This window comes from Roseateles sp. GW823-FHT07B05 (assembly GCF_058794515.1).
This window is the reverse complement of the sequence record NZ_JBXAGX010000002.1, coordinates 787,355-843,007: the sequence shown is the minus strand read 5'-3', so window position 1 is coordinate 843,007 and position 55,653 is coordinate 787,355. Positions and strand designations below refer to the sequence as shown.

The following is a 55,653-nucleotide window of genomic DNA, read 5'->3' as shown; positions in this document are numbered from 1 at the left end:
CAGATGAAGCCCAAGACGCTTTACATCACGCTGAGTTCGCTCATGGTCGGGTTGGTGGCCATCGTGTACGGCGTGCTGATGCTGTACGAGGCCTCGCGCAGCGACGCGCTGATGCTGCAGCAGGCCGGCTCGGCGGCGCGTCGCATCGGGCGGGAGGCGGTGGGCGTCGTGGAGGCCGAGCTGCGGCCGGCGCGGGTCAGCGTGGCGCTGCTGGCCGCCGGCGCGCTGGGCCGCGCGGGCAGCGATGCCGAGCGGCTGCGGGCACTGCCGGAGTTGACGGCCGCGTTGAGCGGCAACGCGGCGGTGTCGGCTGTCTATGCCGGCACGACGCGCGGCGACTTCGTGCTGCTGCGCCGCCTGGGCGACGCCGCCACGCGCCGGCGCATGGACGCGCCGGCCGAGGCCGCGTTCGCGCTGCAGAGCGTCGAGCGCGACGCTGCCGGCGCCGTGCGCGGCCACTACCGCTTCTACGACACCGGCATGCGCGAGCTGCGCGTCGCCGAGCGGCTGGACTATGACTTCGACCCGCGCACGCGGCCCTGGTTTGAGCTGGCCCGCCAGGCCGCGGCGGGCAGCGTCGTGCAGTCGGCGCCGTACCGCTTCTTCACGACGGGCGAGCCCGGCGTCACGCTGGCCCAGGCGCGTGGCGACGTGGTCATCGGCGCCGACGTCAGCCTGCAGGCGCTGGGCGAGATGCTGGACAAGCCGCAGATCAGCCCGTCGGCCGAGTTGCTCATCGCGACGCCCGAGGGCGACGTGCTGGCCCAGGCGCGGCGCCGGCCCAGCCTGGCCGAGAGCCGGCGCCTGCCCACCATCCGCGACGCCGGCTCGCCGCTGATGCGTGAGCTGTGGGGGCGCCGCGACGGCCAGGGCAGCCTCGCGCCGGTGCAGACGGTGGACGGCCGCGAGTGGGTCAGCCACGCGCTGCCGCTGGCCGGCGCGCCGCTGGTGCTGCTGATGGCGTCGCCGCGCGAGGAGCTGCAGGCGCACCAGATCGAGAACCGCCGCCACGGCTTCTACATCTCGCTGGGGCTGATGCTGCTGCTGCTGCCCATCGTGCACCTGCTGGCGGACCGCGTCTCCCGGCCGCTGCGCCACCTGGCGCGCCAGGCCGAGGCCATCGAGCGCTTCGACTTCGGCGGCCCCGACCCGAACCGCAGCCGCATCCGCGAGGTGGACCGCCTGGCCACGGCGATGACGGCGATGAAGCACTCGCTGCGCCGCTTCCTGGACATCAGCGGCGCGCTCAGTGCCGAGCGCGACTTCGACCGGCTGCTGGACCTCATCCTGCGCGAGACCATCGGCGCGACCGGCGCCAGCGGCGGCGCGGTGCACCTGCTGGCCGACGACGGCACCATGCTGCACCCGGCCGCCGTGTGGCTGCAGGGCGAGCTGCAGCCCGGCGCCGGCCGCAGCTGGGACCTGAGCGTGGCCGACAGCCTGGGCGCGCCCGTGCAGGCGCTGCGCGCCAACGACGCGGTGGAGGTGGAGCTGGGCTGGGACGACCCGGCGCACCTCGCGGCCTACGGCGCGCTGTTCTCCAGCCTCGGCGCGGCGCGGCTGCGGCTGCTGTCGCTGCCGCTGAGGAGCCGCCAGCACGAGACCATCGGCACGCTGACGCTGAGCTTCCCGCTGCCGGCCCAGGGCGAGCCGCAGCCGCTGGGCGAGGCGCGCGTGGCCTTTGTGCGGGCGCTGTCGGGCACGGCGGCCGTGGCCATCGACAACCAGCAGTTGCTGCGCTCGCGCAAGGAGCTGCTGGAGAGCTTCATCCAGCTGGTGGCCGGCGCCATCGACGCCAAGAGCCCCTACACCGGCGCTCACTGCCAGCGCGTGCCCGAGCTGACCAAGATGCTGGCCCGCGCCGCCTGCGACGCGACCGAGGGCCCCTACGCCGGCTTCTCGATGAACGACGACCAGTGGGAGGCGCTGCACATCGCCGCCTGGCTGCACGACTGCGGCAAGGTCACGACGCCGGAGTACGTCGTCGACAAGGCCACCAAGCTGGAGACCATCTACAACCGCATCCACGAGATCCGCACGCGCTTCGAGGTGCTCAAGCGCGACGCGCTCATCGAGGCGCTGCAGGCCGAGGCCGGCGAGGCCGGCAGCGCCCGCGCTCGCGACGCGGCCGCGCCCGCGCAGGCCGCGCTGGACGACGACTACGCCTTCGTCGCAGCCTGCAACCAGGGCGGCGAGCGGCTGGACCCGGCCGCCATCGAGCGGCTGCGCCAGATCGGCGCCCGCCGCTGGCAGCGCACGCTGGACGACGGACTGGGCCTGTCAGCCGCCGAGGCCGGGCGGCTGCCGCGCGTGCGCCCGCCGCTGCCGGTGGCCGAGGCGCTGCTGCAGGACCGGCCCGAGCATGTCGTGCCGCGCCCAGAAGGCGAGCAGCTGGCGGCCGACAACCGCTGGGGCTTCCGGCTGGCGCAGCCCGAGCACCTCTACAACCGCGGCGAGCTGCACAACCTGTCGGTGTCGCGCGGCACGCTCAGCGACGAGGAGCGCTACAAGATCAACGACCACATCGTGCAGACCATCAAGATGCTGGAGTCGCTGCCGTTCACGGGGCATCTGAAGTCCGTGCCCGAGATTGCCGGCGGCCACCACGAGCGCATGGACGGCCGCGGCTACCCGCGCGGGCTGCCGGGCAACGCGATGAGCCCGCAGGCGCGCATGATGGCCATTGCCGATGTCTTCGAGGCGCTGACGGCCAGCGACCGCCCCTACAAGGCCGGCAAGCGGCTGTCCGAGGCGCTGGCGCTGATGCGCCAGATGGTGGCCGATGGCCACCTGGACGCGGAGCTGTTCGCGCTGTTCCTGCGCTCCGGCGTGTGCCTGGCCTACGCCGGGCGCTTCATGCCGCGCGAACTGGTGGACCTGCAGGACGTCGGCGCCTATCTGTGCTGACGGCAGCGCTCAGGCCGCCTGGCGCTGGCCGTGCAGCTGCAGCGTGCCGAACAGGTTCTTGGGGTCGGCCATCTGCGGGATCAGGTCCAGCGGCGCGCCCAGGCCCAGCTGGGTGCTGAGGTCGCGCAGCAGCCGCAGCGCCGAGAAGTCCTCCAGCGCGAAGCCCACGGAGTCGAACACCGTGACCTGATCGGGCGACTCGCGGCCCGGCGCCTGGCCCGCCAGCACGCGCCAGAACTCGGTGACGGGGAAGTCGGCCGGCATCTGCTGCATGTCGCCCTCGATGCGGCTCTGCGGCTCGAACTCGCAGATGACGCGCGCCATCTCCAGCACGCCGCGGTGCAGCTCGGTCTTGCCGGGGCAGTCGCCGCCGACGCCGTTGATGTGCATGCCGGGCTCGATCATGTCGGGCGTCAGGATGGTCGCGTTGGTCTTGTCGGCGGTGACGGTGGTGACGATGTCGGCGCCCTTCACGGCTTCGGCGGCGGAGCCGCAGACGGTCAGCGTCAGGCCCGGCGTGCCTTGCAGGTGGCGGACCAGCCGCGCGGTGGCGGCGGCGTCGATGTCGAACAGGCGCAGTTCGCGGATGCCCAGCAGGTGGTGGAAGGCCAGCGCCTGGAACTCGCTCTGCGCGCCGTTGCCAATCAGCGCCATCACGCGGCTGTCGGGGCGGGCCAGGCGCTTGGCCACCATGGCGGAGGTGGCGGCGGTGCGCATCGCCGTCGTCAGCGTCAGCTCGGACAGCAGCGCCGGCGCGCCGGTGGCCACGTCGGCGAGCACGCCGAAAGCCATCACCGTCGGCAGGCCGACGCGATGGTTTTTGGGGTGACCGTTGACGTACTTGAAGCTGTAGAGGCTGGCGTCGGCGATGGGCATCAGCTCGATGACGCCGTCGGCGGAATGGGCGGCGACGCGGGGCGTCTTGTCGAACTCGGCCCAGCGGCCGTAGTCGGCCTCCAGGTAGCCGACGAGGCGGCGCAGTAAATCGGGAAGTCCCACGCGTTGCACGAGGCGGGCAATGTCCTGGGTGGTGAGAAGCGTCGTCATGGTCGGTGTCTCCGAAAGGGGTTGAAGTGATTCTTCCGAGGCGACCAGCCAAACAGAAGCGCAACTCTTGCTCTGAAATGCAGTGGGATTTGCCAAAATGGCAGCCTTGATTGACGGAATGCACAAGATGGACGCCCTGGACCAGCAACTTCTCGCACTGCTGCGCGCCGATGCCCGTGCCAGCGTCGCCACGCTCGCGGCCAAGCTCAAGGTGTCGCGCGGCACGGTCACCAACCGCATCGCCCGGCTGGAGGACGGCGGCGTCATCACCGGCTACACGGTGCGCCTGCGGCCCGACACCGTGCCCGACCAGATCACCGCGTGGATGAGCATCACCGTGGAAGGCAACCGCACGCGCGAGGTCGTCGCGATGCTGCTGGGCGAGCCGGGCATCACCGGCCTGTTCGACACCAACGGCCGCTGGGACCTGCTGGCCGAGATCCGCAGCACCAGCCTGCAGGAGCTGGCCGACGTGCTGGAGCGCGTGCGGCTCATCAAGGGCATCGCCGGCACCGAGACCTCCATCCACCTGCAGAGCTACAAGCTCGGCTGAGCCGGAAACCCGACTCGGTTATCGTGCCGCCGCTCTCTGCTTTGCTGACCATGATCCCTGTCCTGATCCGCCGCGCCTCGCTCGCGGCCCTGCTCGCGGCGCTCGCCGCCTGCTCCGTGCCTGTGCTGACGCCGCAGCAGCCGGTCGTCGTGCCGCCCCCGGTGGAGCCACCACCCATCGTCAAGCCCGCGCCCAGGCCGCCGCGCCTGGGCCTGGCGCTGGGCGGCGGCGCGGCGCGCGGCTTCGCGCACATCGGCGTCATCCAGGTGCTGGAAGAGAACGGCATCAAGGTCGACCTCGTCGCCGGCACCTCCGCGGGCAGCCTGGTCGCGGCGCTCTATGCGTCGGGCAAGAACGGCAGGGAAATGCAGACACTGGCCGAGGGCATGGACGAGGGCGCCATCACCGACTGGTCGTTCCCGCTGCGCGGCCTGATCCGCGGCGAGGCGCTGGCGCGTTTCATCCGCGACAAGACCGGCGGCAAGGGCATCGAGCAGATGGTGGTGCCGCTGGGCATCGTCGCGACCGACCTGTCCGACGGCTCGCCCATCCTGTTCCGCAGCGGCGACACGGGCACCGCCGTGCGCGCGTCCAGCGCCGTGCCGGCCGTGTTCCAGCCGGTCAAGATCGGCCAGCGCGAGTACGTGGACGGCGGCCTGGTGTCGCCGGTGCCGGTGCGTTTCGCGCGCGAGATGGGGGCACAGCTCATCGTCGCGGTGGACATCACGTCGCCGCCCGAGAAAGACCCGCCGGGCGACGCCTTCCGCATGCTGATGCAGACCTTCTCCATCATGGGCCGCAGCATCAACAGCTTCGAGCTGCGCGACGCCGACGTGCTGGTGCGCCCGCGGCTGGACGGCGTGTCCAGCGCCGACTTCACGGCTCGCCGTCGTGCCATCCAGGCCGGCCGCGACGCGGCACAGGCCGTGCTGCCGCTGATCAGGCAGCGCATCGCTGAAAAAACGCGTTGACGCGATGGACACCGAGACGCCGCTGTTCCCACTGCGCTCGGTGCTGTTCCCCGGCGGCCACCTGCCGCTGCGCATCTTCGAGCCGCGCTACCTGGACATGGTGCAGCGCTGCCATGCGCAGGGGCAGCCGTTCGGCGTCGTCGCGCTGACGGAAGGCCATGAGGTGCGGCAGCGCGACGGCGCGGGCTTCCGGCGCGAGACCTTTCACGCCGTCGGCACGCTGGCGCGCATCGACCACTTCGAGCACGAGCAGCCCGGCCTGATCCACCTGCGCACGCGCGGCACGCAGCGCTTTCGGCTGCAGGGCTCGCGCTGCCTGAGCCACGGGCTGTGGGTGGGCGACCTGACCCTGCTGCCCGACGATGCCGCCGTGCCGGTGCCCGACGACCTGCGCACCGCCTCGCGCCAGCTGCAGGACCTGCTGGCCAGTTGGCGCGAACGCGCCGGCCCCGAGGAACTGCCGCTGCAGCCGCCCTACGCGTGGGACGACGCCGGCTGGCTGGCCAACCGCTGGGCCGAGCTGCTGCCCATGCCGGCGGACGACCGCCAGCGCCTGATGGCGATGAACAACCCACTGCTGCGGCTGGAGCTGGTGGTCGACCGGCTCGACGCGCTCAGCGGTTGAGCCAGTCGGTCAGCACGCGCAGCACGTCACCCTTCTCGGGCTCGTTGAAGATTTCGTGGAACAGCCCCGGCCAGGGCCGCGTCGCGACGACGTTGGCCGGCGCGGCGGCCGCGAAGGCTTCGCTGCCGCGCGGCGCCACGCAGCGGTCGGCACCGGCCCACATCAGTAGCGTGCGCAGCCGCCAGCGCGGTGCGTCGGCAATGACGCGCTCGCCGGCGTCGACGATGAAGCGCGTCGCGCGCGCGGTGATGCGGTCGTGCACCAGCGGGTCGCTGGCGTAGGCAGCCACCACGGCGGGGTCGCGGCTGATCCAGTCGGGCTTCAGCCCGTTGCCCACGGCCAGGCCCGGCGCCAGGTTCTCGGCCAGCGCCAGCGCCAGCTTCTGGCCGCCGGACAGGCCTGGGTCCAGCGCGGGGGACGACAGCACCAGCCCGTCCAGCGGCCGGCTCCAGGCGGCCGGCTGCGCGGCCAGCGCCTCGTCGGCGAAGCGCGCGGCGATCAGCCCGCCCAGGCTGTGGCCCAGCAGCACGAAGGGCGTGCCGGGGCGGCGCACGGCGTCGATGACGCACGCCGTGTCGCGCAGCAGCGCGTCATGGTCGGCAATGTCGCCCTTGCGGCCTTCGCTGCGGCCGTGGCCGCGGTGGTCCCAGCCGTGCACGTCCCAGCCGGCGTCGTTCAGCGCGGCGGCCACGTGGGCATAGCGGTCGATGTGCTCGCCCAGGCCGTGCACGATGAGCAGCTGGCCGCGCGCGGGCGCGGTGGCGGGCCAGTGCCGGGTGTGGAGCTTGAGGCCGTCGTCGGTGGTGGTCATGGCATCGCGGGCTGCGGAGGTGGCGAGAGTCTAGACAGCTGCGCCACCGCCTGCGCCGGGCTCCTCGAAGCGAAAGCGGATGAAGTAGACCTTGTGTCCGCTGCCATGCCGGGCGGTCTGCAGCAGGTCGGCCAGGCTGCGAAAGCCCGACTCGCGGGCCAGCGAGTCCGAGATGTCGGTGAGCGAAATTTCGCGGATGGACGTGACGACGATGCTGCCGCCCTCGACCGCGTAGCGCCCGCCCGCCTTCACGCGCGGCGACTGCCAGATGCGGATGCTGGTGGTGATGCTGCCGTTGCGCACGCCCTCGCGCAGCTGCTTGGCGAACTGCATGTTCAGGCGGTGCGCGAGGCCACGTTCCACACGTGGTGGGCCGGGTCGATGAGGCGGCCCACGCGGTCGCCCCAGGCCTGGTCGGCCGCGGGCAGCAGCACGCGGGCGCCGGCGGCCACCGCGCGGTCCATCGTCGCGTCCACGTCATCGCAGTACAGGTAGTGCACCACCGGCGAGCTGCCGTCCGCGGCGGGCGGCCGGCTGCCGAGGTGGGGCGCGTCGTCGTGCACCATGAACAGCGAGTCGAAGAACGACAGCGTGGCGTGGATGACGCGGCCGTCGGGGCCGGTGCGGCGTGACAGCTCGACGGCGCCGAACGCGGCCTGGCAGAACGCGACCTGCGCGGCGGCGTCGGCGCAGACGAGCATGGGAATGAGCAGGCGGGGCTTCATGGGGTCTCCTCAGACGGCAGCGCGCAGCTTGTCGTAGCCGCTGCGGCTGACGGGTATGCGCTTGCCGTTCTTCATGCGTGCCGTGTAGGCGTCGCTGTCGGTCTTCTCCAGGCCTTGCAGCGCGGCCAGGTTGATGATGAAGGAGCGGTGCACGCGCACGAAGCGGGCCGGGTCCAGCTGCGCCTCCAGCTCGGAGATGCGCTGCGTCTTCAGGTGCTCGCGGCCGTGGGCGTGGAAGGCGACCTGGTCGGCCTGGGCCTCGATGTAGGCGATGTCGTCCACCAGCAGCACCTGCATGCCGCCCTCCTTGTCGTGGTCGCGCACCAGCACGCGGGTGAGGCGCGGCGGAGCCGACATCAGCGATTCCAGCTCGGGCCGGGGCTGGCCCAGCAGGCGGCGGGCGCGCATCAGCGCGGCGTCGAAGCGGTCCTGCGAGAAGGGCTTGAGCAGGTAGTCCACGGCGTGCAGTTCGAAGGCGCGCAGCGCGTGCTGGTCGTGGGCCGTCGTGAAGACGACGCCGTCGCGCCGGCCGGTCAGCTCCAGCACCTCCAGGCCGGTGAGCTTGGGCATCTGGATGTCCAGGAACACCAGGTCGGGCCTGAGCTCGGTGATGGCGCGGGCGGCGTCCAGCCCGTTGCCGGCCTCGGCGACGACGGCGATGTCGGCATGCGGCCGCAGGTACTCGGCCAGCAGGCGGCGGGCCAGCGGTTCGTCATCGGCGATCAGCGCTTGGAGCGTCATGGCGTCGTCTCGAAGGGGAGTGAAATCTCGACCGCGAAGCCCTCGGGCGTGGCGCCCCAGTGCACGCGGGCGCGGCCGGCGTACTGCGCGGCCAGCCGCTCGCGCAGGTTGCGCAGGCCCAGGCCCAGGCCGGCTTCGTTGGACGGCGCGTCGCCCGGCTCGGGCACCGGGTTGAGCACGGCGATGTGCAGCCAACCGTCGCGCACCAGCGCCTGCACGCTCAGCAGCCCGCCGTCGTCGCGCGGGCGCAGGCCGTGCTTCAGCGCGTTCTCCACCAGCGGCTGCAGCGTCAGCGGCGGCAGCAGCGCGGGCAGCGCGTCGGGCGCGGCGTCGATGTGCGTGGCCAGCTTGTCGCCCAGGCGCTGGCGCTCGATGGCGAGGTAGTGGGTCACCAGGCCCAGCTCGTCGGCCAGCCGGATGCGCTCGCGGCCGGCCAGATCCAGCGTCTGGCGGAAGAACTGCGCCAGGTCGATGGCCATCGCGCGGGCGGCGGCCGGGTCCAGTTGGGTGAGGGCGCTGATGGAGTTCAGGCTGTTGAACAGGAAGTGCGGGTCGATCTGCAGCCGCAGCAGCTGCAGCTCCATGTCGCGCGCCAGCAGCCGGGCCTGGGCCTCGCGCGCGGCGGCGGCCTGGGCGTTCTGGAATGCGATGAGCAGGTCATGCGCCAGCACGGCCAGCGTCAGCAGCGCCAGCAGCGCGGCGGTCAGCAGCGCCAGGCCGCGCTGGCCCAGGCCCACCCAGCCGTCGGCATGGCCGAACAGGCCGCCGGCGGCGTCCCAGGCGGCGGCCAGGCCCAGCATCACCGTCGTCAGCGTGGCGACCAGGCCCACGCGGTAGCGCAGCGCGGCCGGCCAGTCGGCCACGCCGAACGGGCGGCTGCGGCAGGGGTAGTAGGTGGCCAGCACGACGAAGGCCAGCACGCCGCACAGCGGCACGGCCCACGGCAGCGCCCAGCCCAGCGGCGCCACGCCCAGCATGTGCAACAGCGCAGCCAGCGCCGGGCCGGCCAGCCCCCAGGCCAGCAGGTAGACGGCCAGCCCGCGCAGATGGGTCAGCAGGGGGTGCAAGGCGGCTTCAGTTCTTGACTTCGACGCCGGCGAACATCACGTCGCCGCGCAGCACCAGGCGGGGGCCGGGCGCCATTGGCGGCACGGTCTTGTCCTCGACGCCGCCGAACAGCGCCGTGATCTCCACGACGACCTGCCAGTCGCGCGGCACGCGCAGCTCGATGCCGCTGAAGCGGGCCGAGATGTCCAGCCGCGCCTCGCCGCCGGCGATGGTGGCCTGGGTCAGGTCCAGCTCGATGCCGCCGAAGGTGCTGGTGATGTGGCCGCCGCTGAACGGGCCGGCCTCGACGCGCTGGTTGATGCCGCTGAAGCTGACGTCGATGTCGACCCGCTCGCCGGCGGCCGGCCGCGTGGCCGTCAGCGCCAGCGGCCGGCCGGCGGCGGGGCGCGGGAACACGGCCCGCATCAGGATGGACAGGCCGGCCACGATGATGACGACCGGCCACCAGTCGCGCCAGTGGAAGTGCATGAAGCCCAGGTTCTGCACCGTCAGCGCCAGGCCCACGCCGATCATCAGCACGCCGACGAAGCCGCTGCCCGCCAGCCGCGGCCAGGCCAGCCGGCCCAGCCCCCACAGCACCAGGCCCAGCGGCCAGAACGTGCGCAGCAGCGCGATGTCGAAGACGTGCAGGTTGTCCAGCAGCGCCAGCACGCCGACGCCGATGACGATGAGGCCGAACACGATGCGGTGGCCGGCGTGCTGCAGGGGGCGGGGAGGGGGGGGCGGCATGTCAGGGCGGGCGCGACGGGAAAGGCGGTAGTAGACCGCGGCCGGGCGCCCGCGGGCGGCGGGTGGCGGTGAATCGCCGGCCCAGGCCGACGAATCAACGGCCCGGCAGGCCCGCGGCCGGGCGCACGCGCAGGCCGCGCAGCACGAGGGCCAGGCCGGCGAGGATGACGAACACCGGCCAGGCGTCGTGCAGGGAGAAGCCGGTCAGGCCCAGGTTGCGCGCCGTCAGCAGGCCGCCGACGGCGATGAGCGCCGCGCCGCCCAGCCCGCCGCCGTGCCGGGCCCAGCCCAGCCGCGCCAGGCCCAGCAGCACCAGCGCCAGCGGCCAGAAGGTGGCCAGCAGCGGCTGGTCCAGCCCCAACTGGCGGTCCAGCAGCGCGAGCGCGCCGAGGCCGATGGCGGCCAGGCCGGCGGCGATGCGTTGGAGGGGCGTGCGGGTCAGGTCGTTCATGGCGGTCTCCAGGTGGTCAGTGAAGCCAGTGGACCCGGGAACGCGCGGCGCGGCGAGCCGCCTGCGGCGGACGGCCAGGCGCCGCGATGAATCGACGGCACGCGGCGTCAATGAAAAAAGCCCGGTGTCGAAACACCGGGCCTTCTGCAGTTTTGGCGGGCTCGGGGCCCGCGCAGGATCAGGCGGCAGCGCGCTTGGCGGTGCGGGTGGCCGTCTGCGTGGCCTTGACGGCTTGCGTCGTGGCGGCCTGGAAGTTGGCTTCGGCCACTTCGACGGCTTGCTTGGTGGCCTTCTGCACCGACTCGAACGCGTTGTTCGCGGCGGCCACGGCGGACTTCACCAGCGCGACGGCGTTCTCGGTGCCGGCCGGGGCGTTCTTGGCGGCGGTGTCCACCAGCGTGGAGAAGGTCTTCTGCGCGTCGGCGAACTGGCTCTCAGCGACCTTGGCGACTTCGGCGCCGGTGCTGGAGGCGATGTCGTAGATGTGGCGGCTGTAGGAAGCGGCCTTCTCGGCGGTGGGTTGCAGCAGCGCGGATTGCAGGGCCAGCAGTTCCTGCGCGTCCTTCACGGACAGCGCGGCGGCGGTCGTGTCGGCGGCTTCGCTCAGCGCGGTCTTGGCGACCTGCAGGTTCAGCTCGACGAGCTTCTCGACGCCTTCGAACGCCTTGTTCGTCAGGCCGAAGAGGGTTTCGACGTTGGCCTTGTGGGCGGCGAGGACTTGTTCAGCGGTCAGCATGGTGAGACTCCGATTTCGAGGGGGTGAACCGATTGCTGTGCTTGATTGCTGCACTGCAACATAGAACGAATGATAGGAGCGCTTTGGCGGATTGCAAGCACTTTTTTGTGCGGTGCAGCAAATTAGGGGTGGCGGCGTGTGACAAACGGCTGACGCTATCGTTGCGGGCCTGCCGCCGACCCCCATGCTCGCCTTCCATTCCGACGCCCACAGCCTGGCGCTGCCGCCGGGGCACCGCTTTCCGCAATCCAAGTACCGGCTGCTGCGCGAGCATTTCGAGCGTGAGCCGGGGCTGCTGCGCATGCAGCCGGCGCCGGCCGCCGGCGACGACGAACTGGCGCTGGTGCATACGCCCGACTACATCGACGCCGTGCAGCGCGGCACGCTGAGCGCGGCGCAGCAGCGCGAGATCGGCTTCCCGTGGAGCCCGTCCATGGCCGAGCGCTCGCGGCGCTCGGTGGGCGCCAGCATCGCCGCTGCCCGCGCCGCGCTGGCCGAGGGCGTGGCCGCCAACATGGCCGGCGGCACGCACCACGCCTACGCCGACAAGGGCTCGGGCTACTGCGTCTTCAACGATGTGGCCGTCGCCGCGCGGCTGATGCAGGCGGAGTGGTCGCGCAGCCACCGCAGCACGCTGCGCGTGCTGGTCATCGACCTGGACGTGCACCAGGGCAACGGCACGGCGGCCATCTTCCGGGATGACGACACCGTGTTCACGTTCTCCATGCACGGGGCGCGCAATTTCCCGTTCAGGAAAGAACCCAGCGACCTGGACGTGGACCTGCCCGACGGCTGCGGCGATGCCGACTACCTGGCCGCGCTCGACACCGCGCTGGACGACGTGTGGCGGCGCTGCCAGCCGGGGCTGGCGTTCTACCTGGCCGGCGCGGACCCGCACGAGGCCGACCGCCTGGGCCGGTTGAAGCTGACCTACGAAGGCCTGGCCGAGCGGGACCGGCGCGTGCTTCAGGCGCTGGGTGAACGGCGCATCCCCGTGGCACTCAGCATGGCCGGCGGCTACGGGCACGACCTGGCCACGACGGTGGCCGTGCAGGTCACCACGCTGAACCTCGCGGCGCAGTCGTGGGCCGCTATCGCACGCGGAACTGGCTGACCACCTGCGCCAGCCGCTGCGCCTGCTCGCGCAGCGACTCGGCCGCGGCGGCGCTTTCCTCAACGAGCGCGGCGTTCTGCTGCGTCATGTCGTCGACCTGCGTGACGGCCTGGTTCACGTCGGCGATGCCCTGGCTTTGCGCCGACGCGCTGGCGCTGATCTCGCCCATGATGTCCGTCACGCGCTGCACGGCGCCGACGATCTCGCCCATCGTGGCGCCGGCCTCCTGCACGTGGCGGGCGCCGGACTCGACGCGCTCCACGCTGGCGCCGATCAGCGTCTTGATCTCCTTGGCCGCCGCAGCGCTGCGGCCCGCCAGGCTGCGCACCTCGCCGGCCACGACGGCGAAGCCACGGCCCTGCTCGCCGGCGCGCGCCGCCTCCACGGCCGCGTTGAGCGCCAGGATGTTGGTCTGGAACGCGATGTCGTCGATGACGCCGATGATGTCGGCGATGCGCTTGCTGGACGTGGCGATGTCGTTCATCGTGTCCACCACCTGCTGCACCACGTTGCCGCCGCGGTGCGCCACGTCGGCCGCGCTGGTGGCGAGCTGGTTGGCCGTCTGCGCATGCCCGGCGCTCTGGTGCACGGTGCCGGTAAGCTGCGCCATGGACGAGCTGGTGACTTGCAGGCTGGAGGCCGTCTGCTCGGTGCGCAGGTTCAGGTCCTGGTTGCCCGACGCGATCTCGGCCGACGCGGTGCGGATGGAGTCCGCCACCCGCATGACCTCGCCCACCGTGCCGGCCAACTGCTCACACATCTGGTTCAGCGAGCGCATCAAGCCAGCCAGCTCGTCGTGCCCGGTGGGCGTGGCGCGGCGTGTCAGGTCGCCGGCGGCCACGGCCTCGGCCAGCGACAGCGACGCGTTGACGTCCCGGGCGATCTTGCGCTGGTTGGCCAGCAGTACGCCCATGCCGGCGCCAGCGGCCAGCAGCGACACCAGCGCGAACAGCCAGGCGCGGCGTCTCGCGCCGTCCTGCTGGCCGTCCGCGGCGGCCTGCTGGTCGGCGGCCATGCTCTGCACGATCTTGCCGATCAGCGCCGCCACGTCCTTGTAGCGCGCCTCGGCGTCCTGCATGGCGGCCACGCCGGTGTTGGGGTCCACCGACGACAGGTCGATGGCGCCGTCCGCCTTGGCCAGGTAGGCCTGCAGCAGCGGCAGGCACTGGCGGATGTGCGCGTCGGTCTCTGGCGGCGTGCTGTCCATGTCGGCTAGCGTGTCCAGCGTGCGCGAGATGCCGTCAACCTGCGTCTTGAGCTGGGCGCGCAGCGCCTTGACCTGGGCATCGTCCAGCGACGAGATCAGCGCGATGGCGCGGTAGACGCCGCCGTGCATCTCGCCCACCTGGGTCTGCACGGCCACCGTGGTCATGAAGACCTCGTTGCGTTGCTGGCCGGCCTCGTTGGCGGCCACCACCTCGCGCAGCGACAGCACGGTGCTGCCCAGGCCGATGGCCAGCACCACCGCCAGTGCCGCCATCGGCGGCAGCAGCATCTTTGCAGCGAGCTTCATGGCGGCGCCCTGGCTGGGCCTACTTGTAGATGCCGCCGCAGACGATGGTCTCGTCCAGTCGTTCGCAATACATCTGCTTGGGTTCGATCTTCTTGGTCGTCGGGTTGGTGAACTTGTAGTCCTGCCAGAAACCCTTGGGGCTGGACCTGCCCAATTCCACCCGCTCGCGCACGAATGCCTTGCCGTCGATGTCCTTGAGGTCGATGAGGTCGCGGCCCACCTGCTTGGCGTTGGCGCCGTGGGCCAGGCACTTGCCATCCAGGCCGTAGACGACGAGGTAGAGGTCGTGCTTGATGAACTGCGGGCTCTTGTCGGTGATCTCTCCGTAGGCCTTGTCCTTGCCGCTGGCCTTGATGTAGGCCACGCCCTTCTTGACCATGGCCACCGCGTCGTCCTTGGTGGCGTTCTGCGCCAGCACCGGCTGGGCGCCCAAGAGCGCGGCACACGTGAGGGCAAGACCTGCAAGCGTTCGGTTCATGCGAGAGCTCCTTGCGAGCCGACGGGCTCCGGGCCAGTGTCGCTCCGGGGTTTCGCCGCGCGCAAGTGCGGCGCGGCAATGGCCGGCCAGACCTGTGGCGCAATGCACGCATGGAAGAATGTCGCCCCATGACGCGACCGCAGCCCGACGCCCGCCACGCCTACCCGCAGTTCGTGCCGCTGACCACGCGGTGGATGGACAACGACGTCTACGGCCACCTGAACAACGTCGTCTACTACAGCCTGTTCGACACCGCCGTGAACCGCCTGCTCATCGAGGCCGGCGCGCTGGACATCCATGCGGGCGACGTCATCGGGCTGGTGGTGGAGACGCACTGCAACTTCTTCGAGTCGCTGGCATTCCCGCAGAAGATCGACGCCGGCGTGCGCGTGGCACACCAGGGCCGTTCCAGCGTGCGCTACGAGATCGGCCTGTTCGCCGAAGGGTCGGACCTGTGCGCCGCGCGCGGCCACTTCGTGCACGTCTACGTGGACCGCGACAGCCGCCGCCCGGTGGCCGAGCTGCCGCCCGCCTACCTTCAAGCCTTGAAAGCCCTGACCCCATGAGCCGTTTCGCCACGCCCACGCCCGAGCAGACCGCCGCGGTGGACGCCGCCATCAAGACCCGGCACTCGCTGCGCGCCTTCCTGCCCACGCCGGTGCCGCGCCAGACCGTCGAGGACATCCTGGAGGTGGCCCGCTGGGCGCCGTCGGGCACCAACACCCAGCCCTGGCAGGTGCATGTACTGACGGGCGAGGCGCTCAAGCGCACCGCCGGCCGCATCCAGGCTGCCTACCTGGACCCCGAGCAGAACGCCGCCCACAAGGAGGCCTACGCCTACTACCCGCACGAGTGGCGCAGCCCCTACATCGACCGCCGTCGCAAGGTGGGCTGGGACCTGTACGGCCTGCTGGGCATCGCCAAGACCGACAAGGCGCGCATGCAGCACCAGCACGGCCGCAACTTCGTGTTCTTCGATGCGCCGGTGGGGCTGTTCTTCACGATTGACCGCGTCATGCAGCAGGGCTCGTGGCTGGACTACGGCATGTTCCTGCAGAACGTCATGATCGCCGCGCGCGCCCGCGGCCTGCACACCTGCCCGCAGGCGGCGTTCACGCAGTTCCATCGGCTGATCGCCGAGGAGCTGCAGCTGAACGACGAACAGATGCTGGTGTGCGGCATGTCGCTGGGGTTCGCCGACCCCGCTGCCGTCGAGAACGGCCTCGTCACCGAACGCGCGCCGGTGGCCGAGTTCACCCGCTTCCTGGAATGACTGCGCCTGTCGCAGTGCCGCTGCCGCCATTGCTCGTGGTGGGCTGGAGATGACCGTGTTGAAGAAGATCCTCGTCGCGCGGCTTGCGCCGCCCGAAGTCCTCGAGAAGCTGAAGGCGCACTTCGACGTGGATTACCACGACGGCGAGCTGCCGCTGACCGCCGAAGCGCTGCGCGACCGCCTGCAGGGCAAGGCCGGCGCCTACATCACCGGTACCGAGCGCATCACGCCCGAGCTGCTGGACGCCTGCCCAGCGCTGCGCGCCGTCTGCACGATGAGCGTGGGCTACAACCACATCGACCTGGCCGCCTGCACGGCGCGCCGCGTGCTCGTCACCAACACGCCCGACGTGCTGACCGAGACGACCGCCGACCTCGGCTTCGCACTGCTGATGGCCACCGCCCGGCGCATGGGCGAGGGCGAGCGGCTGCTGCGCGACGGCGGCTGGAAGAGCTGGCGCTGGGACTTCCTGGCCGGCGCGGAAGTGCACGGCACGACGCTGGGCATCCTGGGCATGGGCCGCATCGGCCAGGCCATCGCACGGCGCGGGCGCTTCGGCTTCGGCATGCAGGTGGCGTATCACAACCGCTCGCGGCTGCCGGCCGAGGCGGAAGGCGAGCTGGGCGCGCGCTACCTGAGTAAAGAAGCGTTGCTGCGCGAGGCCGATCACCTCGTGCTGGTGCTGCCCTACTCGGCCGAATCGCACCACTGCATCGCCGCCGCCGAGCTGGCGCTGATGAAGCCGACGGCCACGCTCGTCAACATCGCGCGCGGCGGCATCATCGATGAAGACGCGCTCGCCGCGGCGCTGCGCGAGCACCGCATTGCCGCTGCGGGCCTGGACGTGTTCGAGGGTGAGCCCCGGGTCAACCCGGCGCTCCTGAGCCTGCCCAACGTCGTGCTGACGCCGCACATCGGCAGCGCCACCATGCCCACGCGCATCGCGATGGCCACGCTTGCCGCCGACAATCTGCTCGCCGCGCTGACCGGCGCCCCGCCGCCCACGCCGCTGAATCCCGAAATCCTGCCCCTGTGATGAAACCGCTGCTGCTCGCCCTCGTTCTCGCCCCCGCCCTGGCTTTCGGCCAGTCCGACCGCATCAAGCGCCCGGAGCCCGGCAAGGCCCCCGAGAAGGTGGAGGACGACAAGACGCCGCGTGACCCCAACAAGTTCGCCGCGCTGGCGCTGCTGGGCGACCGTGTGCAGCTGCTGGCGCTGACGCCGGCCCGCGGCGACACCGTGCAGAGCGGCGAGTGGACCGCCACACCCGCCGGCAAGCTGGACGACGCCGTGCTGCAGGCGCTGAACGAGGCCGTCAAGGCCAGCGGCGACAAGCGAGAGGCTCGCCTCTACACGTCCACCACGCGCAGCCTGTTCGGCGACCCGGCCAACCTGTTCGTCGACGGCAAGCTCAGCCTGCCGGGCAACCTGGCGGCCGCGGTGCGCCAAAGCGGCGCGGCCAACCTGCTGCTGGTCACGCGCAGCCGCCAGGAGCCGGCGCTGGCCGCCGCGCTGCCGGGGCGCATCCTCGCGACGCTGGAAGGCCCCGGCTTCGTGCTGGACCAGCGCCCCAGCGGCCAGATCGGCTTCGACGGCCAACCCGGCAAGCCGGTGTTCGCGCCGTTCGTGTCCATCCGCGTCGCGCTGATCGACCTGGCCGACATGCGGCTCAAGCGCGAGCAGTCGCTGGCCGTGGCTGCCCGCCAGTCGGTGGCGGACGGCGATGCCAACCCTTGGGCTTCGACGACGCCCGAGCAGCGCGTGAAAGCGCTGGAGGCGCTCATCGAGGCCGAGATGCCGCGCGTGATGAAGGGCCTGGTCTCGCCGTAGGGCGACCAGCCCGCTGTTCGACGCCGGATCGGCCGGCGGCGGCTCGTGCCCTGCATGGACAATGCCGTCATGAGCTTGATCGACGTGTTGCTGCTGGGCCTGCTGGCCCTGGTTGTTGTGCTGCTGGTGATGGTCTGGCTGCGCCAGAAAACTTTCTCCCCGGACCTGCTGCTGCAGGGCAACGAGCGCCTGGAGCGGGAGCTGCGCGACGAGCTGGGCCGCAGCGCCAGTGGCACGCGGCAGGAGCTGCTGCAGGGGCTGGCGCAGTTCCAGCAGGTGCTGACGCAGGGCCTGCAGGGCAGCAACCAGTCGCTCAGCGCCCAGGCGCTGGCCGCGCGCGAGGCGCAGGACGCCGCGGCGCTGCGCGGCGTGCAGGCCCAGGCCGAATCCATGCAGAAGCTGAACGACGCGATGCGCGAGCAGCTGCAGGCGCTGTCCAAGACCAACGACCAGCGCCTGGCCGAGCTGCGTCTCACCGTGGAGCAGCGCCTCACCGCCATCCAGCAGGACAACGAGAAGAAGCTGGAGCAGATGCGCGCCACCGTCGACGAGAAGTTGCACGCGACGCTGGAGCAGCGCCTGGGCGAGAGCTTCAAGCAGGTGGCCGAGCGGCTGGAGCAGGTGCACAAGGGCCTGGGCGAGATGCAGAACCTGGCACGCGACGTGGGCTCGCTGAACCGCGTGCTGACCAACGTGAAGACACGCGGCGTGTTCGGCGAGGTGCAGCTGGCCGGGCTGCTGGACCAGGTGTTCACGCCCGAGCAGTACGCCGCCAACGTGGCGACGTTGCCGGGCTCCAGCGAGCGCGTGGAGTTCGCGATCTCGTTGCCGGGCCAGCGCGACGACGGCAAGCCGCTGTGGCTGCCCATCGACGCCAAGTTCCCGCGCGAGGACTACGAGCGGCTGCTGGACGCCCAGGAGCGCGCCGACGCGCCCGCCGCCGAGGCCGCGGGCAAGGCCATCGAGAACCGGCTGCGCCTGGAGGCGAAGACCATCCGCGAGAAGTACATCGGCCCGCCGCACACCACCGACTTCGCGATCCTGTTCGTGCCCACCGAGGGCCTGTACGCCGAGGCGCTGCGCCGCCCCGGCCTGGTGGAAGGCCTGCAGCGCGAGCACAAGGTGATGCTGTGCGGCCCGACGACGCTGCTGGCCACGCTGACCAGCCTGCAGATGGGCTTCCGCACGCTGGCGCTGGAGAAGCGCTCGGCCGAGGTCTGGGAGGTGCTGGGCGCCGTGAAGACCGAGTTCGGCAAGTTCGGCGACGTGCTGGCCAAGGCCAAGAAGAAGCTGGAGGAAGCCGGCAACACGCTGGACGCCGCCGAAGTGCGCACGCGGGCGATGACGCGCAAGCTCAAGACCGTGGAGGCGCTGCCCGATGACGCCGCCCAGCAGCTGCTGCAACTGGGCCAGGGCCACGGCGAGGACGCCGAGTGACCCCTTCAGCGCGCGCGCCGGTGCCGAAGCAGAACATGCGCGGCGCATTCTGGTGGCTCATCGCCACCATCATCTGCGTGCACGCCTGCATGGCCACCACGCGCGTCACGGCCAGCCTGTGGGTGCTGAACCAGGGCTACGGCGAGGCGTCGGTGGGCATGCTGCTGAGCCTGTTCGCCGTTGCGCCCATCGTGCTGTCGCTGTGGGCCGGCCGGCTGGCCGACCGGCACGGCTTCCACCGCCCGGTGGGCGTGGGCGTGGTGCTGGCCTTCGTCGGCGCGTTGCTGGCGCTGCTGATCCCCAAGCTGTGGGCCATCGCCACCGGCTGCCTGCTGTGCGGTGGCGCCGTGGCCGTGGCGGCCGTGGCGCTGCAGCGCGAGGCCGGGCTGATGGCCGAGGAGCCCGGCGAGCTGAAGAAGATCTTCAGCTGGATGGCGCTGGGGCCGGCGCTGTCCAACGCGCTGTCGCCGATCATTGCGGGCCTGCTGATCGACCACATCGGCATGACGGCTGCCTTCGGCTTCGCGGCGCTGCTGCCGCTGCTGGCCTGGGTGCTGGCGCGCAAGGTGCCGCGCAATCCGCCCAAGGTCGTCACCAAGAGCTTCCGCGAGCCGGCCGCGTGGGACCTGTTCCGTCTGCCGGCCTACCGCCGCCTGCTGCTGGTCAACCTGGCGCTGTCGGCGGGCTGGGACGCGCACAGCTTCGTCGTGCCCGTGGTGGGCCACGCCCGCGGGCTGTCGGCGGCCAGCATCGGGCTGGTGCTGGGCAGCTTCGCGTTGGCGGCCACCGTCGTGCGGCTGGCCATCGTGCGCTTTGCCGACGACATCGACGAGGCGAGGGCGCTGCGCGCCGCGATGGCGCTGGCGACGCTGACCTTCATCGCCTACGCCTGGCTGCCCGGCACGCTGGGCCTGATGCTGGGCTCGGCGCTGCTGGGCACGGCGCTGGGTTCGGTGCAGCCCATGATCCTGGCCATGATGCACCGCGCCACGCCGCCCGAGCGCCACGGTCAGGCGCTGGGGCTGCGCATGCTGACAGTGAACGGTGCGACGGTGAGCATGCCCATGGGCTTCGGCATGCTGGCCGCGGCCACGGCGCTGGCGGCCCCCATGTGGGTGATGGCGGCGGCCCTGTTGGCCGCGCAATGGCCCGCCCGAAAACTCTGAGGCCCGACAGCATCGGCCGCCGGATGTGGCCTGTGCGCAAGCTGACAGGGCTGGTGGTGGGGATGCTCGCGGCAACGACCGTGCTGGCCCAGGTCGACGAGGGAGACGCAGACGACTCGCCCGCCGCATGCCGAGGCGCTGCGGCAGGCCCAGCTGGCCATGATCGAGGGAAGCCTCGGTGGCGGGCGCTGGGCGCATCCGTTCTACTGGGCGGGCTACGCCCTCTTCGGTGATCCATCGCGATAGGAGTCCGGCCATGCGTGCGCTGGTGTTGAGCCTGTTCCTGTTGAGTTCGGCCGCCCTGGCCCAGCCCGTCTGCGAGGTCATGGCCGTCAGCGGCGACGCGCAGCGCGAGGACGGCCGCGCACTGGCCGTGGGCGACCGGCTGGATGTGGGCAACGCGCTGCGCACCGGCGCGGCGGGCCGCGTGCGGCTGAAGTTCACCGACGGCTCGGTGCTGGTGCTGGCCGACAACAGCCAGCTGCGCATCGCCGCCTTCAGCGCCGGCAGCGGCCAGCCGCGCACGGCCGAGTTGCTGCTGGAGCTGGGCCTGGTGGGCCAGCGCGTGAACCCGTCGGCCGGCGGCGCATGGCGCGTGCGCACGCCCACCGCCGTGACGGCCGTGCGCGGCACCGAGTTCAGCGTCGAGGTGGGCGACGACCGCGCCACCGCCGTGCTCGTGAAGACCGGCGAGGTGGACGTGGAGCCCGCCGCACCGCAGACGCACGGCATCAAGCCGCGCTACCCCGTGAAGCTCGCCACGCGGCAGGCCGGCACGCGCTGCAACGGCCAGGAGTGCACCGAGGCGTCCACCTGGGCCGCCGAGCGTGTGCAGCGCGTCGAGCAGCGGCTGGGGGCGCTGGATTGACGCGCGTCGCCTACGGCTTGATCGCGGCCGCGGCGGCGCTGCTGGGCATTGCGTTCTGGGCGCTGCGCGCCGACGTGGCCGCGTTCAGCCGGCTGGACCATGGCGTGCTGGACGCGCAGACGCAGTGGCGCGGCCCGCTCAAGCCCGGTACCGAGCTGCCGCTGCTGCTGGTGCGTGTGGACGACGCCGCGCTGGAGGCGCTGGGCGGCCGCGTGCCCGACCGCGCGGAGATGGCCCGCGCCGTGCAGCGGCTGCAGGACGGCGGTGCGCGGGCCATCGCGCTGGACCTGCTGCTGCTGCCCGGCGGCGGCGCGCGCGAGGCCGACGCCGCGCTGGCCGGCGCGATGCAGGCCGGCGGGCGCACGCTGATCCCGTTCGCGCTGCCGGACGACGGCGAACCCGCCGCCGAGCCGCCGCCGGCCGTGCTCGCCCAGGCCTTGCTGGCCTATGACGGCGAGGACGCGCTGGCGCGAAGCGAAGCGGACTTCTACCGACCGCGCCGGCTGCTGGCGCCCGAGCCCGCGCTGGCGGCCGCGGCGGCGGGGCTGGGCCATGTGACGGTGCGCCGCGAGACCGACGGCAGCCTGCGCCATGACCTGCCGCTGCTGCGGCTGGGCGGCGAGGTCTACCCGTCGCTGGCGCTGCGGCTGGCCGCGCTGGCGCGTGGCGTCGAATGGCGCGACGTGCAGGCCAGCTTCGGCGAAGAGGTGCGGCTGGGCGCCGGCCTGCGCGTGCCGCTGGATGCGCTGTCGCGGCTGGGCGTCAACTACTACGGCCCCGGTGGCACGTTCGAGGCGGTGGGCTTCGCCGAACTGCTGGCGGGCAAGGTCGACCCGGCGCGGCTGCGTGGCCGGGTGGCCGTCGTCGGCGTTGCGGCGCTGGCTGCGGGCGACCACTTCCCGTCGCCGTTCGACCCCGGTCTGGCCGGCATGGAGCGCCTCGCCACCGTCACCGACAACCTGCTGACCGGCCGCAGCCTGCGGCACCCGGCCTGGGTCGGCGCGGCCGAGCTGGCGGCCCTGCTGCTGCTGCCGCTGGCGGCGGTGCTGCTGCTGGCGCGGCGGCGGCTGGCGCCCGCGCTGGCCATCATCGCGCTGGGCGGCGCGGCGCTGCTGGCGCTGGCGCAGTGGGGCTTCGAGCGCCACCACATCGTCGTGTCGCTGGCGCCGCCTCTGCTGGCGCTGGCCGTGGCGACGCTGGGCGCCAGTCTGCTGCGGGCCGCCGTCGAGCAAGGGCGGCGGCGCGTTGCCGCACGCCGGCTGGCGGCCAGCGAGCAGCGCTACGCGCTGGCCGCCCGGGGTGCCAACGACGGGCTGTGGGACTGGGACCTCGCCACCGGCGACGTCTACTACTCGCCGCGCTGGCTGTCGCTGATGGGCCTGTCGGCCGCGGAGGCCGGCCAGCACATCGATGCGTGGACGCTGCCGCTGGAGCCCGCCGCCGGCGCCGCCTTCCGCGCCGAGCTGCAGGCCCACCTGGACGGCCGCAGCCTGCAGTTCCATCACGTGCTGCATTTCCATCAGGGCGGCCAGGAGCGCTGGCTGCTGGCGCGCGGGCTGGCGGTGCGGGAAGGGCAAGGTGAAGGCGTGGGCGAAGGCGCGGATGAAGGCGGGCGGCCGGTGCGCATGGCCGGTTCGCTGACCGACATCTCCGAGAGCCAGCGCCTGCAGCGCCAGATCAGCTTCGACGCGCTGCACGACCGCCTCACCGGCCTGGCCAACCGCGTGCTGTTCCGCGAGCAGCTGGCGCAGCTGCTGACCGGCCTGAGTGCGCCCGAGACCGGCCTGCTGCTGCTGGGGCTGGACGGCTTTCGCACGCTGAACGAGACGCACGGCCCGGTGGCGGGCGATGCGGTGCTGACCGAGCTGGCGGGGCGGCTGAAGGCCGCGTTCGGCGCGCGCCATCTGGTGGCGCGGCTGGGGCCCGACCAGTTCGCGCTGCTGCTGGCCGGCGGCGACGCGGCGGCCGGGCTCGCCAGGAGCGTGCGGGCGCTGCTGGAGCCGCCCTTCGGCGCGCAGGGCCTGGCCGTCAGCGCCGGCATCGCCTGGGCGCAGCGCCGCCATGGCCCGGCCAGTGCCGACGAGCTGCTGGCCGCCGCCGAGGGCGCGCTGGCCCGGGCCAAGGCGGCCGGCCCGGGGCAGACGCATGAGTTCGACCCGGCTGAGCAACTGGTGGAGCAGTCGCGCCGCTGGCTGCGCGACGCCATCGACGCGGCGCTGGCCGCGGGCGACCAGTTCGAGCTGCACTACCAGCCCTTCGTGCGGCTGCACGACCGCAGCCTGCTGGGCTTCGAGGCGCTGATCCGCTGGCGCCACCCCAGCAAGGGCGTCATCATGCCGGGCGACTTCATTCCGGTGGCCGAGGCCAGCGGGCAGATCTGCGCCATCGGCCGCTGGGCGCTGCTGGAGGCGGCAGCGCAACTGCGCCGCTGGCAGCCTCTGGGCTTCACGGGCGAGGTGGCGGTCAACCTGTCGGGCGTGCAACTGGAGCGCGACCTGGAACTGCTGGCCGACGCCCGCGCGACGCTGGCCGCTTTGGGCGACGTGCCCACGCACCGGCTCAAGCTGGAGGTGACGGAGAGCATGGCCATGGCCAACCCGCAGCGCAGTGCCGAGGTGCTGCAGGAGCTGGCGCGCATGGGCTTCAAACTGTCCATCGACGACTTCGGCACCGGCTACTCGTCGCTGGCCTATCTGCACCGCTTCCCGTTCGACACGCTGAAGGTGGACCGCAGCTTTGTCATCCGCCTCGGGGTTGGCCGCGAGGCGCAGGAGATCGTGCGGACCATCGTGGGCCTGGGCGCCGCCTTGGGCAAGCAGACGCTGGCCGAGGGTGTGGAGGACGAGAAGCAGGCCGAGCTGCTGGCGCAGCTGGGCGTGCAGGTGGGGCAGGGCTGGCTGTTCGCCAAGGCGCTGCCTGAGGCCGAGGCCACCCGGGCCATTCAGGCGCCGCCCTGGCGGCGTTGAGGAGGCACTCCGCGGCGGCTGTCGCTGACAGCCAGCTTGCACGACGCGCCGTTCTCGTCATACCGTGGCGGGAATGGCACTAACGCCCCCCTCGGCTGGAACGCTTGCGCGATCATGGTGCGCGCTGGCGCCCCGCAGCGGGCGCGCGCCGACTCCGGATCAACCCTTCAGCGAGGTGATATGCGCGTCAACCAGCCCGTGACCCAGCGTGAGTTCGACTTTGCAGCGGATGCCACGCTGATGTCGACCACCGATCCGCAGAGCCACGTGAAGTACGCCAACGATGCGTTCATCGCGGTCAGCGGCTTCACGCGCGAGGAAATCATCGGCCAGCCGCACAACTTCGTGCGCCACCCGGACATGCCGGAGGCCGCCTTCGCCGACATGTGGGCGACGTTGAAGGGCGGCGAGCCGTGGACGGGGCTGGTGAAGAACCGCCGCAAGGACGGCGACCACTACTGGGTGCGTGCCAACGCCGTGCCCATCGTGCGCGCCGGGCGCACACAGGGCTACATGTCGGTACGCACGCGCGCCACGCGCGACGAGTCGGCGGCGGCCGAACAGCTGTATGCCGGCATGCGCGAGGGCCGCGCCGGCGTGCGCCTGCACAAGGGGCTGCTGCTGGGCGGCGGTGCGCTGGGCGCGCTGTTCAACTGGCGCAAGACGATGGGCGCGCGCGGCCGCATCCGGCTCACGCTGCTGCTGGTGTGGCTGGCCATGCTGCTGGTGGGCATCCCCATCGCGTCGGACTGGGCGGCGCTGGCGCGGCTGGCCGTGGTGGTGGGCATCGGCATGGCGGTCACGGCGGTCATCTTCGAGCAGATGTTCGCGCGGCCGCTGGAGGAGCTGCAGCGCCAGGCGCTGGCCGTCGCCACCGGCGCGCAGCAGGACGTGGCCAGCATGGACCGCGTCGACGAGATCGGCATGAGCATGCGCTGCATCAGCCAGCTGGGTCTGATGTTCCGGTGGCTGGTGGCCGATGTGGGCCAGCAGGTCGTGCACCTGCAGACGGCGGTGGAAGAGATCGCCCGCGGCAACGAGGACCTGAGCTCGCGCACCGAGCAGGCCGCGTCCAGCCTGGAGCAGACGGCGTCGTCGATGGAGCAGATGACCGCCACCGTGAAGAACAACGCCGACACGGCGGCGCAGGCCAACGACCTGTCGGGCCAGGCGCGCTCCGCCGCGGCGCAGGGCGGCGAGGCGGTGGCCCAGGTGATCTCGCGCATGGGCGACATCTCCGCCAGCTCGCGCCGCATCGCCGACATCATCGGCACCATCGACGGCATAGCCTTCCAGACCAACATCCTGGCGTTGAACGCGGCCGTGGAGGCCGCGCGTGCCGGCGAGCAGGGCCGCGGCTTTGCCGTCGTGGCCGGTGAGGTGCGCAGCCTGGCGCAGCGCAGTGCCGAAGCGGCCAAGGAGATCAAGACACTGATCGGCGCCAGCGTGGAGCAGGTGGAGGCCGGTTCGCGCATGGTGGACGACGCTGGCAAGACGATGGAGGAGATCCAGGCCAAGGTGCAGCGCGTGTCCGACCTGATCGGCGAGATCAGCGGCTCGGTGCGCGAGCAGAGCACCGGCATCGCCCAGGTGGGCCAGGCCGTCAGCCACCTCGACCAGGTGACGCAGCAGAACGCGGCGTTGGTGGAGCAGAGCACGGCCGCGTCGTACAGCCTGAAGCAGCAGGCGGCCAGTCTGGTGGACGCGGTGGGCGTGTTCCGCTGACACCGCGCCGGGCCGCCCAAGCGGCGATTGGGATCTGACGAACGGCCCCCGTCGCAAAAGCACGCAGAATCCGCGCCAGGCCGAACATGCGGCCGCTGGAGCGAGACAGATGCGGATCACGGTGAATGGGTGGGTGGCGCGGGGCCTGGGCGCTGCCCTGTTGGGGCTGGCATTGGGGGGCGCGCAGGCGCAACCGGCGGCTCGGGTGAAGCCCGGGACGCCGCGCCCGGTGGCCGTGGCCGCGGCGGCACAGCCCGAGCCGGTGCGGGAGCTGGGCGGCATCGAGGAGTACCGCCTGCCCAACGGCCTGCAGGTGCTGCTGTTCCCCGACGCGACGCAGACGACGACCACCGTCAACATCACCTACCGCGTCGGCAGCCGCCACGAGGCGCCGGGCGAGTACGGCATGGCCCACCTGCTGGAGCACATGCTGTTCAAGGGCACCGCGCGCCAAAAGGACATCCCCGGTGCGATGGCGCAGCGCGGCGTGCGCTTCAACGGCACGACGACGACGGACCGGACGAACTACTTCGCCAGCTTCAACGCGAATGCCGACACGCTGGCCTTCCTGCTGGACCTGGAAGCCGATCGCATGGTGAACAGCCGCGTCGCCAAGGCCGATCTGGACACCGAGATGACGGTGGTGCGCAACGAGTTCGAGCGCGGCGAGAACCAGCCCTTCGCCGTGCTGGCCCAGCGCGTCAATGCCGCGGCGTTTGCCTGGCACCCGTACGGCCACGCCACCATCGGCCCGAAGAGCGACATCGAGAACGTGCCCATCGAGAAGCTGCAGGGCTTCTACAAGCGCTACTACCGGCCCGACAACGCGACGCTGCTGATCGCCGGAAGCTTCGACAAGGCGGCCACGCTGGCGCTGATCGGCAGGCACTTCGGCCCGCTGGCCAGGCCCGCCGCGCCCATCCCGCAGCCCTACACCGTGGAGCCGCCGCAGGACGGCGAGCGCAGCGTCGTCGTGCGCCGCGTGGGCGGCCAGCCGATTCTTCTCGCGGCTTACCACGTGCCCGCCATCACGCACCCCGACACGCCGGCCCTCATCGTCTACGGCCTGCTGATGAGCCTGCAGCCCAGCGGTCAGCTCTACAAGCAGCTGGTCGACACCAAGCTGGCCGTGGCGGCCGGCATCGGCGGCTCGGGCGGCGCGGAGCCGGGCGTGGCCAACGCTTTCGCGGCGCTGCCGCCGGGCGCGGATGTTGACAAGGTCGAGAAGCTGCTGCTGGACCTGGCCGAAGGCCGCGACGCCAAGCCGTTCGACGAGAGCGAGCTGGCGCGCGTGCGCGACATCGCCGTCAACAGCTACCGCCAGCAGATGAAGAACCCCGAGGCGCTGATCCAGCAGATCTCCGGCCTCATCGCCGCCGGCGACTGGCGGCTGCTGTTCCAGCTGATGGAGGACATCCCCAAGGTCACGCTGGCCGACGTCGAGCGCGTGCGCGCGGCCTACTTCAAACCCGCCAACCGCACGCTGGGCCGCTACCTGCCGGCAGCGGCCGTGGAGCGCGTGGAGATTCCCGTCGCGCCGGCGCTGGACCGGCGCCTGGCCGAGCTGAAGGGCCCGCCCAAGGTGGAGGCCGGCGAGCAGCTGGAGCCGGTGCCGGCGGTGCTGGAGTCGCGCACGAAGCGCACCACGCTGCCCAGCGGCATCGCGCTGCACACGCTGCAGAAGCAGACGCGCGGCAACACCGTCGTGCTGCAGATGCAGCTGCGCTGGGGCGAGCGCGACGCGACCTTCGCCCGCAACGGCACCGGCGCCGTGGGCCAGCTGATGGACGAGGGCAGCGCCGGCTTCACGAAGCAGCAGTTGCAGGACGCGCTCATCAAGCTGCGTGCCAGCCTCAACGTGACCAGCTACGACCAGGGCGCCACCATCTACTTGAGCGCCGAGCGCGACACGCTGCTGCCGGCGCTGCGCGTGGCGGCCGACGCACTGCGCCGCCCCAGCCTGCCGCAGGACGGCTTCGACCGCGACATGAAGGCCAGCCTGGCGGGCATCGAGGCCTCGCGCCAGGAGCCCGGCGTGCTGCGCCAGGAGGCCACGCGCAAGCACTACAACGCCGCGCGGGGTGTCACGCTGGGCCACCCGGACTACGTGATGAGCGTGGACGAGCGCATCGCCAACCTGAAGGCGACGACGCTGGACGACGTGAAGCGCTTCTATGCCGACTACTGGAGCGCCAACGAGGCGCAGGTCAGCGTCGTCGGCGCGCTGCCGGACGGCCTGGCCGCCGAGCTGGAGCAGCTGTTCGGCGACTGGAAGAAGCCGGCCGCGCCGAAGTTCGTGCGCCATGTGCCGCAGCATGTGACGGTGCCGCCGGCGCGCTTCGACGCCATCGCGCGCGACAAGGCCAATGCCATCGTGCGCCTGCACCAGACGCTGCCGCTGAACACCGAGGACGCCGACTACGCCGCGCTGGAGCTGGCCGTGCACGTCTTCGGCGGTGGCGGGCTGGAGAGCCGGCTGTCCGAGCGCGTGCGCCAGAAGGAGGGCCTGACCTACGGCATCGGCGCCTCGCTGGGCGCCGGCTACTGGGGCAATGCCGGCAGCTTCGCCATCCAGGCCAGCTACGCGCCGGACAAGCGCGAGCGCGTCATCGCCGTCGTGCAGGAGGAGGTCGAGCGCATGACCCGCGACGGCCTCACCGCCGCCGAGCTGGCGCGTGCGAAGAAGGACATCCTGGAAGGCCGCAAGCAGGGCCGCGCCGACCCTGGCGCGCTGGCCGGCGGCCTCACCAGCCTGGCCGAGCGCGGCGAGACCTGGGCCGCCGCGCAAAAGCGTGACGAGGCGTTGGCGAATGTGACGGTGGAGCAGGCCAACGCGGCCTGGCGCCGGCACATCCATGCCGACAGTTTCATCATCTCGACGGCGGGTGACTTCAAGACTCCTTGACATGGAGCCCCTCGTTCAAGGCGTACCTTGAACGGCCCCCCGAGGGGGCGGGTGCTTGCCGGCTCTACCGGCAAGCACCCGCCCAGGCGGGCCGGCTTGGGGCGGCCCGGCGCTTGGCCCGAAAAGTGCGCTGCGGCGCTAGAGTGCCCTTTCAGCTTCCTTGGTTCAGGAGACCGCCATGAAGATCGAGCCCTACCTGTTCTTTGACGGCCGCTGCGAGGAAGCCATCGAGTTCTACCAGCAGGCGCTGGGCGCCAAGGTGGAGTTCCTGATGCGCAATGCCGAGAGCCCCGAGCCGCCGCCCGAGGGCATGCTGCCGCCGGGGTCGGAGGACAAGATCATGCATGCGTCGGTGCACATCGGCGGCGCGCTGGTCATGATGTCCGACGGCCTGTGCGGCGGCGAGGCCAGCTTCAAGGGCTTCTCGTTGTCGCTGGACTGCCCAGACGCCGACGCCGCCCGCGAGGCCTTCGCGGCGCTGGCCGACGGTGGCCAGGTGACCATGCCGTTGCGCAAGACCTTCTGGGCGCCGCTGTTCGGCATGGTGACGGACCGTTTCGGCGTCGGCTGGATGGTGGGCGTGTCGGACGACGCGACGCCCTGATGCAGCCCGCCCAGCTGCCGGCACACCTGCTGGCCGACTGCTCGTCCTGCGCGGCGCTGTGCTGCGTGATCCCGCCGTTCGACGCCGTGCAGGGCTTCGGCTTCGACAAGCCGGCCGAGACACCCTGCCGGCACCTGTGCGCCGACCACCGCTGCGGCATCCATGACGACCTCATCGAGCGCGGCTTCAGCGGCTGCGTGGCCTTCGACTGCCTGGGTGCCGGGCAGCGCCTGACCGCCATGGCCGCGGCGCGCTTCGGCACCGTCGACGACTGGCGCGCCCGGCCCGACGTGGCGCGCTGGCTGTTCGCGGCCTATCCCAAGGTGCGCGAGGCGCAGGAGTGGCTGGCCCGGCTGAGCCTGGCGGCCACGGTGTCCGGGTTGGCGCCGCTGCAGGCGCTGGCAGCCGAGCTGGAGGCCGACGCCGGCCGCTGGCCCGACTGGACGGCGGACGAGCGCACGGCCTGGCAGGGGCGGGTGCGGGCCGCGCTCGCGCCGCTGGCGGAAAATGGCCGGGCAAGGAGTTGATGCGATGTATGGATTGATTGGCAGCTTCAAGGCTGTCGAGGGTCGGCGGGCCGAGCTCATCCGCCTGCTGCTGGCGGAGACGGGCGACATGCCGGGCTGCCTGAGCTACGTGGTGGCCGAGGACCCCGCCGACGACGTGACCGTCTGGGTCACCGAGGTCTGGACCGACGCCGCCGCGCACAAGGCGTCGCTGCAGTTGCCGGCCGTGAAGGCCGTCATCGCGCAGGCCATGCCGCTGATCGCCGCGTTCGGCGAGCACCGCGAAACCCGACCGGTGGCCCGCGATGTTTCCTGACTGGGTGGAGCCCAAGTGGCAGCAGCGCCGTGGCGTGCGCAAGATCCACGTCGTGGCCGTGCTCAGCGCGCTGCTGGCGGCGGGTGTCGTCTACGGGCTGTTCAACGAATTCGGCATCATCGAATCGAACCGGCCCGGCCAGGTGGACCGGCAGCTCATCGCGGCGGTGGACCTGCGCGTGGGCAACCCGGCCGGCGCGGCCGCGCGCGGCGAGGCCCGGGCCCGTGCGGACGTCGAGGCCGGTCTGTTGCAGCTGGAGACCTTCGGCGACGCGGTCACGCCGGCCCAGGCCCGGCTCGCGAAGCAGCGCTACGGGCTCACGTGGGTCAACAAGGGCAAGTCGCCGACGCTGCTGACCCAGGCCCATGCCGACGCGTACAACCGTGTCATGCGCGCCGAGATCGAGCGCCGCCACGGGCGCGAGGTCGCGGACGAACTGCTGCCCATGCCCAGCCCGCCCCCCGGGCAGGACGAGAAGGACAAGTCATGAAGCTCATCGGCATGCTGGACTCGCCGTTCGTGCGCCGTGTCGCCATCTCGATGCGGCTGCTGGGCCTGCCGTTCGAGCATGAGGCCGTGTCGGTGTTCCGCGGGTTCGACGCGTTCCGGCAGATCAACCCGGTCGTCAAGGCGCCCACGCTGGTCTGCGACGACGGCACGGTGCTGATGGACTCCACGCTGCTGCTGCAGTACGCCGAGGCGCTGGCCGGCCGCAGCCTGCTGCCCACCACGCCGGCCGGGCTGCAACACGAGCTGCGGCTCATCGGCCTGGCGCTGGCGGCCTGCGAGAAGACCGCGCAGATCGTCTACGAACGCGGCCTGCGCCCGGCCGAGAAGCACCACCAGCCCTGGGTGGACCGCGTCACGGGGCAGCTCGACGCCGCCCACCGCGCGCTGGACGCCGAGCTGGCCGCGCGGCCGCTGCACACGGCGACCGAGGCGGGTCTCACGCAGGCCGCCGTCACGGTGGGCGTGGCCTGGGGCTTCACGCGTTTCGTGCTGCCCGAGTGCGCGCCGGCCGAGGCCTTCCCGCACCTGGCCGCGCATGCCGACGCCGTCGAGCAGCTGCCGGTGTTCCGCGCCGTGCCCTGCGACGACGCCGTCCAGCTGGGCTGACCCATGGCCACCCGCCGCCCACCCCAGACCGTCTACGTCTTCCAGGGCGGTGGCGCCTTGGGCGCCTACCAGGCGGGTTTCGTCGAGGCGCTGAAGGACGCGCAGCTGCCGCCGGACTGGCTGGTGGGCACGTCCATCGGCGCCATCAACGCCGCGCTGATTGCCGGCAATGCGCCGGCCGACCGGGTGACCGCGCTGCGCAGCTTCTGGGACCGCGTGACGCGGCCGACGCCGTCGTTCCAGCTGCCCGCCAGCCCGTGGACGGCGCTGTGGCAGCAGGGCCTGCAGACCTGGCAGACGCTGACCAGCGGCGTGCCCGGCTTCTTCAAGCCGCGTGGCCCGCAGGCCTGGGACATGAACCGCCGCGCGCCGCTGGCCGAGCTGGGCTTCTACGACACCTCACCGCTGGCCGCCACGCTGCGTGAGCTGGTGGACTTCGACCGCATTGCTGCCGCCGAGACGCGGCTGACGCTGTGCGCCGTCAACGTGCGGTCGGGTGCGCTTGCCTTGTTCGACAACCGCGACGGCAAGACGCGCATCGGCCCCGAGCATGTGCTGGCCAGCGGCGCGCTGCCGCCCGGCTTCGCGCCGGTGGTCATCGACGGCGAGGCCTACTGGGATGGCGGCATCTACAGCAACACGCCGCTGGACGTGGTGCTGGACGACGCCGAGCGCCGCGACACGCTGTGTTTCATGGTGGATCTATGGGACGCCAGCGAGGCCGCGCCCGGCACCATGGCTGGCGCGCTGACGCGCTACAAGGACATCCAGTACGCCAGCCGCATCTGCGAGCACCTGGACGACCATGAGCGCATGCAGAACCTGCGCCGCGCGCTGCGTGTCGTCGGCCGCCAGCTGGGCACGAAGGCGGCGGCGGACCCCACCGTGAAGGCGTTGCTGGCGCTGGGCTGCGACTCGCGCATCGACGTGGTCCATCTCGTGATGCAGGCACTGCCGGGCGAGGACTCCTGGCGCGACATCGACTTCAGCGACAGCCGGCTCGCCGCCCGCTGGGCCGCGGGCCTGAAGGATGGCCAGCGTGTGCTGGCCCGGGCCGCCTGGCGCACGCCCTGGCACGACGACCTGGGCATGCGCGTGCACGCGCTGGATGACGCCGGCTGAGGATCAGCTCATGCCCTGATGGCGCAGCAGCGCATCGATGCGCGGCTCGCGGCCGCGGAAGGCCTTGAAGTTGTCGATCGCGTCACGCGCGCCGCCTTGCTCCAGCACTTCGGTCAGGAAGCGCTTGCCGGTGGCGGCGTTGAACACACCTTCTTCCTCGAATGCGCTCCAGGCGTCGGCGCTCAGCAGCTCGGCCCACTTGTAGCTGTAGTAGCCCGCCGCATAGCCGCCCGCGAAAATGTGCGAGAAGCTGTGCTGGAAGCGGTTGAAGGCCGGCGGGATCAGCACGGCGACTTCGGCGCGCACCTCGTCCAGTACCTTCTGCACATGGCCTTCGGCGCCGGGCTCGCCATGCAGGCGCATGTCGAACAGCGCGAACTCGATCTGGCGCAGCGTCATCAGCCCGCTCTGGAAGTTCTTGGCGGCGATCATCTTGTCGAACAGCTCGCGCGGCAGCGGCTCACCGCTGTCGACATGGCCGCTCAACTGCTGCAGCACGTCCCACTCCCAGCAGAAGTTCTCCATGAACTGGCTGGGCAGCTCAACGGCATCCCACTCGACGCCGGAGATGCCCGACACGCCCAGGTCGTTCACCTGCGTGAGCATGTGGTGCAGGCCGTGGCCGAACTCGTGGAAGAGGGTGATGACGTCGTCATGCGTCAGCAGCGCAGGCTTGTCGCCGACGGGCGACGCGAAGTTGCACACCAGCTGCGCGACCGGCGTCTGCTGTTCTCCGCCGGGCTTGAGCCAGCGGCTGCGTACCTCGTCCATCCACGCGCCAGGGCGCTTGCCGGTACGGGCGTAGAGATCGAGGTAGAACTGCGCGATGAGCTGGCCGCCGCGCCGGAGTTCGTAGAACTTCACGGTGTCGTGCCAGACCGGGGCCTGGGCCTCGCTGATCTGCACGTCGAACAGCCGCTCGATGATGGAGAACAGGCCGGCGACGACCTTGGGCGCGGTGAAGTACTGCTTCACGGTCTGGTCGCTGAAGGCGTAGCGGGCTTCCTTGAGCTTCTCGCTCCAGTAAGACACGTCCCAGCTTTCCAGCGGCTGACCCTTGCTGAAGTCACGCAGCTCGGCCAGGTCCTTCTCGGCGAAGGGCCGAGCGCGGCGGGCGAGGTCGCGCAGGAAGGCGATGACCTCGGCGGGTGACGACGCCATCTTGGGCGCCAGCGACACCTCGGCGAAGCTGGCATAGCCCAGCAGCTTCGCTTCTTCCTGGCGCAGCGCGACGATCTCGCGCATGGCGGCGGTGTTGTCCCACTCGGGCTTGCCCTGCTCGCTGGCGCGCGTCACGTAGGCGCGGTAGAGCTGCTCGCGCAGGGCGCGGTTCTCCGCGTACTGCATGACGGGCAGGTAGACCGGGAAGTGCAGCGTGAGCTTGTGGCCGCCATCGTCCAGCTTCGTCGCGTCCAGCACGTCCTGCGGCACGCCGGCCAGCTCGTCAGCGGTGGCGACGTAGCTCCAGCCGTCGGTGGCGTCCAGCACATGCTCGCTGAACTGCTGCTGCAGCTCGGCAGCGCGCTCCTGGATGGCGGCATAGCGCTCGCGGGCCTCGCCCTGCAGTTCGGCGCCGGACAGCACGAAATTGCGGATGGCGTGCTTGAGCACCTGCTGGCGCGGTGCGCTCAGGCGCTCGCCCTGCGTGGCCATCACGGCCTTGTACTTGGCGAACAGCGCCTCGTTGGCGCCCATGGCGGTGCTGAACTCGGTGACGGCCGGCAGCATCGCGTTGAAGGCCTCGCGCAGCGCCGGCGTGTCGGCCACCGCGTTCAGGTGGCCCACCGCGCCCCAGGCGGTGCCCAACTGCTCAGTGGTGGTGTCCAGGATGCGTGACAGCGCGTCGTAGTCGGCCGGCGTCTCGGGTTTCACGGCCTCATCGAGCGCAGCTTGCGCCGCGGCCAGCAACTCGGTAATGGCAGGCTGCACATGCTCGGGCTGGATGGCCGCGAAGTCGGGCAGGGCGGCGGTGGACAGCAGGGGATTGGTCATGTCAGGCAGAGATTGCGGCACGTTCCGCGGATTCAAGCGTGTTGACGAGCAGCATGGCAATGGTCATCGGGCCGACACCACCCGGGACCGGGGTGATCCAACCCGCCACATTGCGGACGCCGTCGAAGTCCACGTCGCCGCACAGCTTGCCCTCGTCGTTGCGGTTCATGCCCACATCGATGACGACGGCGCCGGGCTTGACCATGTCGGCGGTCAGCACGTTGCGCTTGCCGACGGCTGCGACGATGACGTCGGCCTGGCGGGTCATCGCGCCGAGGTCGGCCGTGCCGCTGTGGCAGACGGTGACGGTGGCGTTGGCGGCCAGCAGCATCATGGCCATGGGCTTGCCGACGATGTTGCTGCGGCCGATGACGACAGCGTGCTTGCCCTTGAGGTTGCCCATGCCGATGCTCTCCAGCATCTTCATGCAGCCGTAGGGCGTGCAGGCCTTGAAGCCCGCCTCGCCCACCATCAGCGCGCCGGCGCTGGCGACGTGGAAACCGTCGACGTCCTTGGCAGGCGAGATGGCTTCGATGACCTTGTGGTCGTCGATGTGCTTGGGCAGCGGCAGCTGCACGAGGATGCCGTGGATGGTCGGATCGTTGTTCAGCGCGTCGACGCGGGCCAGCAGCTCGGCCTCGGTCATGGTCGCGTCGTACTTCTCGAGCACCGAGTGGATGCCGGCTTCCTCGCAGGCCTTGACCTTGTTGCGCACGTAGACCTGGCTGGCCGGGTTGTCGCCCACCAGCACGACGGCGAGGCCCGGGCGCTTTCCTTGTGCGGTCAGCGCCGCGGCGCGGGCGGCCACCTCGGCGCGGGTTTGCTTGGCGAGGGCGAGGCCGTCGATCAGTTGGGCGGTCATCTTCAAACTCCTAAATGCAAAGAGGCCGCATGCAGCGGCCTCTGTGAAATTGCGTGGGGATCAGGCCTTCGCCGTGGCACCCAGTGCGATCTTCAGCAGATCGGCCACGGTGTTGGCGTTGAGCTTTTCCATGATGTTGGCGCGGTGCGCCTCCACCGTCTTGATGCTGATGCCGAGGTCGTCGGCGATCTGCTTGTTCAGGCGGCCGGCGACGATGCGCTCCAGCACCTGGGCTTCACGCGTGGTGAGGCGGGCCAGCAGCGCGTCGCGGCTGGCGGCTTCCTGGTGGCTGGAGAAGGCGTCGCGGGCCTGGTCGAGCATGCGCTCCACCAGCGCCAGCAGCTCTTCTTCCTTGAAGGGCTTCTCGATGAAGTCCATCGCGCCCTTCTTCATCGTCTGCACGGCCATCGGCACGTCGCCGTGGCCGGTGATGAAGACGATGGGCAGCGGGCTCTTGCGCTCGATGAGGCGGTCCTGCAGCTCCAGGCCGGTCATGCCGTCCATGCGGATGTCGGCGATCAGGCAGGCGACCTCGCGGGGGTCGTAGCGCGTCAGGAAGGATTCGGCCGAGTCAAAGCACTTGACCCGGTAATCCTTGCCTTCGAGCAGCCATTGCAGGGAGTCGCGGACCGCTTCGTCATCGTCAACGACGTAGACATTGCCCTTCTTGGGGATCAAACTCATGGTGTGGTGGGTTCGGTTCTCTGAGCGCTGCTGGCGGTACCGTTGGCGGGGTCTTGCCGCAGGTGTTCGGACGTGATGGTGACCGGGATCGTGAAGGCGAATCGGCACCCGACGACCAGGGAGCCATTGTAGAGGTTCTCGGCTTTTATCCGGCCCTGGTGGGACTCGACGATAGACCGGCATAACCCTAATCCGATGCCCATGCCATCGGCCTTGGTGGAGAAGAAAGCCTCGTACATGCGCGCGAGGACTTCATCCGGCAGGCCCGGGCCCATGTCGGTCACGGAGAACTCGATGTGGCCGCCCAGCTCGGCGCTGTGCTTGGGCACCACGCGCAGCTCGATGTGGCGGCGCGACGTGGGCAGCGACGCGTTGTCGATGGCTTCTGCCGCGTTCTTCAGCAGGTTCATCAGCACCTGCTCGATGAGGATGGGGTCCACCATCAGCTGCGGCAGGCGCTGCGCCACGTAGGTGTGGATGGCCACGTTGCGGCGGCGCAGCTCGATGCCGGCCAGCTCCACCGCGTCCTCGACGATGTCGGCCGCGTGGGCCGGCTGGCGCTGCGGCTCGCTGCGCTTCACGAAGTTGCGGATGCGGTGAATGATCTGGCCGGCGCGCTGGGCCTGCTTGGCGGTCTTCTCCAGCGCGGCGAGCAGGTCGTCTTTCTGGATGGCGTCGTTGCGCACGCGGCTGACCATGCCGTTGCAGTAGTTGGTGATGGCGGTCAGCGGCTGGTTCAGTTCGTGGGCGACGCTGGAGGCCATCTCGCCCATCGTCATCAGGCGGCTGGTGACCTGGGCCTTTTCGGCCTGCAGCGCGGCCTGCGCCTCGGCGTGGCGGCGCATCGTGATGTCGGTGGCGATCAGCATCTGCGCCAGCCGGCCGTCGGTCCATTGCAGGTAGCGCGCGCGCACGTCGAACCACATGGCCAGCGACTCGACGTAGACCTCGCGCGGGTCGGAGCCCAGGTCGGTCAGCGCCTCGGCGGGCAGGCCGGAGTAGTCGTCCACCTCCTCGTCGGCGCCTTCGTCCAGGCCGCCGTGGCGGCTGGTGGTGCCGCCGAGCTGCCCGCCGGCCAGCAGCGCATGCCCGGCCGGGTCGGCGCCGAACCACAGCCGGTAGCTGCGGTTGGCGAACAGCAGCTCCGGCGGCTGCACGGACAGCACGGACACGGCCGCGTCCAGCCCCTCCAGCACGGTGGTGAAGCGTTCGTGCGATGCCGACAGCTGGTCGCGCACGCGCTTGGCCTCGGTGATGTTGGTCATCGAGGTCATCCAGCCGGTCTGCTTGCCCTTGGTGTCCACCAGCGGCGACACGTAGACGCGCGCATCGAACTGGCTGCCGTCCTTGCGCTGGATCTTGACCTCCACGCCGCCGGACGGGCTGCGGCCCTGCAGCTCCTGCTGCAGCAGGCGGGCGTTCTCTTCACGGCGGTCCGAGGGCCAGAACGGGTAGGGCGGCGTGCGGCCCACGAGGTCGGCCTCGGAGAAGCCGGTCATCGCGCAGAAGGCCGGGTTCACGTAGGTGATGCGCGTGTCCATGTCCATGGCGCGCATGCCGGTCAGCATGGAGTTCTCCATGGCGCGGCGGAAGTTGGTCTCCAGCGTCAGCGCGTTCTGGATCTGCGTGCGCCGGCGCATGTGGCGCCAGCTGCCCAGCAGCATCCACACCGTCAGGCCCGCGAGCGCCAGCACCAGCCAGAACAGCGCGTTGCTGATGAGGCCGATGGACGTGCGCCAGCCTTGCCCGCGCAGCACCAGGCCGTTGAGCGCGGGTGCCAACGGCACGTCATGCAGCAGCGATGCGCGGCGCAAGACCTGGCCCGGCATCGGCGTGACGGTGCTGGCGACGATCTGGTCCCGCGGCACGTCCAGCACCGCGATGCTGTGGCGGTTGGACACCTCGCTGGGCACGTAATAGCGCAGCAGCGCCTCCACCGTGTACTCGGCGATCAGCACGCCGGCGAAGCCGCCACGGTCGATCAGCGGGATGTGCAGCTGGAAGACGGTGACGCCGTTGCTGTCGGTGAAGGGCGTCGAGTAGAACGGCTGGCGGCGCTGCCTGGCCTCCTCGAACGCGGTGGAGGCCGCGTTCGACTGGTTGGGCATGGGCATGGACGGGTCGGTGCCGTCGGCCGACATCAGCCCGTCGGCCAGGAAGCCGGCCGCGCCCACGCTGCTGCGGCGCTCGCGCTTGGCGCTGAGCCAGGTGACGTGCGTCAGCTCCGGCCGGTCGCGCGCGAAGGCCTGCGCCTGCGCGGAGAACTCGTGGGCGTCGATCTGGCGCGTCACGACCTCCCGCGCGATGCGCACCAGCTGCTCCTGGTTCTCGATCAGGCGCAGGCGGATCTGCTGCTGGGCGATTTCGGTGTCGCGCTTGACGGACTCGGTCTCGCGCTCGATCTCTTCGTTGCGCAGGTACCAGAACGCCGAAATGATGGCCGCCAGGAACAGCAGCACCGAGATCAGCGGGCCCAGCGTGGCCAGCCGGTCCTGGCGCGACGGCGACTGCCGGAACCACCAGGTGGTCACCAGCCGGCGCAGCGGCGCCATCAGTCGCTGGCCGCGCGTGCGGACCTCGGGGACGGGGGAATCTAGGGCCATGGGCAAATTATCCGGGGGCGCGTTGTTGTCCAGTATTTCGCATTAAGAAATCATCTCGCACCATTTGAGAAAATGGCGAGGCCTGTGCGACACTCCGCCCGCTCGCGGCCGCCTGCGTCCGCGCTCGCCTCGTCAGCACATCTTTCAGACACCGCCGCCCGTCAGAGGCGGCCCATGTAGGAGACCGGCCATGTCAGCCCAGCCGCAAGAGTTTCTCGGCGCCGCCGCGAACGACAACGATCCGCAGGAAACCAAGGAGTGGCTGGACGCGCTGTCCGCCGTCATCGACCGCGAGGGCGCCGAGCGGGCGCACTTCCTGATCGAGGAGATGCTGGAGCACGCGCGCCACCACAACATCGACCTGCCGTTCTCGGCCACCACCGGCTACGTGAACACCATCGCGCCGGACCAGGAAGCCCGCTGCCCCGGCAACATCCAGATCGAGAAGCGCCTGCGCGCCTACATGCGCTGGAACGCGATGGCCATGGTCGTGCGCGCCAACCGCCTGAACCCGGCCGACGGCGGCGACCTGGGCGGCCACATCGGCTCGTTCGCGTCGCTGGCCTCCATGCTGGGCGCCGGCTTCAACCACTTCTGGCACGCCGAGAGCGAAGGCCATGGCGGCGACTGCCTCTACATCCAGGGCCACAGCGCGCCGGGCGTCTATGCCCGCGCCTACCTGGAAGGCCGCCTGACCGAAGAGCAGCTGGACAACTTCCGCCAGGAAGTCGACGGCAAGGGCCTGTCGAGCTACCCGCACCCGAAGTTGATGCCCAACTTCTGGCAGTTCCCGACCGTGTCGATGGGCCTGGGCCCGCTGATGGCGATCTACCAGGCGCGCTTCCTGAAGTACCTGCACGCCCGCGGCATCGCCAACACCGAGAACCGCAAGGTCTGGGCCTTCATGGGCGACGGCGAGATGGACGAGCCCGAAAGCCTGGGCGCCATCGGCCTGGCCGCGCGTGAAGGGCTGGACAACCTCGTCTTCGTCGTCAACTGCAACCTGCAGCGCCTGGACGGCCCGGTGCGCGGCAACGGCAAGATCATCCAGGAGCTGGAAGGCGAGTTCCGCGGCAGCGGCTGGAACGTCATCAAGCTGATCTGGGGCAAGGGCTGGGACGAGCTGCTGGCGCGCGACAAGAGCGGCAAGTTGAAGCAGCTGATGATGGAGACGCTGGACGGCGACTACCAGGCCATGAAGGCCAACGACGGCGCCTACATCCGCAAGAACTTCTTCGGCAAGTACCCCGAGACGGCCAAGCTCGTCGAGCACATGAGCGACGCCGAGATCTTCGAGCTGCGCCGTGGCGGCCACGAGCCAGAGAAGGTCTACGCGGCCTTCGAGAAAGCCCACAACAACAAGACGGGCCAGCCCACCGTGCTGCTGGTCAAGACCGTCAAGGGCTATGGCATGGGCAAGGCCGGTGAAGGCAAGAACACCGTCCACCAGACCAAGAAGCTGACGGACGAGGACATCAAGTACATCCGCGACCGCTTCAACATCCCGGTGCCGGACAGCGAGCTGCCTGCGATCCCGTACTACAAGCCGGCCGACGACACGCCGGAGATGCGCTACCTGCACGAGCGCCGCCAGGCGCTGGGTGGCTACCTGCCCAGCCGCCGCGCCAAGGCCGACGAGCACTTCACGACGCCCGAGCTGTCCACCTTCCAGGCCGTGCTGGACCCGACGGCCGAAGGCCGCGAGATCTCGACGACCCAGGCCTATGTGCGCTTCCTGACGCAGCTGCTGCGCGACAAGGCCATCGGCCCGCGCGTGGTGCCCATCCTGGTCGACGAGGCGCGCACCTTCGGCATGGAAGGCCTGTTCCGCCAGATCGGCATCTACAACCCCAAGGGCCAGCTGTACACCCCGGTCGACAAGGACCAGGTCATGTACTACCGCGAGGACAAGGCCGGCCAGATCCTGCAGGAAGGCATCAACGAAGCCGGCGGCATGGCCAGCTGGGTTGCGGCCGCCACGAGCTACTCGACGAACAACCGGATCATGATCCCGTTCTACGTCTACTACTCGATGTTCGGCTTCCAGCGCATCGGTGACCTGGCCTGGGCGGCGGGTGACATGCAGGCGCGCGGCTTCCTGCTGGGCGGCACGTCCGGCCGCACCACGCTGAACGGCGAAGGCCTGCAGCACGAGGACGGCCACAGCCACATCCTGGCCGGCACCATCCCGAACTGCGTCTCCTACGACCCGACCTTCGCGCACGAAGTGGCGGTCATCATGCACCGCGGCTTGAAGCGCATGGTGGAAGACCAGGAAAACGTCTTCTACTACATCACGCTGCTGAACGAGAACTACCCGATGCCGGGCCTGAAGGCCGGCACCGAGGAGCAGATCCTCAAGGGCATGTACCTGCTGGAAGAGGCCGACGCGAGCAAGACCGTCAGCGTCAACCTGCTGGGCTCGGGCACCATCCTGCGCGAAAGCCAGGTCGCCAAGCTGCTGCTGGAAGAGGACTGGGGCATCGGCGCCAACGTGTGGAGCTGCCCGAGCTTCAACGAACTGGCCCGCGACGGCCAGAACGCCGAGCGCTGGAACCTGCTGCACCCGACCGAGCTGGCCTGCGTGCCGTTCGTGACGCAGCAACTGGGCCGCACGACCGGCCCGGTCATCGCGTCCACCGACTACATGAAGAACTACGCGGAGCAGATCCGCGCCTTCGTGCCCAAGGGCCGCTCGTACAAGGTGCTGGGCACCGACGGCTTCGGCCGCTCGGACTTCCGCTCCAAGCTGCGCGCCCACTTCGAGGTGAACCGCCACTACATCGTCGTGGCCGCGCTGAAGTCGCTGGCCGACGAGGGCACCATCCCGATGGCCAAGGTGGCCGAGGCGATCGCCAAGTACGGCATCGACGTCAACAAGATCAATCCTCTGTACGCGTAAAGCCGAGGGAGACAAGACATGGCATTGGTTGAAGTCCAAGTTCCCGACATCGGCGATTTCGACGAGGTCGGCGTCATCGAGGTGCTGGTCAAGGTTGGCGACACGGTCAAGGTCGAGCAGAGCCTGATCACCGTCGAGAGCGACAAGGCCTCGATGGAGATCCCGTCGTCGCAGGCCGGCGTGGTCAAGGAGATCAAGGTCGCCGTGGGCGACAAGGTCAAGCAAGGCAGCGTCGTCGTGATCGTCGAAGGCGAGGGCGCTGCTGCTGCTCCCGCCCCGGCGGCCGCTGCGCCGGCGCCGGCTGCTGCCGCACCGGCCCCCGCGGCTCCCGCGGCCGAGCCCGTTGCAGCCCCGGCTGCCGCTGGCGGCTCGGTCACGGTCGTCGTGCCGGACATCGGCGACTTCGACGAGGTCGCCGTCATCGAGCTGCTCGTGAAGGTAGGCGACACCGTCAAGGTGGAGCAGAGCCTCATCACCGTCGAGAGCGACAAGGCGTCGATGGAGATTCCGTCGTCCACGGCCGGTGTCGTCGAGGAACTGCTGGTCAAGCTGGGCGACAAGGTCGCCAAGGGCACGGCCCTGGCTCGCGTGAAGGCCGCCGGCGGTGCCGCGGCGCCTGCGCCGGCTGCCGCCCCAGCAGCGCCTGCGGCCGCCGCGCCGGCCCCGGCCGCGGCTGTGCCCGTGCAGGCCGCCGCGCCCGCTGCTGCAGCGCTGCCGGCCCACCAGCCGACTGCGCCCACCGGCCAGCTGCCGCATGCCTCCCCCAGCATCCGCAAGCTCGCCCGCGAGCTGGGCGTGCCGCTGGCCGAGGTGAAGGGCAGCGGCGCCAAGGGCCGCATCGTCGAGGCCGACATCCAGGGCTTCGTGAAGGCCGTCATGTCCGGCGCCGTGCAGACCGTGGCGCAGAAGGCCGTGGCGCCTGCCGCTGCGGCGGGCGGTGGCGGCGCGGGCCTGAACCTGCTGGCCTGGCCCAAGGTGGACTTCGAGAAGTTCGGCGCCGTCGAGCGCAAGGAGCTCTCGCGCATCAAGAAGATCTCGGGCGCCAACCTGCACCGCAACTGGGTCGTGATCCCGCACGTCACCAACCATGACGACGCGGACATCACCGAGCTGGAAGCCTTCCGCGTGCAGCTGAACAAGGAGAACGAGAAGGCCGGCATCAAGGTCACGATGCTGGCGTTCATGATCAAGGCGGCCGTCGCGGCGCTGAAGAAGTTCCCCGAGTTCAACAGCTCGCTGGACGGCGACACGCTGGTGCTGAAGAACTACTTCCACATCGGCTTCGCGGCGGACACGCCCAACGGCCTCGTCGTGCCCGTCATCAAGGACGCCGACAAGAAGGGCATCTTCCAGATCAGCCAGGAAATGTCCGAGCTGGCCAAGAAGGCGCGTGACGGCAAGCTGGGCCCGGCCGACATGAGCGGTGGCTGCTTCTCGATCTCGTCGCTGGGCGGCATCGGCGGCAAGTACTTCACGCCCATCATCAACGCGCCGGAAGTGGCCATCATGGGCGTCTGCAAGAGCAGCACCGAGCCCGTGTGGGACGGCAAGCAGTTCGTGCCGCGCCTGATCCTGCCGCTGTCGCTGTCGTGGGACCACCGCGTCATCGATGGCGCCGCGGCTGCACGCTTCAACGTCTACTTCGCCTCGCTGCTGGGCGATTTCCGGCGCATCGCGCTTTGATCGGGGGCTGAACTCATGGCACTCATTGAAGTTCAAGTTCCCGACATCGGCGACTTCGACGAAGTCGGCGTCATCGAGGTGCTGGTCAAGCCCGGCGACACCGTCAAGGTCGAGCAGAGCCTGATCACCGTCGAGAGCGACAAGGCGTCGATGGAGATCCCCTCCAGCGCCGCCGGCGTCGTCAAGGAGATCAAGGTCAAGCTGGGCGACAAGGTCGCCAAGGGCTCGGTCATCGTGTCGCTGGAAGCCGACGGTGCCGCGGCGCCCGCACCGGCTCCGGTCGCTGCGGCCCCGGCGCCTGCTGCTGCTGTCCCGGTGCAGGCCCCCGCTGCCGCAACCTACAGCGGCAGCGCCGACCAGGCCTTCGACCTCGTCGTGCTGGGTGGCGGCCCCGGCGGCTACTCGGCCGCGTTCCGCGCCGCCGACCTGGGCCTGAAGGTCGCCCTCGTCGAGCGTTACGCGACGCTGGGCGGCGTCTGCCTGAACGTCGGCTGCATCCCGTCCAAGGCGCTGCTGCACGTCGCGGCCGTCATGGACGAGGCCTCGCACATGGCCGACCTGGGCGTCGTCTTCGGCGAGCCCACCGTGGACATCGACAAGCTGCGCGCGCACAAGAACAAGGTCACGGGCAAGTTGACCAACGGCCTCGCGGCCATGGCCAAGATGCGCAAGGTGACGGTGCTGCGCGGCGTCGGCTCGCTGCTCGATGCCCAGCATCTGAAGGTCGAGGCGACCGAAGGCGCCGTGGGCCAGGCCAAGACCGGCGCGGTGCAGACCGTGGCGTTCAAGCGCCTCATCATCGCGGCCGGTTCGCAGGCCGTGCGCCTGCCGTTCCTGCCCAACGATCCGCGCATCGTCGACTCCACCGGCGCGCTGGAGATGGGCGTCAAGCCCGAGAAGATGCTCATCGTCGGCGGCGGCATCATCGGCCTGGAAATGGGCACGGTGTACTCCACGCTCGGCGCGCGCCTCGATGTCGTCGAGATGCTGCCCACGCTGATGACCGGCGCCGACCGCGATCTCGTCAAGGTCTGGCAGAAGTTCAACCAGCACCGCTTCGACAACATCATGTTGAACACGAAGACGGTGGCGGCTGAAGCCAAGCCCGACGGCATCTACGTGACCTTCGAAGGCGAGGGCGCGCCGAAGGAGCCCCAGCGCTACGACCTCGTGCTGCAGGCCGTGGGCCGCACGCCCAACGGCAAGAAGATCGCGGCCGAGAACGCCGGTGTCGCCGTGACCGACCGCGGCTTCATCCCGGTGGACGTGCAGATGCGCACCAACGTGGCCAGCGTGTTTGCCATCGGCGACATCGTCGGCCAGCCCATGCTGGCCCACAAGGCGGTGCACGAGGGCCATGTGGCAGCGGAAGTCTGCGCCGGCGAACTGCTGGGTGACGACAAGCTCAAGAAGAGCCAGTTCGACGCCCGCGTGATCCCGAGCGTGGCCTACACCGACCCCGAGGTGGCCTGGGTGGGCATCACCGAGGACGAGGCCAAGGCCAAGGGCATCAAGGTCACCAAGGGCCTGTTCCCCTGGACGGCCTCGGGCCGCGCCATCGCCAACGGCCGCGACGAGGGCTTCACCAAGCTGCTGTTCGACGAGGAAAGCCACCGCATCATCGGCGGCGGCATCGTCGGCACGCATGCCGGCGACATGATCGGCGAGATCGCACTGGCCATCGAGATGGGCGCCGACGCGGTGGACATCGGCAAGACCATTCACCCGCACCCGACGCTGGGCGAAAGCCTGGGCATGGCGGCGGAAGTGGCGCACGGCTCCTGCACGGACGTGCCGCCGGTGCGCAAGAAGTAAGCCTTCTGGCGCTCGCATCGAGCAAGGCCCGGCGCCGCAAGGTGCCGGGCCTTCTTCATGGTGCGAGTGCGCTGGCACCTGGGGTGACGCCGGGGATGCGACCGGGCCGCGCGACGCCACAATGCCGCCATGAGCTTTTTCTACGGCCTGATGGCTTTCGTGATGGCGGCGACGCTGCTGCCTTCGGTGTTCTACCTGGGCCTTTATCTGTTCACAGGGGTGGACGAGGCGCTTGAGCGGGCCGCCAAGCTATGGAACTTCCTGCGTGCGTTCACGCTGGCAGGGTTCAACCTGCTGGTCTGGGGGCATGTCATTGTCGGCTTCTGGCAGCTGATCCGCTGAAACGGCTGCGCCCCAAAAGACAAGGCCCCTGCCGTTGCGCGGCAGGGGCCTTTGTCATGGGTGCCCGGGGGGTCAGGGCGTGACGTTGAGCTGCAGCGCCTTCAGTGCATCCTCGATGGGGATGAAGAAGTTGAAGCCCTTGCCAGACTCGACGCCACCGCGCGTGATGCCAATGACACGGCCGTCGCCGTCCAGCAGCGGGCCGCCGCTGCTGCCGAAGGTCACCGCCGCGTCGCTCTGCAGCACGCGCCGGCCCTGCAGCACGCGGTCGGCGCTGAGCACGCCGCGCGTCATGGAGTTGTTCAGCACGCCCAGCGGCGAGCCGATGGCGTAGACGTCCGAGCCCACCTCGACGGCGGCGCCACTGCGGATGGCCAGCGCGTCCGTGTCCGTCAGCGCGGTCTTCAGCAGCGCCACGTCGGCCTGCTCGTTGACCTTGACGACCTCGGCCACGGCCTTGTCGCCGTTCTGCAGCTTGATGCGCGCATATTTGGCGCCCCGCACGACGTGGGCGTTGGTCAGCAGGTTGCCATCCTTGTTGATGAAGAAGCCGCTGCCCGAGCCGGACGCCGTTTCCAGCGTGACGACCGCGTTGCGCAGTTGGGCCTGGTTCTTCAGCGCGCCGCCTCCGGCAGCGGCGACGCCCTTGAGGGTGGCGCCGCCGGCAGCGGCCGGTTCGGCGCCCGATGCCGCGCCGGATGCCGCCGCCGCCGCCACCGCGGGCGCCGGGTCGGTGGCCTTCAGGGCCTCCAGGATGGCAGGCGACGACAGGAAGTTGGACAGCGACGACAGGATGGCTCGCTTGGGCAGGTCGGGGACCTTGTCCTTGCTGGACGTCACGCCTTCGGCGGTGGCCTGGTAGACGACCTTCTGCTTCTTCTCGGAGAACAGCGCCCAGTCGATCTTGTAGTAGACCCAGCCCTCGGCCTTGTTGTCCAGCCAGCAAAGCTCGTGCTTTGCTTCGGTGAGGATGCCGCCGATGCGGAAGTCGGGCGCGGCGTTCACATCCACATCAAACGCGGTGGCCTGGCCCTTGCCGGCCAGTGGGTAGCCCAGGCGCTTGAGCTCCTGCGTGACCACGCTGGACATGTAGGCGCCGTAGTTCTTGAGGTAGTTCTCATTGGCCGTCAGCGGCTGGCGGTTGGCGCAGAACCAGCCGTAGGTGTTGCCACCCATGTCATCGCCCTGAAGGATGGAGATCTTCAGCTTGTCGATGGCGAGGGTTGTCTTGAGGTCGGCACCCTGGGCGCTGAGCGCCTGCTTCTGCGCCACGTTCGGCGGCGGCGGCAGGTCGGCCGCCAGGGCGGTGCCCACGGCCAGGGCGAGCGAAAGGGTCAGCGGGGCGCGCAGCGCGAAAGTCATGGTTCCTCCTCAGATGCGGTCCGGGGCTGTTGCCCGGCCGAGGCTCGCGATGGTAGCGGCCCCGCAGACGTGCCAATTCACAGTGCCGATTCGTACATGCCCGGGCAGTTGGCCGTGCCGAAGCGGTCCACGGGCAGGCGAAAGCGCTGGCCCACGCGCAGCTGCTGCCAGCGGGCCGGGTCCACACGGCAGACCCAGGCGTGGTTGGCGCGGTCGCGCAGCTCGATCTCGTAAAAGGCCTCGCGCCGGCCGAGCCGTTCGCTGCCGGCCTCGCCGGGCGCGGCCATGCGCAGCGGTGGGCGCGGCCAGTCGGGCCGGTCGCCGGGGCCACCCTCGGCCTTGACGATCCAGCTGCGCCGCCAGGCCAGCTGCGTGTAGCGGCAATGCGCGGCCGGTTCGGCGCGGCGGCCGGTGGGGTCGGCCATCACGCGGCGCGTCACGTCGCGGGCATCAGCGGGCAACTCGTCGCACCAGTCCGAGCCGGCTTCGGCGCGCAGCCGCTCGACGACGATCTCGTAGCGCCAGCTGCGCTTCACCAGCTCCACCGCCACGCCCGAGGGGCCGAAGAAATGCCAGCCCAGCGTCAGCGCCGTGCCCACCACCATCGCGGCGAGCACGATGACCCGCAGGCGCGGCAGCCTAAGCCGCATCGAACTGCGCGTTGACCGCCTCTTCCCAGTGGCTCAGTTCGTCCCAGCCGATGTGCAGCCAGTCCAGCGCCGCCTGGTGGTGGCCGGCCCAGTCGGCGTCCTCGGGCAGGCCTTCATGGCGGCGCATCAGGTGTTCGGCGATCAGCCCGGCGGCGATCAGCGTGTGCACCTCGGCGTCGATGTCGGCGTGGCCCAGCGCCGCGTAGTCGTGGTGCAGCCGGATGGCAGCCATCAGTGTGGGCGGCAGGTTCCATACGCGCACGACGAGCGCGCCGACGACGGCGTGGTCGGTGCGGTGGTTGGCGTTCTCGGTGGCGATGTAGGGGCGGTCGATGCGCGCGGCGGCCTCCACCATCGTGGCCGCGTAGCCGCGCACGCTCTGCAGCAGCACCGGCGTGCCCACGTGCAGGAACAGCCCGAAGCTGTGCGCCAGGTCAGGTGACAGGCCCGGCAGCTCGCGCGCGATGGTGGCCATCGCGATGGCGCGCTTGGTGCTGCGCTCCCAGAAGCGCGCCAGCTGCGGCGAGTTGACGGGGATGGCGTGCTGCACCAGGAAGCCGGTCATGACGGCCACGCTCTCGCGCAGGCCGATGCGCGTCATCGCCTGGCCCACGGTCGTGCAGGGCAGGCCCACGGGCTTGAACAGCGGTCCGTTGGCGATGCGCAGCAGCGTGGCGGCCATGGCCACGTCGCTGGACGCGATGCGGGCGACGAGGTTGAGGTCGGGCTCCGGCTGGCTCATGGCCTGCTGAAGCTGCGCGAGCAGCTCGGGGCAGGGCGGGATCTGGATCTGCTGCAACGGGCCGCGACGGCGCGACTGGTCGAGGTCGTCGCGGATCTGCTGCGTGCGGGCGCCCGCGGCGGGGCGGGCGTGGGAAGGTGCCGGGTTCTGCATGATCCGAAAATCTTAGAGGTGCAACCGGCGGTTACAGTGAAATCAACCCCTGCCCGCCGTCAATCTTGCCGACTTCGCCCACCTGTTTCACCCTGGCACTGCGCCCGCGCCGCTGGTGGCTGGCCGTGCTGGCGGCCATGCCGGTGCTGGTGGCAGCCGCCTATGACGCGGCTCGCGTGCTGGAAGCCGCCGCCGAGCGGGGGCCGCGCGTCGTGGAGCAGGCGCAGGCGCTGGTGCAGCAGATCGACCGCAGCGGCACGCAGCCCGACGAGCTGCAGCGACTCAAGGACATCAACGATTTCTTCAACCGCCGCCTGGCGTTCCGCGACGACGCCGTCACCTGGGGCCTGCCTGACTACTGGGCCTCGCCGCTGGAGAGCCTGGAGAAACGCGCCGGCGATTGCGAGGACTACGCCATCGCCAAGTACTTCAGCCTCGCCGCGACGGGCGTGCCCACGGCCAAGCTGCGCATGGTCTACGTGCGGGCGCGGCTCTCGGGGCAGTCGCTGGCGCACATGGTGCTGGCCTACTATGCCCAGCCGGGCGCCGAGCCGCTGATCCTGGACAACCTGCGGCCCGAGGTGCTGCCCGCGTCGCTGCGCGGCGACCTGACGCCGGTGTTCAGCTTCAACACCGAGGGGTTGTGGCAGGGCACGGGCCAGGTCACGGCGGGCGACCCGCTGGCGCGGCTGTCGCTGTGGCGGGAACTGGTCGCGAAAGTGCGCGCGGAAGGCTTCTTATGAGGGACACAACATGTCGTTGATGCGGCAGATCGCCTGGCTGGTGCTCGGCGTGGTGCTGGCCGCGCTGGTGGGCGCGGTGGGGCTGTCCACGCTGTCGGCGCGGCAGCTGATGCAGACCCAGCTGCAGACCAAGAACGCCGACAACGCGCAGGCGCTGGCGCTGGCGCTGTCGCAGCAGCAGGGCGACGCGGAGCTCATCAAGCTGCTGATCTCGGCGCAGTACGACACCGGCGCCTACGAGTTCGTGCGCTGGCGCGATGCGCAGGGCCAGCTGCTGTTCGAGCGCACCGGCGCAGCCCGGTCGGGCCAGGCGCCTGGCTGGTTCCGCAGCCTCGTCGGCATCGACGCGGCGCCGGGCGTGGCGCAGCTGTCCAGCGGCTGGAACGCCATCGGCGCGGTGGAGCTGAAGAGCCACGCCAGCTATGCCTACGACACGCTGTGGCTGGCCTCGCGCCGGCTGCTGGCGTGGCTGCTTGGCGTGGGCATCGTCGCGGCGCTGGTGGCCTGGGCGGGCCTGCGGCGCATCCGCCGCCCGCTGGACGCCGCCGTGGCCCAGGCCGAGGGCGTGCTGGCGGGCAGTTACGGCCAGGTCGTCGAGCCGCGCGTGCCCGAGCTGCAGCGCCTGACGCGGGCGATGAACGCGATGGTGCAGCGCGTGCGCGAGCTGTTCGAGGCGCAGGCCGGCCAGCTGCTGGTGCTGCGCGAGCAGGTGCACCACGACCCGCTGACCGGCGTCTCCACGCGCCGGCATTTTCTGGCCGAGCTGGACGCTGCGCTGCAGCGCGACGACGGCCCCGTCATCGCAGGCCTGGTGCTGGTGCGCCTGCGCGACCTGGCCGGCCTGAACGCCCGCCTGGGCCGCGGCGCGGTGGACGACGTGCTGCTGACGGTCGTGACGGCGCTGCAGGCCTACCCCGAGTCGGTGGCGGGCTGCCGCGTGGGGCGGCTCAACGGTGGCGACTTCGCACTGTGGCTGCCCGCCGCCGGCGTGGCGGCCGAGACGGCCCATGCGCTGGCCGATGCGCTGCGCGCCAGCCTGCCGGCCTTCGGCCCGGGGGTGCAGGTGGCGCTGGGCGCCATCGAGCTGCCGCGCGAACGGCCCGGCAGCGTCTGGCTGGGCGAGGCCGATGCCGCGCTGGCGCGGGCCGAGCATTTGAGCGAGTCGCACGGCGGCTTCGTCGTCGAGGTGGTGGCTGACCCCGGCGTGGGCCGCGAGCAGGGCGAGGGGCTGTGGCGGGCGCAGCTGCAGCAGGCGGTGGCGCAGGAGCGCGGCCGGCTGGTGGAGTTCCCGGTGCGCGACCGCGGCGGGCGCGTGCTGCACCTGGAAAGCCCGCTGGAGCTGCAGCTGGAGGGTGGCTTTGTGCCCGCCGCCGGCTGGCTGCCGCTGGCGCTGCGGGCGCGCATGACGGCCGCTGTCGATTTGCTCGCCGTGGGCCTGGCGCTGAAGGCCATCGCGGCCGACGGCCAGGCCCGCTGCATCAACGTGGCGCCGGCGTCGCTGGCCGATGCCGGCTTCCTGCCGCAGCTGCGCGAGCTGCTGGGCCAATGGCCGCAGGCGGCGCGCTCGCTGCTGCTGGACCTGGCGGAGGCGGCGGCGATCGAGCACTTCGAGCGGCTGCTGGAGCTGGGCCGGCAGCTGCGGCCGCTGGGCGTCAAACTGGGCCTGGAGCATGCCGGCGCCGGGCTGGCGCAGGTGGAGCGGCTGTACCAGGCCGGGTTGGACTACGTGAAGCTGGACGCGTCGGTGCTGCTGGGCGTGGCCGGCGAGGCGGGCCGCGCGGCCTTCGTGCGCGGCATGGTCATCATGCTGCGCAGCCTGGCGCTGAAGGTCTACGGCGAGGGCGTCATCGACGAGATGGATGCACAGGCGCTGTGGGACTGCGAGCTGGATGGGCTGACGGGGCCGTGGGTGACGGCGAGTCTGCCCGGTTGAGCACTGGAAGTGCAGGTCGGTGTCTTTGGCCGCCTGACGGATGTTCGGGATGGCAGGCCGCCGCGTTGCGCGTCATAGCGTGATATGGTTATCATTTCGTTTTTATCAAAGATATCAAAAAATCGCAGTTGCAGCTAATCTGACGGTACTCAAGAAGTTCGTCAAAAGGTTCTGCCCATGCGCTCCGTTTTTTCTACCGTCCGTGCTCGCCTGGCGGCTGTGTTCTGTGCCCTCGTCGCCCTGCTGTTGCTGGTGGCCGGGCTCGCCTGGCAGGCGCTTGAAGCCGAGAGCGATGCCTTCGAGCACTACGTCACCGGCATCAACGCCCGCGCCAACGTGGCAAATGCGGTGCGGTTGGCTGTCGACGAGCGGGCCATCGCAGCTCGCAACCTGGTGCTGGTGACGCGGCCCGAAGACCTGCGGGCCGAGCAGGCCAAGGTGGAGCGTGCCCATGCGGAGGCTTCACAGCAACTGGCCAGGCTGCAGCAGATGGCGCAGGCGCCTGATGTGTCGGCCAAGGCCCGCGAACTGATTGCGGAGGTGGCACGCATCGAGCGCCAGTACGCGGTGGTGGCGCTGGAGATCGTCAAGCTTGCCGTCGACCGTCAGCATGAGGAGGCCGTGCGTCGGATGAACGACGAATGCCGCCCGCTGCTCGATGAACTTATCAGGGCCACCAACGCCTACTCGGGCTACACGGCCCACCGCGCGCAAGAGATGGTCGAGCAGTCGGACGCGCGGGTCGCGCGCCAGCGCCATGGCTTTCTGGCCGTCCTGGTCTGCGCGTTGCTGGTGGCCACCGTCAGCGGGGTGCTCATCGTGCGCAGCATCTCGCGTGCGCTGGGCGCGGAGCCGGCCGAGCTGAGCGCGGCGGCGAGCCGGGTCGCCACCGGCAACCTGGGGCCGGTGGCGGGCAGCGAGCATGCGCCGGCCGGCAGCGTCCTGGCCTCGCTGGGTGCCATGAGGGCCAGCCTGGCGGAGATCGTCCATCAGGTGCGCGACGCATCGGAGTCCATCGCGGCCGGGTCCTCGCAGATCGCCACCGGCAACCAGAACCTCAGCCAGCGCACCGAGGAGCAGGCCAGCGCGCTGCAGCAGACCGCGGCGACGATGGAGGAGTTGGGCACCACGGTGCACCACAACGCCGACAACGCCGAGCGTGCCAGCGAACTGGCGCGGGCCGCCTCCGACATCGCGGCCCGGGGCGGCGAGGTGATGGACGAAGTCATCGCGACGATGCGTGACATCGATGCCGGCTCCAAGCGCATGTCCGACATCATTGGCGCCATCGACGGCATCGCCTTCCAGACCAACATCCTGGCGCTGAACGCCGCCGTCGAGGCCGCTCGCGCCGGGGAGCAGGGGCGGGGATTTGCCGTCGTGGCCGGCGAGGTGCGCACGCTAGCCCAGCGCAGCGCCGTGGCCGCCCGCGAGATCAAGGCCCTCATCGACTCGAGCGTTGCCCACGTGGGCAAGGGGTCCAGCCTGGTCGACCGGGCCGGCACCACCACGCAGGACGTCGTGGGCGCCATCCAGCGCGTGAGCGGCATCGTGCAGGAGATCAGCGTCGCCAGCCGCGAGCAAAGCAAGGCGGTGGGTCAGGTGGGCGATGCCGTGTCGCAGATGGATCAGGTCACCCAGCAGAACTCTGCGCTCGTCGAGGAGAGCGCCGCGGCGGCCGAGAGCCTGAGGTGCCAGGCCGCTCGTCTCGTGCAGACAGTGGGCGTGTTTTCGCTGGCCAGTTGACGGTGCCCGCCGGTGCCCTCGCAAAGCGGCCCGCGGGGGCAGACGCTCCCTAGATCTTCATCTCCCACCGCAACTGCCACTGCGTGTAGCTCGGCCCGCCGCTGCGCGACGTGACGATCTGCGTGTCCGTCGTGCTGATGCTGCCGGTGTAGTAGTCCAGCGGCGACAGGTTGCTGGCCGATAGCCGCAGCGACTGCTCCTGCGAGATGTTCCAGGTCGCGAACGCGTCGGTGACGAGCTTGCGGTTGGTCGTGATCTCCGTCAGCGCGGTCTGCTGGATGGTGGACGACGGCGTCCAGTTCAGTGACGCGCCGATCGACACCGGTACCGACCGCAGCCGGTAGTCGAAGCCCAGGTTGGCCGTCGCCTTGGGCTGGCCCTCGATGCGGTTGTTGGGGCCGGGCAGGCCGTCCACCTTCGACGTGAAGAAGCTCAGGTTGCTGCGGATGTTGATCGGCAGCGCGTCGTCAAAGTACTCGTCCAGCCGGAACTTGGCCTCCAGCTCCAGCCCCATGGTGCTGGCCTTGCCCAGGTTGCGCGGCCGGGCCACCCAGCGCGGCGTGGGGCTCCACGACACGGTCTCCAGGTCCACCACGTTGCGCATCAGGTTGCTGATGCTGCGCGCAAAGAAGTTGGCGCCCAGCATGCCGCCCTTGCTCAGGTACTTCTCGTAGCCGATCTCCACGCCCGTGGCCAGCTCGGGCTTCAGGTCGGGGTTGCCGGCGCGGTCGGGCGTCGTGATGTCGTGCGGCACGCTGGCGTTGATGCTGGGCCGCGCGATCAGGTCCTGCAGCTGCGGGCTGCGGTAGCTGCGCGTCAGGCTCATGCGGATGGCTTCCTTGCCGGCCGGGTCCAGCTTGTAGCGCGCATGCGCCAGCGGCGTGAACACGCTGGACGTGTTGCTGACCGCGTAGTTGGCCGCGCTGCTCTCGGTCCTGATGCCTTCCCAGCGCAGGCCGGCGTAGAAGTCCCACTGCTTGCCGACGTTCCACTCGTCCTGGGCGTAGGCGGCAAAGCGCGTCGTCGACGCGTCCATGTCGTCGCCGAAGTCGCCCAGGCCGGCCTGCGGCTGGTTGTCGACCAGCGTCGTGCGGGTGGCGTGCCGGGTCGTGCCTTCGCCTTCGGCGCCGAACACCAGGCTGTGGTCGTTCTCCAGGCTGCGCGAGTACTTGCCGACGAGGTTCCAGCTGCGGTCGCGGGTTTGCGTCGTGTCCTGCTGCACGCGCGAGACGGCGCCGGCCGTTGTCTCGGTGCGCAGGCTGTGGCTGTTGCCGCTGGCGCCGCCCACGCCGCCGCGCAGGTCGATGCGCGAGTCGGCGTCGGGCCGGGCCTGCCACTGCGCGTTCAGCCTCGCCATCGTGAAGCGGTTGTCGCCGTCTGTCACCGCGCGGTCGAAGTCGCCGGGCGGGCGGGAGGCCGCGTCGGGGGCGGGCGTCGTCGTGCGCGTGATGTCGGCATGGCTGTCCGACTTGTTGGTCACGAGGAAGGGCTGGACGGTCAGCGTGTCCTGCCCGCCCAGCTTGAGCTGCACGCGGCCGTTCACGTTGATGCTCTGGCGCGTGTCCTCGTTCTGGCCGCGCGTGACCTGCAGCGATTCCGCGCCCGTCGTGCGGTTCAGCCGCGTCACGTCGCTGATGACGTCGTCGATGCGCTCGCCGCGCATCGCGTTGACGCTGAAGTTGTAGGTGTTGCCGGTGCCGAAGCTGTCGTTGCGGCTCCAGCTGATGCCGGGGCTGAGCTTGCCGCGCTCCGTGCCGAAGCCGGCGCGGAACTCGTTGAGCTTCTTCTTCAGCGGCTCGCGCAGCACCACATTGATGGTGCCGGCGATGGCGCGCGTGCCGTACTCGGCGGTGGGCGCGCGCAGCACCTCGATGCGTTCGACCTGCTCGGGCGGCAGCTGGTCCAGCGAGAAGCCGGGCGGCATGCGCTCGCCGTCGACGAGGATCTGCGTGAAACCGCCGCCCATGCCGCGCATGCGCACATCGCCGCCGCGGCCCGGGCGGCCGCCGGTGGTCACGCCGGGCAGGCGCTTGAGCACCTCGCCCACCGTGGAGTCGCCGAACTTCTCGATCTCCTCGCGCGTGATGACGATCTTGCTGGCCGTCGATGCCCGGCGGATGGACTCCTCGCTGGCCGTGCCGCTGACTTCCACGCGGTTGAGCTGCTCCGGGGCGGCTGCCGGCTTGGCCGGGCGCGCAGCGGGCGCGGAGGCGGCTGCGGCGGGCGGCGCGGGCTGCGTCTGGGCGAGGGCGGGCAGGCAGCCGCAGGCCATCAGGGCCGCGGCGGTGGTCAGGCGAAGGCGGGGAAGTTGCATGGCCGGCAGTGTGCCGTGCCCCCGGAAAACGCTTGTGGCCGCTGCGTTAACGCAAGAATTCTTTACAGGCGCTGGCCAGATCCGTTCAGCGTGGCGGCGCGCCGTCGATCGCCGCCTTGCGCTCGAGGCAGGCCGGATGGCTACCGGGCCCCGGCGATCGCCTTGCCATCCACGGACCGCGTGATCGGGCAATTGACGACGATGTTGGTGATCTCCAGCGTCAATTCCCCAGACTCCGCGGCACTCAGGATCTGCTCTTCGGATGTCAGCTCGCGGGCCAGCGAGGGCTTGGCCCACCGCACCAGCACCATGCGCCAGAGCGGGCTGTACGAGGCGTCGGCGTTGGCTGGGCCGGTCGGCGAGGGCGCCGACTGGAAGACGGCGACCTGCGTGTCGTCCACGAACTTGTAGACCCGCTCGACCACTGACACCCTGCCGGGCCCCGGGATGGCCTGTGCCAGCCGAGGCACCAGGTTGACGCCAAGTGCCTGGGCCATGACCGGGTCCGAGATGTCGGTCGTGACGTACTCGACCTTGCGTCCCTCCACCCAGGCGAAGTTCAGGGGCAGGGACACGGCCGGATGAGCACGTGAACCGGGCAAGGAGGCGCAGGCGCAGAGGACCAGCGATGCGAGCAGGCCCGAAAACAGGCGAAAGTGGCGCATGGGTCTATGTCCTCGAAGTCATGGGGAGTCCGTCATCAGCTGCCGGCGATCGCGTCGGCCCAATCGAGCACCAGGGCTTCGATCTGGGCCCGGTCCAGGCCGGGCTCAAGCTCCTCGGCCCGGGCCTGCTCACCCGTGGGCATCGCCTGCAATCCCTGC

General features: G+C 70.6%; 49 protein-coding genes and 1 pseudogene (2 of these 50 only partly in view). 29 read left to right on the top strand and 21 right to left on the bottom strand.

All coding sequences use genetic code 11. The annotated features are described in order from the left end of the window. A protein-coding gene (locus tag AC1Q7O_RS08065) for an HD domain-containing phosphohydrolase (RefSeq protein WP_492661911.1) crosses the window boundary here: on the top strand, positions 1–2,907 show its 3' portion. 6 nt of this gene lie to the left of the window's left edge; 2,907 of the gene's 2,913 nt are visible here — the last part of the coding sequence; its start codon lies off the left edge, out of view; it ends in the stop codon at positions 2,905–2,907. A gap of 9 nt (positions 2,908–2,916) precedes the next feature. On the opposite strand, the gene ocd is transcribed toward AC1Q7O_RS08065, so the two are convergent. Beyond that, positions 2,917–3,954 (bottom strand): ornithine cyclodeaminase, encoded by a 1,038-nt coding sequence (ocd, locus tag AC1Q7O_RS08060; protein ID WP_492661912.1) that lies wholly within the window; start codon positions 3,952–3,954, stop codon positions 2,917–2,919. Positions 3,955–4,081: 127 nt separating this feature from the next. Here ocd and AC1Q7O_RS08055 point away from each other — a divergent pair, with 127 nt between their 5' ends. The 3 genes from AC1Q7O_RS08055 to AC1Q7O_RS08045 are packed head-to-tail and all read left to right on the top strand — an operon-like array spanning position 4,082 to position 6,103. After that, positions 4,082–4,507, top strand: a complete 426-nt coding sequence (locus tag AC1Q7O_RS08055) for an Lrp/AsnC family transcriptional regulator (RefSeq protein WP_492661913.1) — start codon at positions 4,082–4,084, stop codon at positions 4,505–4,507. Between the two features lie 50 nt (positions 4,508–4,557). Beyond that, on the top strand, positions 4,558–5,478 hold the full coding sequence (locus AC1Q7O_RS08050) for a patatin-like phospholipase family protein (RefSeq protein WP_492661914.1): 921 nt from the start codon (positions 4,558–4,560) through the stop codon (positions 5,476–5,478). A gap of 4 nt (positions 5,479–5,482) precedes the next feature. Continuing rightward, positions 5,483–6,103, top strand: coding sequence for an LON peptidase substrate-binding domain-containing protein (locus tag AC1Q7O_RS08045; protein WP_492661915.1), 621 nt, complete (start codon positions 5,483–5,485; stop codon positions 6,101–6,103). On the opposite strand, the gene AC1Q7O_RS08040 is transcribed toward AC1Q7O_RS08045, so the two are convergent. The 8 genes from AC1Q7O_RS08040 to AC1Q7O_RS08005 all read right to left on the bottom strand — a co-directional run bounded on the left by AC1Q7O_RS08040 (position 6,093) and on the right by AC1Q7O_RS08005 (position 11,364). Then, positions 6,093–6,914 (bottom strand): alpha/beta hydrolase, encoded by an 822-nt coding sequence (locus tag AC1Q7O_RS08040; RefSeq protein WP_492661916.1) that lies wholly within the window; start codon positions 6,912–6,914, stop codon positions 6,093–6,095. The genes AC1Q7O_RS08045 and AC1Q7O_RS08040 overlap by 11 nt on opposite strands. 30 nt (positions 6,915–6,944) lie before the next feature. After that, a complete protein-coding gene (locus tag AC1Q7O_RS08035; protein ID WP_492661917.1) occupies positions 6,945–7,247 on the bottom strand; it encodes an ASCH domain-containing protein in 303 nt (100 codons plus the stop codon). Positions 7,248–7,249: 2 nt separating this feature from the next. Then, positions 7,250–7,639: a VOC family protein gene (locus AC1Q7O_RS08030; RefSeq protein ID WP_492661918.1), complete on the bottom strand. Its 390-nt coding sequence runs from the start codon at positions 7,637–7,639 to the stop codon at positions 7,250–7,252. Between the two features lie 9 nt (positions 7,640–7,648). Beyond that, positions 7,649–8,380 carry a LytR/AlgR family response regulator transcription factor gene (locus tag AC1Q7O_RS08025; RefSeq protein ID WP_492661919.1) on the bottom strand — a complete coding sequence of 244 codons (732 nt, stop codon included), beginning with the start codon at positions 8,378–8,380 and terminating at the stop codon, positions 7,649–7,651. Beyond that, on the bottom strand, positions 8,377–9,447 hold the full coding sequence (locus tag AC1Q7O_RS08020; RefSeq protein ID WP_492661920.1) for a sensor histidine kinase: 1,071 nt from the start codon (positions 9,445–9,447) through the stop codon (positions 8,377–8,379). Before AC1Q7O_RS08020 ends, AC1Q7O_RS08025 begins: the two co-directional genes overlap by 4 nt. Positions 9,448–9,454: 7 nt before the next feature. Continuing rightward, a complete protein-coding gene (locus AC1Q7O_RS08015) occupies positions 9,455–10,177 on the bottom strand; it encodes a LiaI-LiaF-like domain-containing protein (protein WP_492661921.1) in 723 nt (240 codons plus the stop codon). Between the two features lie 94 nt (positions 10,178–10,271). Next, complete coding sequence (locus AC1Q7O_RS08010) at positions 10,272–10,628, bottom strand: LiaI-LiaF-like domain-containing protein (RefSeq protein ID WP_492661922.1); 357 nt, start codon at positions 10,626–10,628, stop codon at positions 10,272–10,274. 178 nt (positions 10,629–10,806) lie between these two features. Next, entirely contained in the window at positions 10,807–11,364 is a 558-nt protein-coding gene (locus AC1Q7O_RS08005) for a phasin family protein (RefSeq protein ID WP_492661923.1), read from the bottom strand. A 184-nt stretch (positions 11,365–11,548) separates the two neighbouring features. On the opposite strand from AC1Q7O_RS08005, the gene AC1Q7O_RS08000 reads away from it, so the two are divergent. After that, positions 11,549–12,478 carry a histone deacetylase family protein gene (locus tag AC1Q7O_RS08000; RefSeq protein ID WP_492661924.1) on the top strand — a complete coding sequence of 310 codons (930 nt, stop codon included), beginning with the start codon at positions 11,549–11,551 and terminating at the stop codon, positions 12,476–12,478. Here the strand turns inward: AC1Q7O_RS08000 and AC1Q7O_RS07995 are convergent. Together AC1Q7O_RS07995 and AC1Q7O_RS07990 are read right to left on the bottom strand one after the other, a co-directional pair. Beyond that, positions 12,456–13,991: a methyl-accepting chemotaxis protein gene (locus AC1Q7O_RS07995; protein WP_492661925.1), complete on the bottom strand. Its 1,536-nt coding sequence runs from the start codon at positions 13,989–13,991 to the stop codon at positions 12,456–12,458. The genes AC1Q7O_RS08000 and AC1Q7O_RS07995 overlap by 23 nt on opposite strands. Before the next feature lie 19 nt (positions 13,992–14,010). After that, positions 14,011–14,469 carry a cache domain-containing protein gene (locus AC1Q7O_RS07990; protein ID WP_492661926.1) on the bottom strand — a complete coding sequence of 153 codons (459 nt, stop codon included), beginning with the start codon at positions 14,467–14,469 and terminating at the stop codon, positions 14,011–14,013. A 128-nt stretch (positions 14,470–14,597) separates the two neighbouring features. Here AC1Q7O_RS07990 and AC1Q7O_RS07985 point away from each other — a divergent pair, with 128 nt between their 5' ends. The 17 genes and pseudogenes from AC1Q7O_RS07985 to AC1Q7O_RS07905 all read left to right on the top strand — a co-directional run bounded on the left by AC1Q7O_RS07985 (position 14,598) and on the right by AC1Q7O_RS07905 (position 32,303). After that, complete coding sequence (locus AC1Q7O_RS07985) at positions 14,598–15,035, top strand: acyl-CoA thioesterase (RefSeq protein ID WP_492661927.1); 438 nt, start codon at positions 14,598–14,600, stop codon at positions 15,033–15,035. Then, positions 15,032–15,742, top strand: a complete 711-nt coding sequence (locus tag AC1Q7O_RS07980) for a nitroreductase (RefSeq protein ID WP_492661928.1) — start codon at positions 15,032–15,034, stop codon at positions 15,740–15,742. The genes AC1Q7O_RS07985 and AC1Q7O_RS07980 overlap by 4 nt, the downstream gene beginning before the upstream one ends. A 49-nt stretch (positions 15,743–15,791) precedes the next feature. Next, entirely contained in the window at positions 15,792–16,778 is a 987-nt protein-coding gene (locus tag AC1Q7O_RS07975) for a 2-hydroxyacid dehydrogenase (protein ID WP_492661929.1), read from the top strand. Next, on the top strand, positions 16,778–17,572 hold the full coding sequence (locus tag AC1Q7O_RS07970; RefSeq protein ID WP_492661930.1) for a hypothetical protein: 795 nt from the start codon (positions 16,778–16,780) through the stop codon (positions 17,570–17,572). The genes AC1Q7O_RS07975 and AC1Q7O_RS07970 overlap by 1 nt, the downstream gene beginning before the upstream one ends. 69 nt (positions 17,573–17,641) lie before the next feature. Then, positions 17,642–19,009: a DNA recombination protein RmuC gene (locus AC1Q7O_RS07965; protein ID WP_492661931.1), complete on the top strand. Its 1,368-nt coding sequence runs from the start codon at positions 17,642–17,644 to the stop codon at positions 19,007–19,009. Positions 19,010–19,044: 35 nt separating this feature from the next. Further along, positions 19,045–20,175, top strand: a complete 1,131-nt coding sequence (locus AC1Q7O_RS07960) for an MFS transporter (protein WP_492661932.1) — start codon at positions 19,045–19,047, stop codon at positions 20,173–20,175. Between the two features lie 129 nt (positions 20,176–20,304). Beyond that, positions 20,305–20,421, top strand: a pseudogene (locus tag AC1Q7O_RS07955) (CHAT domain-containing protein); the annotation flags it as partial. Between the two features lie 10 nt (positions 20,422–20,431). Continuing rightward, positions 20,432–21,043, top strand: a complete 612-nt coding sequence (locus tag AC1Q7O_RS07950) for a FecR family protein (protein WP_492661933.1) — start codon at positions 20,432–20,434, stop codon at positions 21,041–21,043. After that, positions 21,040–24,009 carry an EAL domain-containing protein gene (locus AC1Q7O_RS07945; RefSeq protein ID WP_492661934.1) on the top strand — a complete coding sequence of 990 codons (2,970 nt, stop codon included), beginning with the start codon at positions 21,040–21,042 and terminating at the stop codon, positions 24,007–24,009. The genes AC1Q7O_RS07950 and AC1Q7O_RS07945 overlap by 4 nt, the downstream gene beginning before the upstream one ends. Positions 24,010–24,189: 180 nt before the next feature. Next, entirely contained in the window at positions 24,190–25,734 is a 1,545-nt protein-coding gene (locus tag AC1Q7O_RS07940) for a methyl-accepting chemotaxis protein (protein ID WP_492661935.1), read from the top strand. Positions 25,735–25,939: 205 nt separating this feature from the next. Further along, positions 25,940–28,639 (top strand): M16 family metallopeptidase, encoded by a 2,700-nt coding sequence (locus AC1Q7O_RS07935; protein WP_492661936.1) that lies wholly within the window; start codon positions 25,940–25,942, stop codon positions 28,637–28,639. 178 nt (positions 28,640–28,817) lie between these two features. Further along, complete coding sequence (locus AC1Q7O_RS07930; protein WP_492661937.1) at positions 28,818–29,243, top strand: VOC family protein; 426 nt, start codon at positions 28,818–28,820, stop codon at positions 29,241–29,243. Further along, positions 29,243–29,770, top strand: coding sequence for a hypothetical protein (locus AC1Q7O_RS07925; protein WP_492661938.1), 528 nt, complete (start codon positions 29,243–29,245; stop codon positions 29,768–29,770). The genes AC1Q7O_RS07930 and AC1Q7O_RS07925 overlap by 1 nt, the downstream gene beginning before the upstream one ends. A gap of 4 nt (positions 29,771–29,774) precedes the next feature. Beyond that, positions 29,775–30,065: a putative quinol monooxygenase gene (locus AC1Q7O_RS07920; RefSeq protein WP_492661939.1), complete on the top strand. Its 291-nt coding sequence runs from the start codon at positions 29,775–29,777 to the stop codon at positions 30,063–30,065. Further along, entirely contained in the window at positions 30,055–30,555 is a 501-nt protein-coding gene (locus AC1Q7O_RS07915) for a hypothetical protein (RefSeq protein ID WP_492661940.1), read from the top strand. Before AC1Q7O_RS07920 ends, AC1Q7O_RS07915 begins: the two co-directional genes overlap by 11 nt. Continuing rightward, complete coding sequence (locus AC1Q7O_RS07910; protein WP_492661941.1) at positions 30,552–31,181, top strand: glutathione S-transferase; 630 nt, start codon at positions 30,552–30,554, stop codon at positions 31,179–31,181. Before AC1Q7O_RS07915 ends, AC1Q7O_RS07910 begins: the two co-directional genes overlap by 4 nt. A 3-nt stretch (positions 31,182–31,184) precedes the next feature. Next, a complete protein-coding gene (locus tag AC1Q7O_RS07905; RefSeq protein WP_492661942.1) occupies positions 31,185–32,303 on the top strand; it encodes a patatin-like phospholipase family protein in 1,119 nt (372 codons plus the stop codon). Between the two features lie 3 nt (positions 32,304–32,306). Here the strand turns inward: AC1Q7O_RS07905 and AC1Q7O_RS07900 are convergent, their stop codons facing one another. The 4 genes from AC1Q7O_RS07900 to AC1Q7O_RS07885 are packed head-to-tail and all read right to left on the bottom strand — an operon-like array spanning position 32,307 to position 38,444. Next, complete coding sequence (locus AC1Q7O_RS07900; RefSeq protein WP_492661943.1) at positions 32,307–34,295, bottom strand: M3 family metallopeptidase; 1,989 nt, start codon at positions 34,293–34,295, stop codon at positions 32,307–32,309. 1 nt (position 34,296) lies between these two features. Next, a complete protein-coding gene (gene folD, locus AC1Q7O_RS07895) occupies positions 34,297–35,157 on the bottom strand; it encodes a bifunctional methylenetetrahydrofolate dehydrogenase/methenyltetrahydrofolate cyclohydrolase FolD (RefSeq protein WP_492661944.1) in 861 nt (286 codons plus the stop codon). Positions 35,158–35,217: 60 nt separating this feature from the next. Further along, positions 35,218–35,841: a response regulator transcription factor gene (locus AC1Q7O_RS07890; RefSeq protein ID WP_268165499.1), complete on the bottom strand. Its 624-nt coding sequence runs from the start codon at positions 35,839–35,841 to the stop codon at positions 35,218–35,220. After that, a complete protein-coding gene (locus AC1Q7O_RS07885; RefSeq protein WP_492661945.1) occupies positions 35,838–38,444 on the bottom strand; it encodes a PAS domain S-box protein in 2,607 nt (868 codons plus the stop codon). Before AC1Q7O_RS07885 ends, AC1Q7O_RS07890 begins: the two co-directional genes overlap by 4 nt. Before the next feature lie 190 nt (positions 38,445–38,634). Here AC1Q7O_RS07885 and aceE point away from each other — a divergent pair, with 190 nt between their 5' ends. From aceE to AC1Q7O_RS07865, 4 genes are all read left to right on the top strand, one after another. Next, positions 38,635–41,346 (top strand): pyruvate dehydrogenase (acetyl-transferring), homodimeric type, encoded by a 2,712-nt coding sequence (gene aceE / locus AC1Q7O_RS07880; protein ID WP_492661946.1) that lies wholly within the window; start codon positions 38,635–38,637, stop codon positions 41,344–41,346. A gap of 18 nt (positions 41,347–41,364) precedes the next feature. Next, entirely contained in the window at positions 41,365–43,029 is a 1,665-nt protein-coding gene (gene aceF, locus AC1Q7O_RS07875) for a dihydrolipoyllysine-residue acetyltransferase (protein ID WP_492662683.1), read from the top strand. 15 nt (positions 43,030–43,044) lie between these two features. Further along, the gene (gene lpdA, locus AC1Q7O_RS07870) at positions 43,045–44,844 is read left to right on the top strand and encodes a dihydrolipoyl dehydrogenase (RefSeq protein ID WP_492662530.1); all 1,800 of its coding nucleotides are present in this window, start codon (positions 43,045–43,047) and stop codon (positions 44,842–44,844) included. Positions 44,845–44,973: 129 nt separating this feature from the next. Then, a complete protein-coding gene (locus AC1Q7O_RS07865; protein ID WP_348708768.1) occupies positions 44,974–45,186 on the top strand; it encodes a hypothetical protein in 213 nt (70 codons plus the stop codon). A 72-nt stretch (positions 45,187–45,258) separates the two neighbouring features. Here AC1Q7O_RS07865 and AC1Q7O_RS07860 read toward each other — a convergent pair whose 3' ends face one another. The 3 genes from AC1Q7O_RS07860 to AC1Q7O_RS07850 all read right to left on the bottom strand — a co-directional run bounded on the left by AC1Q7O_RS07860 (position 45,259) and on the right by AC1Q7O_RS07850 (position 48,093). Then, on the bottom strand, positions 45,259–46,548 hold the full coding sequence (locus tag AC1Q7O_RS07860) for a S1C family serine protease (RefSeq protein WP_492662531.1): 1,290 nt from the start codon (positions 46,546–46,548) through the stop codon (positions 45,259–45,261). Positions 46,549–46,625: 77 nt separating this feature from the next. Continuing rightward, the gene (locus AC1Q7O_RS07855; protein ID WP_492662532.1) at positions 46,626–47,198 is read right to left on the bottom strand and encodes a hypothetical protein; all 573 of its coding nucleotides are present in this window, start codon (positions 47,196–47,198) and stop codon (positions 46,626–46,628) included. Next, positions 47,188–48,093, bottom strand: a complete 906-nt coding sequence (locus tag AC1Q7O_RS07850) for an HDOD domain-containing protein (RefSeq protein ID WP_492662533.1) — start codon at positions 48,091–48,093, stop codon at positions 47,188–47,190. The genes AC1Q7O_RS07855 and AC1Q7O_RS07850 overlap by 11 nt, the downstream gene beginning before the upstream one ends. A gap of 65 nt (positions 48,094–48,158) precedes the next feature. On the opposite strand from AC1Q7O_RS07850, the gene AC1Q7O_RS07845 reads away from it, so the two are divergent. The 3 genes from AC1Q7O_RS07845 to AC1Q7O_RS07835 all read left to right on the top strand — a co-directional run bounded on the left by AC1Q7O_RS07845 (position 48,159) and on the right by AC1Q7O_RS07835 (position 52,515). Further along, positions 48,159–48,836 (top strand): transglutaminase-like cysteine peptidase, encoded by a 678-nt coding sequence (locus AC1Q7O_RS07845; protein WP_492662534.1) that lies wholly within the window; start codon positions 48,159–48,161, stop codon positions 48,834–48,836. 10 nt (positions 48,837–48,846) lie between these two features. Then, positions 48,847–50,769, top strand: a complete 1,923-nt coding sequence (locus AC1Q7O_RS07840) for a bifunctional diguanylate cyclase/phosphodiesterase (protein WP_492662535.1) — start codon at positions 48,847–48,849, stop codon at positions 50,767–50,769. A gap of 177 nt (positions 50,770–50,946) precedes the next feature. After that, positions 50,947–52,515 carry a methyl-accepting chemotaxis protein gene (locus AC1Q7O_RS07835; RefSeq protein WP_492662536.1) on the top strand — a complete coding sequence of 523 codons (1,569 nt, stop codon included), beginning with the start codon at positions 50,947–50,949 and terminating at the stop codon, positions 52,513–52,515. A 49-nt stretch (positions 52,516–52,564) separates the two neighbouring features. On the opposite strand, the gene AC1Q7O_RS07830 is transcribed toward AC1Q7O_RS07835, so the two are convergent. The 3 genes from AC1Q7O_RS07830 to AC1Q7O_RS07820 form a co-directional block, all read right to left on the bottom strand. Then, positions 52,565–54,829, bottom strand: a complete 2,265-nt coding sequence (locus AC1Q7O_RS07830) for a TonB-dependent receptor plug domain-containing protein (RefSeq protein WP_492662537.1) — start codon at positions 54,827–54,829, stop codon at positions 52,565–52,567. A 140-nt stretch (positions 54,830–54,969) separates the two neighbouring features. Continuing rightward, on the bottom strand, positions 54,970–55,494 hold the full coding sequence (locus AC1Q7O_RS07825; protein ID WP_492662538.1) for a DUF7482 domain-containing protein: 525 nt from the start codon (positions 55,492–55,494) through the stop codon (positions 54,970–54,972). A gap of 35 nt (positions 55,495–55,529) precedes the next feature. Continuing rightward, positions 55,530–55,653 carry the 3' end of an HD-GYP domain-containing protein gene (locus AC1Q7O_RS07820; protein ID WP_492662539.1) on the bottom strand. Its footprint extends 776 nt past the window's final position, so 124 of the gene's 900 nt are visible here — the last part of the coding sequence; its start codon lies off the right edge, out of view; it ends in the stop codon at positions 55,530–55,532.

Bases quoted from the DNA above. Each gene is read 5' to 3' on its own strand.
- AC1Q7O_RS07825 (WP_492662538.1), bottom strand. From the start codon at position 55,494: ATGCGCCACTTTCGCCTGTTTTCGGGCCTGCTCGCATCGCTGGTCCTC.
- AC1Q7O_RS08005 (WP_492661923.1), bottom strand. From the start codon at position 11,364: ATGCTGACCGCTGAACAAGTCCTCGCCGCCCACAAGGCCAACGTCGAA.
- AC1Q7O_RS07850 (WP_492662533.1), bottom strand. From the start codon at position 48,093: ATGCAGAACCCGGCACCTTCCCACGCCCGCCCCGCCGCGGGCGCCCGC.
- AC1Q7O_RS08040 (WP_492661916.1), bottom strand. From the start codon at position 6,914: ATGACCACCACCGACGACGGCCTCAAGCTCCACACCCGGCACTGGCCC.
- AC1Q7O_RS07980 (WP_492661928.1), top strand. From the start codon at position 15,032: ATGAGCCGTTTCGCCACGCCCACGCCCGAGCAGACCGCCGCGGTGGAC.
- AC1Q7O_RS07860 (WP_492662531.1), bottom strand. From the start codon at position 46,548: ATGACTTTCGCGCTGCGCGCCCCGCTGACCCTTTCGCTCGCCCTGGCC.
- AC1Q7O_RS08050 (WP_492661914.1), top strand. From the start codon at position 4,558: ATGATCCCTGTCCTGATCCGCCGCGCCTCGCTCGCGGCCCTGCTCGCG.
- AC1Q7O_RS07890 (WP_268165499.1), bottom strand. From the start codon at position 35,841: ATGAGTTTGATCCCCAAGAAGGGCAATGTCTACGTCGTTGACGATGAC.
- AC1Q7O_RS07970 (WP_492661930.1), top strand. From the start codon at position 16,778: ATGAAACCGCTGCTGCTCGCCCTCGTTCTCGCCCCCGCCCTGGCTTTC.
- AC1Q7O_RS08015 (WP_492661921.1), bottom strand. From the start codon at position 10,177: ATGCCGCCCCCCCCTCCCCGCCCCCTGCAGCACGCCGGCCACCGCATC.
- AC1Q7O_RS07925 (WP_492661938.1), top strand. From the start codon at position 29,243: ATGCAGCCCGCCCAGCTGCCGGCACACCTGCTGGCCGACTGCTCGTCC.
- aceE (WP_492661946.1), top strand. From the start codon at position 38,635: ATGTCAGCCCAGCCGCAAGAGTTTCTCGGCGCCGCCGCGAACGACAAC.
- lpdA (WP_492662530.1), top strand. From the start codon at position 43,045: ATGGCACTCATTGAAGTTCAAGTTCCCGACATCGGCGACTTCGACGAA.
- AC1Q7O_RS08055 (WP_492661913.1), top strand. From the start codon at position 4,082: ATGGACGCCCTGGACCAGCAACTTCTCGCACTGCTGCGCGCCGATGCC.
- AC1Q7O_RS08030 (WP_492661918.1), bottom strand. From the start codon at position 7,639: ATGAAGCCCCGCCTGCTCATTCCCATGCTCGTCTGCGCCGACGCCGCC.
- AC1Q7O_RS08000 (WP_492661924.1), top strand. From the start codon at position 11,549: ATGCTCGCCTTCCATTCCGACGCCCACAGCCTGGCGCTGCCGCCGGGG.
- AC1Q7O_RS07990 (WP_492661926.1), bottom strand. From the start codon at position 14,469: ATGAACCGAACGCTTGCAGGTCTTGCCCTCACGTGTGCCGCGCTCTTG.
- AC1Q7O_RS07985 (WP_492661927.1), top strand. From the start codon at position 14,598: ATGACGCGACCGCAGCCCGACGCCCGCCACGCCTACCCGCAGTTCGTG.
- AC1Q7O_RS07900 (WP_492661943.1), bottom strand. From the start codon at position 34,295: ATGACCAATCCCCTGCTGTCCACCGCCGCCCTGCCCGACTTCGCGGCC.
- aceF (WP_492662683.1), top strand. From the start codon at position 41,365: ATGGCATTGGTTGAAGTCCAAGTTCCCGACATCGGCGATTTCGACGAG.
- AC1Q7O_RS07865 (WP_348708768.1), top strand. From the start codon at position 44,974: ATGAGCTTTTTCTACGGCCTGATGGCTTTCGTGATGGCGGCGACGCTG.
- AC1Q7O_RS07995 (WP_492661925.1), bottom strand. From the start codon at position 13,991: ATGAAGCTCGCTGCAAAGATGCTGCTGCCGCCGATGGCGGCACTGGCG.
- AC1Q7O_RS07910 (WP_492661941.1), top strand. From the start codon at position 30,552: ATGAAGCTCATCGGCATGCTGGACTCGCCGTTCGTGCGCCGTGTCGCC.
- AC1Q7O_RS08035 (WP_492661917.1), bottom strand. From the start codon at position 7,247: ATGCAGTTCGCCAAGCAGCTGCGCGAGGGCGTGCGCAACGGCAGCATC.
- AC1Q7O_RS07940 (WP_492661935.1), top strand. From the start codon at position 24,190: ATGCGCGTCAACCAGCCCGTGACCCAGCGTGAGTTCGACTTTGCAGCG.
- AC1Q7O_RS07920 (WP_492661939.1), top strand. From the start codon at position 29,775: ATGTATGGATTGATTGGCAGCTTCAAGGCTGTCGAGGGTCGGCGGGCC.
- AC1Q7O_RS07835 (WP_492662536.1), top strand. From the start codon at position 50,947: ATGCGCTCCGTTTTTTCTACCGTCCGTGCTCGCCTGGCGGCTGTGTTC.
- AC1Q7O_RS08025 (WP_492661919.1), bottom strand. From the start codon at position 8,380: ATGACGCTCCAAGCGCTGATCGCCGATGACGAACCGCTGGCCCGCCGC.
- AC1Q7O_RS07930 (WP_492661937.1), top strand. From the start codon at position 28,818: ATGAAGATCGAGCCCTACCTGTTCTTTGACGGCCGCTGCGAGGAAGCC.
- ocd (WP_492661912.1), bottom strand. From the start codon at position 3,954: ATGACGACGCTTCTCACCACCCAGGACATTGCCCGCCTCGTGCAACGC.
- AC1Q7O_RS08045 (WP_492661915.1), top strand. From the start codon at position 5,483: ATGGACACCGAGACGCCGCTGTTCCCACTGCGCTCGGTGCTGTTCCCC.
- AC1Q7O_RS07840 (WP_492662535.1), top strand. From the start codon at position 48,847: ATGTCGTTGATGCGGCAGATCGCCTGGCTGGTGCTCGGCGTGGTGCTG.
- AC1Q7O_RS08010 (WP_492661922.1), bottom strand. From the start codon at position 10,628: ATGAACGACCTGACCCGCACGCCCCTCCAACGCATCGCCGCCGGCCTG.
- AC1Q7O_RS07965 (WP_492661931.1), top strand. From the start codon at position 17,642: ATGAGCTTGATCGACGTGTTGCTGCTGGGCCTGCTGGCCCTGGTTGTT.
- AC1Q7O_RS07960 (WP_492661932.1), top strand. From the start codon at position 19,045: ATGCGCGGCGCATTCTGGTGGCTCATCGCCACCATCATCTGCGTGCAC.
- AC1Q7O_RS07950 (WP_492661933.1), top strand. From the start codon at position 20,432: ATGCGTGCGCTGGTGTTGAGCCTGTTCCTGTTGAGTTCGGCCGCCCTG.
- AC1Q7O_RS07885 (WP_492661945.1), bottom strand. From the start codon at position 38,444: ATGGCCCTAGATTCCCCCGTCCCCGAGGTCCGCACGCGCGGCCAGCGA.
- AC1Q7O_RS07830 (WP_492662537.1), bottom strand. From the start codon at position 54,829: ATGCAACTTCCCCGCCTTCGCCTGACCACCGCCGCGGCCCTGATGGCC.
- folD (WP_492661944.1), bottom strand. From the start codon at position 35,157: ATGACCGCCCAACTGATCGACGGCCTCGCCCTCGCCAAGCAAACCCGC.
- AC1Q7O_RS07855 (WP_492662532.1), bottom strand. From the start codon at position 47,198: ATGCGGCTTAGGCTGCCGCGCCTGCGGGTCATCGTGCTCGCCGCGATG.
- AC1Q7O_RS07975 (WP_492661929.1), top strand. From the start codon at position 15,792: ATGACCGTGTTGAAGAAGATCCTCGTCGCGCGGCTTGCGCCGCCCGAA.
- AC1Q7O_RS07915 (WP_492661940.1), top strand. From the start codon at position 30,055: ATGTTTCCTGACTGGGTGGAGCCCAAGTGGCAGCAGCGCCGTGGCGTG.
- AC1Q7O_RS07905 (WP_492661942.1), top strand. From the start codon at position 31,185: ATGGCCACCCGCCGCCCACCCCAGACCGTCTACGTCTTCCAGGGCGGT.